Raw genomic sequence first — 57,671 nt, 5'->3', positions numbered from 1 at the left:
CGGGGCCGCCGGGTTCAGGGCCTCCCGGGGCTGCTCCGCGCCCCATCCGCCCGCCGTCGCACCCGAGGCGGAAGCCGGGGCCGAGCCCGGGTTCGCCGCAGCCGCCGGGCCCGCCGCGGGCCCGTTCGCCTGCGCCGCGTCCCAGGCCGCGGCCGCCGCCGCGAGGTCGTCCACCGGCTCCCGCTGCCAGTCCCGCAGCGCGTCGGACTCGACCTCGATCTGCTCGGACAGCGTGGACAGGTCGTCCTGCGCGAAGCGCTGGGCCCGGTCCCGGGCGGCCCACCGCAGCGAGTCCGCGGCCTGCTTGATCTTGCCCGTCCGCTCCCGCAGGTCCGGCAGGCGCTCCGCGATCCGCCCGCGGTCCGGGTCCTGCTCCAGCCGCTTCAGCTCGTCGTCGAGCTCGCGCCCGTGCGCGCTCAGCCGCTCGAAGAGCGCGATCGACTCGTGCAGCGAGGCGTCCGTCCGGACCCCCTCCCGCAGTGCCTGCTCCGTGGCGCGCATCGAGGTCCGCAGGTCGAGCCGCAGCTGCGCCAGCGCTCCCGTGACCCCGACCTGGCCGAAGCTCCTGGCGCGCAGGGTGGTGTCCTCCACGGTCCGCCGCGCCTGCGTGATGGTCCGGTCCACACCGCGCTTGGTCGCCTGCACCACCTTGACGGTCGCGTACACACCCAACCCCAGGAAGGTGAAAAGCACCATCAGCGCGAAGATGATCAACGCGGCCTCCATGAGCATCCCTTCCCCAGTACCCGACGGCTCTTTTCCGTCCCCTCCACGGTAAACGCAACGGGCAGGCCGGGGGTTCCAATCGAACCCCCAACCTGCCCGTACGGGATCCCCCCTACGCGGGAGGGGTGCCTTGACCTCAGATGACGATGTTGACCAGCTTCGGCGCGCGCACGATCACCTTGCGGATCTCCGCGCCGCCCAGCGCCGCCACGACACCCTCATCGGTCACGGCCAGCTGCTCCAGCTCCGCCTCCGAGATCGTCGGCGACACCTCCAGCCGCGCCTTGACCTTGCCCTTGACCTGCACCACGCACGTCACGCTCTCGTCCACGACGTACGCCGGGTCCGCGACCGGGAAGTCCTGGTGGACCACCGACTCGCTGTGCCCCAGGCGGTGCCACAGCTCCTCCGCGATGTGCGGGGCCAGCGGGGCGACCAGCAGCACCAGGGCCTCGGCGACCGAGCGCTCCAGCGGGCGGCCGGCCTTCGTCAGGGCGTTGTTCAGCTCGGTGATCTTCGCGATGGCGGTGTTGAAGCGCAGCCCCGTCAGGTCCGCGCCCGCCCCGTCGATCGCCTTGTGCAGCGCGCGCAGGGTGTCCTCGGCGGGCTCGGCGTCGACGACCGTCACCGCGCCCGTCTCCTCGTCCACGATGTTGCGCCACAGGCGCTGCAGCAGGCGGTACTGGCCCACCACGGCCCGGGTGTCCCACGGGCGGGAGACGTCCAGCGGGCCCATCGCCATCTCGTACAGGCGCAGGGTGTCCGCGCCGTACTCCTCGCAGATCTCGTCCGGCGTGACGGCGTTCTTCAGGGACTTGCCCATCTTGCCGTGCTCGCGCTTGACCTGCTTGCCCTCGTAGAAGTAGGCCCCGTCCCGCTCCTCGACCTCGGCCGCCGGGACGTACACACCGCGCTCGTCGGTGTAGGCGTACGCCTGGATCATGCCCTGGTTGAAGAGCTTGTGGAACGGCTCGGCCGAGGACACGTGACCCAGGTCGAACAGCACCTTGGACCAGAAGCGGGCGTACAGCAGGTGCAGCACCGCGTGCTCGGCGCCGCCCACGTACAGGTCGACACCGCCGTGCGGAGCGCCCTCGCGCGGACCCATCCAGTACTGCTCGATCTCCGGGTCCACCAGGGCCGACGCGTTGTTCGGGTCCAGGTAGCGCAGCTCGTACCAGCAGGAACCGGCCCAGTTCGGCATGGTGTTGGTCTCGCGGCGGAAGGAGCGCACGCCCCGCCCGTCGCCCAGGTCCAGCTCCACGTTCACCCACTCGCCGTTGCGCGACAGCGGGGTCTCCGGCTTGGAGGTGGCGTCGTCCGGCTCGAAGGTGCGCGGCGAGTAGTCCTCGACCTCCGGCAGCTCCAGGGGCAGCATCGACTCGGGCAGCGGGTGCGCGACGCCGTCCTCGTCGTAGACGATCGGGAAGGGCTCGCCCCAGTACCGCTGCCGGCTGAACAGCCAGTCGCGCAGCCGGAAGTTGACCGTGCCCTCGCCGATGCCGCGCTCGGCCAGCCAGTCGGTGATCGCGGCCTTCGCCTCGACGACGCCCAGGCCGTCCAGCGCGATGCCCTCGCCCGTCGAGTTGACCAGCTTCGCGTCGTAGGAGACGAAGGCGTCGTCCCACTCGGCCGGGTCGGTGCCGCGCCCGTCCGACGGCTCCACGACGCAGCGCATCGGCAGCTCGAAGGCGCGCGCGAACTCGAAGTCGCGGCCGTCGTGCGCCGGGACGGCCATGATCGCGCCGGTGCCGTAGCCCATCAGCACGTAGTCGGCGATGAAGACCGGGACCTTGTCGCCGCTGACCGGGTTGACCGCGTACTCGCCGGTGAAGACACCCGTCTTGTCCTTGGCCTCGGCCTGCCGCTCGACGTCCGACTTCGAGGCGGCCTGCTTGCGGTACGCGCCGACGGCCTCGGCCGGCGTGGCGTGGCCGCCGGTCCACACCTCGTGGGTGCCCTCGGGCCAGGCGGCCGGGATGAACTTCTCGACCAGCGGGTGCTCGGGCGCCAGCACCATGTAGGTGGCGCCGAACAGGGTGTCCGGGCGGGTCGTGAAGACGGTGATGGCCTCGTCGCCCAGCGCGAAGTCGACGCGCGCGCCCTCGCTGCGGCCGATCCAGTTGCGCTGCTGCAGCTTGATGGCCTCGGGCCAGTCCAGCGCGTCCAGGTCGTCCAGCAGCCGGTCGGCGTAGGCGGTGATCCGCATGTTCCACTGGCTCAGCCGGGACTTGAAGACGGGGAAGTTGCCGCGCTCGGACCGGCCGTCCGCGGTGACCTCCTCGTTGGCCAGTACGGTGCCCAGCCCGGGGCACCAGTTCACCGGCGCGTCCGAGGAGTACGCCAGGCGGTACTCGTTCAGCACGTCGGCCCGCTCGGCCGCGGTCAGAGCGGCCCAGGCGCGGCCGCCGGGGACCTCACGGGAGCCGTCCTCGAAGGCGGCGACCAGCTCGGTGATCGGGCGGGCCTTCTTCGCGTCGGCGTCGTACCAGGAGTTGTAGATCTGCAGGAAGATCCACTGGGTCCACTTGTAGTAGTCCGGGTCGATCGTCGCGAACGAGCGGCGCTTGTCGTGGCCCAGGCCCAGCCGGCGCAGCTGGACCTTCATGTTCTCGATGTTGGCCTCGGTCGAGACGCGCGGGTGCGTGCCGGTCTGCACGGCGTACTGCTCGGCCGGCAGGCCGAAGGCGTCGAAGCCCAGGGTGTGCAGGACGTTGTGGCCGGTCATCCGCTGGTGGCGGGCGAAGACATCGGTGGCGATGTAGCCGAGCGGGTGCCCGACGTGCAGGCCCGCACCGGAGGGGTACGGGAACATGTCCATGATGAACTTCTTGGGCCGTGCGACCACCGCGGGATCCCCGGCCAGGTCACCGGTCGGGTTCGGGGCCTCGTACGTGCCCTGCGCGTCCCATACGTCCTGCCAGCGTGCCTCGATGTCGGCGGCCATGGCAGCCGTGTAACGGTGCGCCTCGGCCGCCTCGGGGGCCGGGGTGTTCGTCTCGCTCATGATTTCTGAAGCTCCATCGATCGTCTCTGCCGCCTCTGCCTGCCCAAACGAAAAAACCCCTCGCACAGGAGGGGAAGCCGCGCCGGGTCCGACCGTCTTGAAGGGTCGGTACTGATCAGCGCGGCTCGGTAAGCAGAAGGCGTACGGCACGCATGGCGTCAGGGTACCGCAGCGGCCCCTCCCGACGCTCGGCCGTTCCACCCGTCGACACAACGAGAAGCGGGCCACCCGATCCGGGTGGCCCGCTTCTTCACTGTGGAGCTAAGGAGAATTGAACTCCTGACCTCCTGCATGCCATGCAGGCGCTCTACCAACTGAGCTATAGCCCCTTGTTGTGCTTGCCGCTTCGGTCTCCCTTGCCGGTTCCCCTTGGCGACGTCCCAAACATTACACGGTCATGGCCCTGGTCCAAAAATCGATTTCCGCCGACCACGGGCCATGTCCGATTTGATCCAGCTTGTCACGCTCTCGCGAACTGATAGAACCGCTTGAGCGTGCAGTGCTCGTCGAGCAGCCGCCCGTAGATCGGCTCCCCTTCCAGCTCCCGGTACGTCTCGATCGGGTCGCCCTTTATGATCAGCGCCCGCGCGCATTCCTCGCACCAGTACTGGTAGTCGGGGTTGACCGGGTCCATGTCCCGCACGATCGGCGTGCCGTTGTTGCACCAGTCGCACCGGCGCCGGTGTGCACCCATCCGTCAGCGACTCCCTCCCGCGTCGGGCCGTCGTGTCCCCCTCCGGCGGTCACGATTCTGCCATGCCGGTGCGGGGCAGGTCAGCAAACGCAAAGGGTACAAAAGCAAGGATCCCGCCCCCTATTGGGGACGGGATCCTGATTGTGGAGCTAAGGAGAATTGAACTCCTGACCTCCTGCATGCCATGCAGGCGCTCTACCAACTGAGCTATAGCCCCGCTCTCCGCCGCGCTCCCCCCGTCTCCGGTGTTCTGCGCTGCGAACAAGAAGAACTCTAGCCTGGGACCGGCCGGAAAGTGAAATCCGGGTGGCAGCCCCGCCGGGGAGCGGCGGAACGCCTCTCAGTCGTCGTCGCCGAGCACCGGTTCCGGCAGCGTGCCGGCGTTGTGCTCCAGCAGGCGCCAGCCGCGCGCGCCCTCGCCGAGGACGGACCAGCAGCAGTTGGAGAGCCCGCCCAGGCCCTCCCAGGCGTACGCGTCCAGGCCGAGCAGCCGCCCGATCGTCGTACGGATGGTGCCGCCGTGGCTGACCACGACGAGCGTGCCGGACTGCGGGAGCCGGGCAGCGTGTTCCAGCACCACCGGCGCGGCGCGGTCGGCGACCTCGGTCTCCAGCTCACCGCCGCCTCGGCGCACCGGTTCGCCGCGCTTCCACGCCGCGTACTGCTCGCCGTGCTTCTCGAGGATCTCTTCGTGCGTGAGGCCCTGCCACTCGCCGGCGTACGTCTCGCGCAGCGCGGCGTCCCAAGTCACCGGCAGCCCCGTGACGGCGGCCAGCTCGGCGGCCGTGTCGGAGGCGCGCCGGAGGTCGGAGGCGACGATGGCGTGGGGCTTCAGCGAGGCGAGCAGCCGTGCGGAGCGGCGCGCCTGCGCCACACCCGCCTCGGTCAGCTCGATGTCCGTGGAGCCCTGGAAGCGGCGCTCCAGGTTCCACGAGGTCTGGCCGTGTCGCCAGAGGACGATCTTCCTACCGGACTTGCCAGAGGTGGTCGCGCTCAGAACAGATCACCGTCCAGTTCGTCGTCGCCCGCCGCCTCACGCAGCTTGGCGTGCTCCTCGGCCTTGCCGATGGTGAGCTTGGCGTCCTCGGGGAGCTCGATCTCGGGGCAGTCCTTCCACAGGCGCTCCAGCGCGTAGAAGACACGCTCCTCGCTGTGCTGGACGTGGACGACGATGTCGACGTAGTCGAGCAGGATCCAGCGGGCGTCGCGGTCCCCCTCGCGGCGCACCGGCTTGGCGCCGAGCTCCTTGAGCAGGCGCTCCTCGATCTCGTCGACGATCGACTTGACCTGGCGGTCGTTGGGCGCCGAGGCGAGCAGGAAGGCGTCGGTGATCGACAGCACGTCGCTGACGTCGTACGCGATGATGTCGTGCGCGAGCCGGTCGGCCGCGGCCTGGGCGGCGGCGGTGATGAGCTCGATGGAGCGGTCCGTGGCGGTCACTGGCCATGCTTTCGGGTTGGCGGGCAGATCCTTACAAGGGTCTCATGTACCGCCGACACCGCCCGCGCGCAGCGTCACGCGCGGGCGAATGCCCCCTCGAAGCGCCTTCGGGGCCCCGGTCAGGACGCCTTGTAGTCCTTGCCCAGGATCACCACGACCTCCGCGTTCACCGCGTTCTCGCCCTTCTTCACGACCGTCTCGGGCAGCCCGAGCGTCTTGGCCACCTCGATCGCGCGGTCCCGCTGCGCGTCGTCCTGGTAGGTGATCTGCGAGGTGGCGGCGCTCTTGTCGGACTTGCCGCCGTCGACGAAGGTGTAGCCGCCGTTCATCAGCGCCGCCTTCGCCGCGATCTGCGTCTTCTCGTCACCGGTGGCGTCCTTGAGGCCGACGCGCGGGGCGGCTCCGGGCTGCGGCGCGCCGGCGGCGCCGCCCAGTACCTCCTTGACGACCTTCTTGTTGGCCTCGTCCGTGAGCGCGCCGTCCGCCTTCACGGTGAGGACGTCGGTGCGCCACGCGCCCACCTTGGCGTGCGCGCCGAGCCGGGACAGCAGGGCCCCGAGGGTCTGCGCGTTCAGGGCCGGGTCGAGGATCTGGCCGATGCTCTCCACCGTCACGGCCGCCGCCTTCGGGTCGCTCGGGACCTTGCGCAGCACCGCCTGGAGCACCTTGCCCAGGCGTTCCAGCTGCTTGGCCTCCGGTTCGCCCTGGCCCCGGAAGGTGGCGTACGCCACGGCCATGGGGCCGCTCAGGCTCTGCTTCTGGCCCTGGGCCACGGCCGGGGTCTTGGCCGCGTCGTCGGCCGGCACCGCGGTGTCGGTGTCGACCTCGATGCCGCCGACCAGCTCGACCAGGTTCTCCAGGAAGGGGGTGTCCAGGCGCCAGGTGCCGCCGATGTGGGTGCCGAGCACGGAGTCGAGGGCCTCGCGGGTGCCGAGGCCGCCCTCCTCGACCGACTTGCCGAGCGCCGTGGCCGTCCCGTCCTGGCCGGTGAGGCCGAGGGTGTTCGGCAGCAGCACGGTGGCGCCCTGCTTGGTGGTGACGTTGTCGACGAGCAGCGCCGAGGAGGTGCCGCCCTTCTTGGTGTTGTGCAGGTGGACGACGATCATGTCGCGCTTCTGCGCGGCGGCGTCGGCGCTCGCGCCGGCCGTCTTCTCGCCGGGGCCGTCGAGGAAGGGCAGCTTGCCCGCGTACCAGAGGTAGCCGAGGCCGCCGACGACGAACACGGCGAGTACGACGATCAGTGCCACCACCCGGTTGCGGCCGCGGCGGCGGGCCTCCTCGCGGCGCTCGGTGCGGCTCTCGGTGAACTTGAGCCAGTCGATGACGTCCTCGGAGTCCTCGTCCGGCTGGTCGATGAAGGCGAACATCTCGGTGCGGTAGTCCCGGTCCGCCGCCTCGGGCCCGTCGCCGGAGGCGCCGCCCGGCTCCCCGTCGGGGCGGCGCGGCTCGGGTACCCGGTCGGCCGGCCGCTCGGGGGCGGCAGCGGGGGCGGGGGCCGGCGCGGCCGGGGGCTCCGGGGCGGTCTGCTGCGGGATCCACTGCTGGGTCTGCTGCGTGTCGTACCCGTAGCCGGAGGCCTGGGGCTGGGCCTGGGCCTGGCCGTAGTCCTGCTGCCCGTACTCCTGGGCGGCCGGCTGCTGCTGTTGCTGCTGCTGCTGCTGGGGGTAGTACTGCTGCTGCGGCTGCTGGCCGTAGCCCTGGTAGTCGTAGCCGTACTGCTGCTGCTCGTACGACTGCTCGTACTGCTGCGGGGCAGGCTGAGCGGGCTGGGCGGGCACCTGGCCGTACACCGGCCGCCCGTACGCGTCGTAGCCGACGAGCTGCTGCTCCTGGGCGGCATACGGGTCGTACGGATCCTGTCGGTCGTTCACCGCGGGGCCCCTCTCTCCGGAAGCTCAGGCTCCCCGGTACAGCTCACGCTTGTCGATGTAGCGCACCACGCCGTCCGGCACCAGGTACCAGACGGGATCCCCCTGGGCGACCCTCGCACGGCAGTCGGTCGACGAGATCGCGAGCGCGGGAACCTCCACCAGGGAAACGCCGCCCTCCGGGAGCCCGTCGTCGGTGAGCACGTGGCCCGGCCGGGTGACTCCGATGAAGTGGGAGAGCGAGAAGAGCTCTTCGGCGTTGCGCCAGGTCAGGATCTGCGCGAGCGCGTCGGCACCGGTGATGAAGAACAGGTCGGCGTCGTCGTTCTGCGCCTTCAGGTCCCGGAGGGTGTCGATGGTGTACGTCGGCCCGCCGCGGTCGATGTCGATGCGGCTCACCGAGAACTGCGGGTTCGACGCCGTGGCGATGACCGTCATCAGGTAGCGGTCCTCGGCGGGCGAAACGGCCCACTGGGACTTCTGCCACGGCTCGCCCGTCGGCACGAACATCACCTCGTCGAGGTGGAAAAGGGCGGCCACCTCGCTGGCGGCCACCAGGTGTCCGTGATGGATCGGGTCGAACGTCCCGCCCATCACGCCGAGCCGGCGCTTGACCGGACCGGTAGGCATCTCCTGCTCTCCCATGAGCGCAGAGCCTACTGGCCCGGCGGACGACGCGGTCCCGGCGGGCTCGGCCGGATTCAGCGGTCGCGGTTCAGGCGCGTGGTGACCCAGAGCATCAGCATCAGGATGACGAAGGCGGCACCGCCGGTCAGGTACGGGTTCAGGCTGTCGTGGTTGCCGCCGTGCTGCTCGGCCCCCTCCGAGGCGAGGACGACCAGGTTGTGGGCGGTGGAGGCGAGGCTCATCAGGCAGGTACCTATCGAGTCGGGGAGCGGGCGGAGACTTCGCTCACATCGTATGCGGGGGCCTGGGGCACGCTCACGCCGACTCAGGCGTTGGAGAGGATAGACGCAGGGTCGAGAAGGTCCATCCAGGGGAGGGCGCTATGACGGAAACAGGCTTCGAGAAGGTGCCGGCGCGGGACCGCCGACGGTTCCCAGGCATCTCGTCACGGGCGTACGAGCATCCGGCGGACCGCTCCGCGCTGGTGGCGCTGCGCAAGCTGAGCGGCTTCGACACGGTGTTCAAGGCCCTGAGCGGACTGCTTCCGGAGCGGAGCCTGCGCCTGCTGTTCCTGTCGGAATCGGTGCGGGTGGGCGAGACGCAGTTCCCGCACCTGCACGCGATGCTGCGGGACGCCTGCTACATCCTGGACCTGGAGAAGGTCCCGCAGATGTATGTGCAGCAGGACCCGAATCCCAATGCCATGTGCATCGGGCTGGACGAGCCGATCATCGTGGTGACCACGGGCCTCGTCGAGCTGCTCGACGAGGAGGAGATGCGGGCGGTGGTGGGCCACGAGGTGGGCCACGCGCTGTCGGGGCACGCGGTCTACCGGACGGTCCTGCTGTTCCTGACCAACCTGGCGATGAAGGTCGCGTGGATCCCGCTGGGCAATGTGGCGATCATGACGATCGTGACCGCGCTGCGGGAGTGGTTCCGCAAGTCGGAGCTCTCGGCCGACCGGGCCGGGCTGCTGGTGGGGCAGGACGTGCAGGCCTCGATGCGGGGGCTGATGAAGATCGCGGGCGGCAACCACCTCCACGAGATGAATGTGGACGCCTTCCTCGCCCAGGCCGAGGAGTACGAGTCGGCGGGCGATCTGCGCGACTCCGTGCTGAAGATCCTCAATCTGCTGCCCCGGACGCACCCCTTCACGACGGTGCGGGCCGCCGAGCTGAAGAAGTGGGCGGAGAGCCGCGACCACCAGCGGATCATGGACGGCCACTACCCGCGCCGCGAGGACGACAAGGACACCTCGGTGACGGACTCCTTCCGGCAGTCCGCCGCCCACTACGCCGACACGGTGCGCACCAGCAAGGACCCGCTGCTGAAGCTGGTGGGCGACATCGCGGGCGGCGCCGGGGACCTGGGCGGCAGGCTCCGCGACAAGTTCACCGGCGCGGGTGCCGCGGGCGGATCCGGCACCGGTCCCGAGGCCAAGGGCGGGGCTACGGAGCAGGGCTGACCGGAGCGGCCTGCGGGGTCGCGGGCGGTGCCAGTACGCCGCACAGCCCGGCCGTGCGCCGCGGCTGGCCGCTGGCGTACGGGTCGCTCGCGGCCGGGCCCACCGTGGTCGGGCCGGCGCCCGCCAGGAGCGGGCGGAAGGCCCCTGCCGGATCGGCGGAGCAGTCCTGCGGGCCGGCCATCACGTAGGCCGAGGCCAGCTCGAGGCGCCGGGCCCCGAGGTCGTCCCGGTCGAAGCGCAGCCGCAGCTCGCGCCGGACGGTGAAGAGCGAGGCGCCGTCCGCCGCTGCCGGGGCTCCGGTGGCCGGACGTACGGCGTACACGAAGGTGTGGTCGGTGGTGACCTCCAGCACGTCCGGGGCCACCTCCTCGAAGGCGAGGGTGCCGCTGACCCGGACCCGGGAGTCGGCCACGACGGCGGTGGCCGGGTCGAAGCGGACGAGCCAGCCGGTGGCCGCGTGGCGGCCGTCGCCGGAGGGCGAGGTCATGCTGCGGTCGAACTGCGCCAGCTGGTCGGGGTCGAGCAGGACGCGCACCGGGCGGGTGGCCGCTCCGGCCAGGATGTCGGGGTCCAGCGAGGACTGCACCAGGTAGTCCTTGGCGATCGACAGCGCGGTGACGACCTGGGTGTCGGTGAAGTGGTGGGTGCGGCGCACGGCGGGCAGGGTGATGCCGGCCGCGCCGACCCGGTAGTCGGCGGCGGGGCTGCTCGCGTACAGGTCGCCGGGCCGCCCGCCGGGCACGTCGGTGGTCGGCGCGAGCGGGACCACGGTGCTGCCGAGCGGCTGGGCGGCGCTGGCGGGCGGGGGCTCGTACGGGTTGCGCAGGCCCATGTAGACGGCGGCGGCGAAGGCCGTGGCGATGAGCAGCACCAGGAGCATGCCCTGCCGGGCGCCCCGGCCGGGGGTGCTGGTCCGGGATGCGGAGCCGCCGCCGGACCAGATGGAGCGGGTGCGGACCGCGCGGGCGTGTTCGCCCATGCGTTCCTGCGCCGAGTACTCCTGGAGGCGGGCAGCCCGGACGAAGTCCTCGTCGAACACCACCGATCGGTACTCGTCCGACCGGAACTCGTCGTCGCCCCCGCCCATGCCGTCGGGGGTGCTGTTGGGTGGATCTCCTGGCACGGCCATCGCTTCTCCCCGCTGTCCCCGCTTCAGAGAAGCCCCCAGCTCCGGCGTAAGCGAGTGGGGTCGTACCTTCAGGGTTGGCGAACGGAGGGGTACGTAAACGCGCCGACGCCGGTGACTTCGCCCCTGGGGGTGCTGGCGGGCGCCGGAGCGGGGTCCGCCTCGCCCGAGGCGCTGCGGTAGACGGCGCTGAAGGCGAGGGCGACCATGCCGAGGCCCATCACGAAGGCGAGCACCCAGGCGACCGGGCGCAGCCACGGCGCACGTCCGCGGTACGGGCGCAGGCTGCCGCCGTAGGCCCCGTACGGGCCGTCCGGGTATCCGTGGCCCCGGTCGTCGTGGTCCCAGCCGTGGTCGTCGTAGCCGTCGGGATGGCCGTAACCGTAGCTGTCGTAGTCGTCGTCGCCGGTCCAGCCGCCGGCGACCGCACGGGCCGCCTCGGCCTCCGCGCGCGCCCGGTCGGCCGCCCGCTGGCGCTCGGCGGCGCTCGGTTCATGAATCTCGGCGTTTCTGACGAAGTCCTCGTCGAACACCACGGAGGCGAAGTCCTGATCCGCGCCTCCGCGGTCGTCTGCATCGTCTTCGGGGGTCCCGTCGTCCGGGAACGGCTTGCCCCCCACGTCGTCCGGCACAGGACCAGCCTAGACCTGGGGGGCCACCTTGGGCAGGGTGTCCGCCGAATTCCGGCCACACCGCGCTCAGGGCTTGACTACCGAATGTGACCGTCTCCGGTGACGATGTACTTGGTGGAGGTCAGTTCGGGAAGCCCCATCGGGCCCCTGGCGTGCAGCTTCTGCGTGGAGATGCCGATCTCCGCGCCGAAGCCGAACTGGCCACCGTCCGTGAACCGAGTGGATGCATTCACGGCGACCGTGGTCGAGTCGACCAGTTGGGTGAAGCGGCGCGCGGCGGCCTGCGAGGTGGTGACGATCGCCTCGGTGTGGCCGGAGGTCCAGCGGCGGATGTGGGTGACGGCGTCGTCGAGGGAGTCCACGACTCCGGCGGCGATGTCGTAGGACAGGTACTCGGCGGCCCAGTCCTCGTCGGTGGCGGGCAGGGCGGTGACCTTGCTGTGCTCGGCGGCGGCCAGGACGTGGGCGTCGCCGTGGACGGTGACGCCCGCGTCGGCGAGCGCGTCGAGGGCGCGCGGCAGGAAGGCGGCGGCGATGTCCCGGTGGACGAGGAGGGTCTCGGCGGCGTTGCAGACGGAGGGTCGCTGGGCCTTGGAGTTGATGAGGATGTCCACCGCCATGTCCAGGTCGGCCTGGGCGTCGACGTAGACGTGGCAGTTGCCGGTACCGGTCTCGATGACGGGGACGGTGGATTCCTCGACCACGGTCTTGATGAGGGAGGCGCCGCCGCGCGGGATGAGCACGTCCACGAGGCCGCGGGCGCGCATCAGCTCGCGGACGGACTCGCGGGACTCGCCGGGGACGAGCTGGATCGCGTCGGCGGGCAGGCCGACGCTCTCCACGGCGTCCCGCAGGATGGCGACGAGCGCGGTGTTGGAGGAGTAGGCGGAGGAACTGCCGCGCAGGAGGACCGCGTTCCCCGACTTGAGACAGAGGGCGGCGGCGTCGACGGTCACGTTGGGGCGGGCCTCGTAGATGATGCCGACGACGCCGAGCGGGACGCGGATCTGGCGGAGGTCGATGCCGTTGGGGAGGGTGTTGCCGCGGACGACCTCGCCGATGGGGTCGGGGAGGGCGGCGACGTCGCGCACGTCCGAGGCGATGGCGGCGATGCGCTCGGCGGTGAGGGTGAGGCGGTCGATGACGGTCTCGCTCGTGCCGGCGGCGCGGGCCTTGTCCGTGTCCACGGCGTTGGCGGCGATGATCTCGGCCGTACGGGCCTCCAGCGCGTCCGCGATCGCCAGCAGGGCGGTGTCCTTGGCGGACCGCGGGAGTGGGGCGATGGCTGCGGCGGCGGTACGGGACCGCTGCGCGGTGGCGAGGACGGGCGAGGTGGCGGCATCGAGCGAGGTCATGCCGCCAGGGTAAGCCCCCGCGTGTACGCCGCCGCCGGGGTTTCCACCCCGCGAGACGGTCCCGGCCGTTGCCCTGGCCGGGCGGGGGCGGGGTGCTGCGCGGGCTGCTCTCCCCGCCCCGCCCCTTCTCCGATTCCCGGGCTCTGCCCGGACCCGGTCCTCGAGCGCCGGACGGGCTGAAAGATCCCGGGGCTCCGCCCCCGGACCCCCGCGCCTCGAACGCCGGCGAGGCTGGATGGCTTCAGTAGGGGTGGACGCCTACCGGGTGGGCCGGGGGTGGGCCGTAGCCCTCGGCCACGCGTTGGTGATAGGTGGCCCGGTCGATGACCTCCAGGCCGACGATCTCCCAGGGCGGGAGCTGCGCCGAGGAGCGGTGCTCGCCCCACAGGCGCAGCGCGACGGCCGCCGCGTCGTGGAGGTCGCGGGCCTCTTCCCAGTAGCGGATCTCCGCGTGGTCGTCGGCGTAGCGGCTGGTCAGCAGGAAGGGGTGGTCGTGGGCCAGTTGTTCCAGCCCGCGCCGGACCTCGGAGATCGGGGCCGGTTTGCCGGAGACGCTCAGGGTCACGTGCCACAGGCGCGATGCGTGATCCTGCTCCTCCCCGCCACCGCCGCCGTCACCGTCCCCCGTGCCGACGCTGGTCAGCGCTCGCCTCACCAGCCGCCTCCTGTCTCCGCCACGCGGGTCCGCCCGCCCTTCACAGTTGACCAGTCCACGGGCCGCCGCGCTGCTCTTTTGGCGAACCTCAGCCCTCCAGCAGGACCAGATCGTCCCGGTGGACGACCTCCCGCTCGTACGCGGGTCCGAGTTCCCGCGCGAGCTCGCGAGTGGAGCGGCCGAGGAGCTGCGGAAGCTCCTTCGCGTCGAAGTTGACCAGGCCCCGGGCGACGGCGCGGCCGTCGGCCGCGCGCAGCTCCACGGGGTCCCCCGCGACGAAGTCGCCCTCGACCGCGGCGATGCCGGCGGGGAGGAGCGAGCTGCCGCGTTCGGTGACGGCGCGGACGGCGCCGTCGTCGAGGACCAGGTGCCCCTGGGGGGTCGACGCGTGCTGGAGCCAGAGCAGCCGGTCCGCCGAGCGGCGCCCGGTGGCGTGGAAGAGCGTGCCGGTGCCCCGTCCGGCGAGGGCGTCGGCGGCCTGGCTCGCGGAGGTCAGTACGACGGGGATGCCGGCGGCGGCCGCGATCCGGGCGGCCTCGACCTTGGTGACCATGCCGCCGGTGCCGACGCCCGCCTTGCCCGCGCTGCCGATGGAGACGTGCGCGATGTCCTCGGGTCCGTGGACCTCTTCGATGCGGGTGGTGCCGGGCTGGGACGGGTCGCCGTCGTAGAGGCCGTCGACGTCCGAGAGGAGGACGAGGAGGTCGGCGCGGACCAGGTGCGCGACGAGGGCCGCGAGCCGGTCGTTGTCGCCGAAGCGGATCTCGTCCGTGGCGACGGTGTCGTTCTCGTTGACGACGGGCAGCGCGCCCATGGCGAGCAGCTGGTCGAGGGTGCGGTAGGCGTTGCGGTAGTGGGCGCGGCGGCTGGTGTCGTCGGTGGTGAGGAGCACCTGGCCGACGCGGACGCCGTACCGGGCGAAGGAGGCGGTGTAGCGGGCGACGAGCAGGCCCTGCCCGACGCTCGCGGCGGCCTGCTGCCGGGCCAGGTCCGTGGGGCGCCGGCGCAGGCCGAGCGGGGAGAGTCCGGCGGCGATGGCTCCGCTGGAGACGAGGACGATCTCCTTCTCTCCCCCGCTGCGGGCCTTGGCGAGGACGTCGACCAGCGCGTCCACCCGGTCGGCGTCGAGTCCGCCGGCCGCGGTGGTCAGGGAGGAGGAGCCGACCTTGACCACGATCCTGCGGGCGTCCACGACACCTTGCCTAGCCGCTGACACGTCTGTCCCCTTGCCCCTGTTGCCCAAAATGCCTGCCGTCTCAATCTACGGGGTGGGCGTGCGGGGCTGCTCGGGGGTTTCAGCCCCTGGACGAGGCCCCCGCTCCCACCTGCTGGGCCTCGGCGGCCCGGGCGGCGCCCGGGACGAGGATCTTGCGGGAGAGCAGGAAGGTGAAGGGGATGGCCACGACGGCCGCGACCAGCGGGGCGATCCGGGTGTCCATCCCGGCCCAGGTCACCAGCGCGTAGAGGCCGACGGACTGGATGACGTAGTTGGTGACGTTCGTCAGCGGGAAGAGCAGGAACTTCTTCCAGGTCGGCCGGGTGCGGTAGGTGAAGTAGGTGTTCATGAAGAACGACCCGATCATCGACAGCAGGAAGGCGAGGGTGTAGGCGGCGAAGTACGGCATCCACGGGTGGAGGAGCAGGTAGATGCCGAAGAAGGTGCCGGTGTTGACCCCGCCCACGAGGGCGAAGCGGAAGATCTGGCCGAGCTGGTCCCTGCGGCTCATCGGGCGCTGCGCTCCGCGATCGTCGGCTCCGTGGCCGGGGCGGCCGCCGGCCCGGTCCGCGGGAGCGGCTGCGCGCCGTGCGACTCCTTCACCAGGAAGTGCGGCCTGCGCTTGGTCTCGTAGTAGATGCGTCCGATGTACTCGCCGATCAGGCCCAGCATGATCAGCTGTACGCCGCCCAGGCCCGTGATGATGGCCACAAGGGTGACGTATCCGGGGGACTCGACGCCGTTGGTGATCGCCGTGATCGTGATCCACAGCGCGTACAGGCCGGTGAGGGCGACCAGCGACACGCCGAACCAGATGCCGATCCGCAGCGGCCTGTTGTTGAAGGAGATCAGGCCGTCCATGCCGTAGTTCAGCAGGGACCCGAACTTCCACTTCGTCTCTCCGGCCTCGCGCTGCGCGTTGCGGTAGTCGAAGTGGACGGTGTCGAAGCCGATCCAGGAGAACAGCCCCTTGGAGAAGCGGTTGTACTCCGGCAGGGACAGCAGGGCGTCCACGGCCGGGCGCGAGAGCATCCGGAAGTCGCCGACGCCGTCGGTGAGCTCCACGTCGACCCAGCGGTTGACGCCTCGGTAGTAGAGGCTGCTGAGGGCGGAGCGGAGTTTTTTGTCACCCTCGCGCGTGCGGCGGGCGATGATCTGGTCGTGGCCCTGGCGGTAGTGCTCCAGCATGGTGGCGATGAGCTCCGGCGGGTGCTGGAGGTCCGCGTCCATGATCACGACGGCGTCGCCGGTGGCCTCGCGCAGGCCGGCGAGCATGCCGGCCTCCTTGCCGAAGTTGCGGCTGAAGGAGACGTAGCGGGTCTGGTCGCCGTACTCGGCGGCGATCTTCCGGAGCTTGCCGAGGGTGCCGTCGCGGCTTCCGTCGTCGACGTAGCAGACCTCGTACTCGACGGGGAGGGCGTCCAGGACCCTGCGGATCTCCGCGTCGAAGCTGTCGATGACGGCTTCTTCGTTGTAGCAAGGGACAACTACGGACAGCTTCGTCATGAACACTTCCTGCTGGGTCCGAACGGGTGATTGTCGGCGGCCCGACCCGCCTCTCACCTCTTCCTTAGAAGTATGCACGGAGAGGGTCGGGCGGGAGTCGGGCTGCCGGAGCCGAGGGCGGTACACGGTAGCTTTGACGGGATAAGCGGAATCGGATTGAGCTCAACGTAACGAAACGAAGGGATCGAGGTGCACGTGCCCGACGTCTCCGTGGTCGTCATCGTCTACAACGACGCAGAGCGTCTGCCGACAGCAGTCCAGTCGGTTCTGGACCAGACCCTGCACAGCGTCGAAGTCGTGATCGTCGACGACTGCAGCAAGGACCGCTCGTACGCGGTCGCCCAGGAACTGGAGTCCGCGCATCCGGGGAGAGTGCGCGCCTTCCGGCTGCCGGAGAACAGCGGCGGCTGCGGTGCGCCGCGCAACCACGGCATCCAGCAGGCCACCGGAACGTACGTGATGTTCCTCGACAGCGACGACGTGCTGGAGCGCAACGCCTGCCGGAACATGCTGGACGCCGCCGAGCGGACCGGATCCGACCTGGTCGCGGGCATGTGCGTACGCGTGCACCTCGACAACCGGTGGGGCAAGACCACCGAGTGGTACCCCTGGATCTACTCCCGCACCCGCACGCTGGAATCGATCACCGAGTTCCCAGACCTGCTGGTCTACGACACCCTCTCCACGAACAAGTGCTACCGGCGCGAGTTCCTGCTGGAGCAGGGCCTGGAGTTCCCGGTCGGCATCCACTACGAGGACCTGCTGTTCTCCGCGCAGGCGTACGTGGCCGCCCGCCGCATCACGCTGATCCCCAACCACGTCTACTTCTGGAACGTGGTCGAGAAGGCCTCGGCCCTGTCGATCAGCAACCGGCGCCACGAGATCGCGAACTTCGTCCACCGGATGGAGATCCACCGCCGCGTCGACCGCCTGCTGGCCGAGAAGGGCCACACGGACATCAAGTCCGCGAAGGACGCCAAGTTCCTCAAGCACGACCTCGTGCTCCACCTGCGCGACCTGCCGCTGCTGAGCGACGAGTACCGCCAGGAGTTCGCCCGCCTCGCCAACGGCTACCTCGCGGGCATCGACCCGGCCGCGTACGAGAACGTCACGTACCTCCAGGCGATCTGCGCGTTCCTGCTGGGCAAGGAGGACTGGGACAACCTGCTCCCGGCCGCCGACGCGATGACCAACAAGGGCCGGCTCACCTCCCCGCTCGCCGAGCGCGACGGCCGTATCTACTGGTGCGCGCAGCACATCGACGGTCCCGACGGCGACGAAGCCCGCCGGATACTGGACGTCACCGAGCAGGCGTTCCACACCACGCCGCTCACCTCCCTCACCCTGGGCAACCGCCTCACCTCCTACGAGGACGACGGCCGGGGCACCGTCACCATGTCCGGCACCCTCGTGAACCCGCTGGGCCGGATCCCGGCCGACGCGGAACTGAAGGCGACCCTGGAGTTCCGGGCGCGCCGGCAGATCGGCGTGCGGTCCTTCAGCTTCCCCGTGGCGACCGTGCGGCACGCCGGTGACACGATCGAGTGGACCGGCACCGCCGACATCGCGAGCACCGTCCGCCCGCTCGGCATCATCGACGCCGTGTGGGACGTCCGCCTCAAGCTGACCGCGGGCGGCGAGCGGATCACCACCCGCGTCGCGATCGGCGGGGTGGACCTGGAGTCCGCGGCCCGGCTGCGCGTGCGCCCGCGTCTGACCCGGCTGGTGTCGGACCGCTTCGGGCCCCAGATGACCAAGAAGGGCAACCTCAGCTACGTGCTGAGCGCCGAGGGCGCCGCCGCCGTCCGCACCCAGTCGCTGATCAACAACGCCATACAGGGCAAGGCGGCCGGCGTGGTCAAGCGGGGCCTGCGCAAGGCACTGCGGGCCCGCCGGAACCTGGGCTCCGGCGAGCAGAAGGTGAAGGTCTACCACGAGGTCTTCTCGAAGCTGCCGATCAAGAAGGGCACGGTCGTCTTCGAGAGCCACATGGGCAAGCAGTACAGCGACAGCCCCAAGGCGATCTACGAGGAGATGGTGCGCCAGGGCGCGCCGTTCGAGGCGATCTGGTCGTACGCGGGCGCCAAGCCCACCGGCTTCCCCAAGGAGGCCACCCTGGTCAGGCGCTGGAGCTGGCAGTACCTGCGCGCCCTGGCCCAGGCCGAGTACTGGGTCGACAACCAGGGCTTCCCGCTCGCGCTGGCCAAGCGCCCGGGGACCACGTACATCCAGACCTGGCACGGCTCGGCGCTCAAGCGGATGGGCTTCCACGAGCCCCGGACCAAGGCGCAGGGCCGGGCGGGCCAGGCCCGCTTCCAGGCCGCCGTGGACCGCTTCGACCACTTCCTGATCCGCTCCGAGCACGACACCCGCACCCTCGCCAAGGGCTTCCGGCTGCGCGACGAGGTGCTACTGCGCACGGGCTACCCGCGCAACGACGCCCTCGTCGAGGCGTACCGGACCGAGGCGGACAGCGGCGAGCGCGTACGCGGCCCGCTGGCCGGCGAGCTCGGCATCGACCCGGACAAGAAGGTGCTGCTGTACGCGCCGACCTTCCGGGCGGGCGCGGACGGCGCGGTGGAGGGCTTCACCTTCCCCTTCGACGTGGAGGAGTTCGCGGACCGGTTCGGCGACCGCTTCACGCTGCTGGTGCGGACCCACTACCTCAACAGCGTCTCGCTGCCGCCGTCGGTCGCGGGCCGGGTCATCGACGTGTCCCGGCACCACGACATCACCCCGCTGCTGGCCCTCGCCGACGGTCTGATCACCGACTACTCGTCCGTGATGTTCGACTACGCGGTCCTGGACCGGCCGATGCTGTTCTTCGCGTACGACTACGAGAAGTACGCCACCGACATCCGCGGCACGTACTTCGACCTGAAGGAGAAGGCCCCGGGTCCGGTGGTGGCCACGGCGGACGAGCTCGTGCAGGCGCTCGCCGCCTTCGAGGAGGCGGACGCCAAGTACGCCCAGGCGCGGGAGCGTTTCCTCGCCGAGTTCGGCGAGTACGACCGCGGGGACGCGGCCCGCCAGATCGTAGAGAAGTTCTTCACCAGGAGCGGCAAGTGAGCCAGCAGACCGCCACCCCGGGCGGCCGTGACATCTTCATCGTCTCCAACAACGTCGACGAGATCGGCGGCGTGACCACCTGGTCGCACCAGATGGCCCGGCATTTCACCGACCGCGGCCACCGCGTGCACATCGTGGGCATCGCACCGGTCGCCGAGGAGATCCGCCAGAAGCTGCCGCAGGACCTGCCGTACGAGATGACGACGCTCTACGACGCCCACCCGCCGGCCGCCCGCCGGCTGCGCGGGATCAAGGGCCGGCTGAACGCGCCCGAGCGGCGCCGTCAGGCGGCCCGGCGGGCGAAGATGCGGGTCAAGGCCGAGCAGCTGAGCGACCTGCTGCGCGCGGCCCGCCCCGGCGGTGTGGTCATCGTCACCCAGGTCTGGGCGATGGAGTGGGTGGCGCTCGCCGACACCAAGGGGCTCTCCGTCATCGGGATGAGCCACGAGTCGTTCGAGGCCAGCCAGAAGTCCACCCGCGGGGAGCGGGTGCGCCGCTTCTACCCGCAGGTCGACCGGCTGCTGGTGCTGACGTCCGAGGACGCGGACCTGTGGATCCGGGCGGGCATGGAGAACGTCGCCAGCATGCCGAACCCGCTGCCCTTCATGCCCGAATCCCCCGCCCCGCGCACGGAGAAGGTCGTGGCGAGCGTCGGCCGCCTCGCCTTCGAGAAGGGTGTCGACCTGCTGCTCGACACCTGGGCGGACGTCGCGCCGCACCACCCCGACTGGACCCTGAGGATCTACGGGGCGGGCGTGGAGGAGGCGACGCTGAAGGCGCACTCCACCTCGCTGGGCCTGGACGACTCCGTGGAGTGGATGGGCAGCACCGACGACGTGCTGGGCGCGCTGCGCGGAGCCTCGGTCTTCGCCCAGGCCTCCCGCGCCGAGGGCTTCCCGATCACGCTGCTGGAGGCGATGGCGGCGGGCGTGCCGGCGGCCGCCTTCGACTGCGCACCGGGCGTCCGGGAGATCGTCGAGCACGGTGAGGACGGGCTGCTGGCCCGGCTGGGCAACACGATGGAGCTGGCCGGGCACCTGCGCGCGATGATGGCCGACCGCGAGCTGCGCGACCGGCTCGGGGACAACGCCTTCCGTTCGGTGCAGCGCTACTCCAGCGCCGAGATCACCGACCGGTGGGAAGAGCTGTTCTCCTTCCTGGAGCGCTGACCGCGGCCCTGCCGCCGGCTACGACACGGCCCGCCCCGGGAATCCTCCGGGGCGGGCCGTTTCGCACTGCGGATCAGGGCGTGTGGACGTCCCGGTGGGGGTCCTTGCGGACCACCTTGTTGGCCTGCCAGCCCGCCCAGGCGGAGGTCACCATTTCGCGGACGTCGTGCCGGGCCTTCCAGCCGAGCTCGCTGGTGATCCGGTCCGCCGAGGCCACGACCTTCGCCGGGTCACCGGGGCGGCGCGGGCTGATCACGGGGGCGATGTCGTGTCCGGTGCACTCGTTCATGAGCGCGACCATCTCGGCGACCGAGACGCCCTCGCCGCGCCCGATGTTGACGGTGAGGTCCTTGTACTCCCCGGCCGCGCCCCACTCGGCGAGCTTGCGGGCGGCCGCCACGTGGGCCTCCGCCAGGTCCTCGACGTGGATGTAGTCGCGGATGCAGGTGCCGTCCGGGGTCGGGTAGTCGTCACCGAAGATCTTCGCGCCCTCGCCGGCGTCGTAGCGCTCGAAGACCATCGGGACCAGGTTGAAGACACCGGTGTCGGCGAGTTCGGGGGTCGCGGCGCCCGCCACGTTGAAGTAGCGCAGGCAGGCGGTGGAGATGCCGTGCGCCCGGCCCGCGGCGCGCACCAGCCACTCGCCGGCCAGCTTGGTCTCGCCGTAGGGGCTCAGCGGCGCGCACGGGGTGTCCTCGGTGACCAGGTCCACGTCGGGCATGCCGTAGACGGAGGCCGAGGAGGAGAAGAGGAAGTTGCGGATGCCCGCGTCGGCCACGGCCTGGAGCAGGACGGCGAGGCCCTGCACGTTCTCGTGGTAGTAGTGCATCGGCTTCTCGACGGACTCGCCGACCTGCTTCTTGCCCGCGAGGTGCACCACGCCGGTGATCTTGTGCCGGCGGATGACCTCGTCCACGACCAGCCGGTCGAGGACGGATCCGACCACCAGCCCGACGCCTTCCGGCACGCGGTCCTCGTTGCCCGTGGACAGGTCGTCGAGGACGACGACCTCCTCCCCCGCGAGCAGCATCGCGCGGACGACGTGCGCGCCGATGTACCCGGCGCCACCGGTGATCAGAAACGTCATGTGTATCTCCTTGGTCCTGTCCGACTTCGGGATGGGGGGCACGGCCGCCGCCCGCAAGTGCCTCCGGCGGGCCCGCCCCCGGGGGCCGTCAGCCCGCCCCGCGGCCCGCCCGGGCCCGGTGGAAGCGATTGCGTACGAGGTACAGCGCGCCCTCGGCACCGGGCGCGAGGCGCAGCGCGAGGGCGCCGGCCCCCGTCCGGTAGGGCTGCGCCAGCAGAACACCGTACCGGCTGCTGGGGAGCGCCCGACGGCGAAGCAGTCGGCCCTGGGGGCGCAGGGAGGTGAACACCGAGCTCCCGTCGGCGCACCGCACGCCCACCCCCACGTTCCACGCCTGCATCCTGCGCAGACCCTGGCGGCGGCCCGTGACGGCCAGATCGGCGAGGCGGAACGGCAGTACGGCCACCCAGCCGCCGCTGCGGTCGGGATGCAGCGGGACGGGCTGCGCGAGGACCGGGTCGCCGCCCGCACGGGGCAGGAAGCTCAGCTGGGCGGTGACCGGCCCGGCCTCGGCGAGCCGCCCGTACAGGTCGTGCACGCGGATCCGGACGGCGCCGCGGCCGGCCGGCTCGGCGTCGACGGTGACGGGCAGTTCGGCGACCGGCAGCGTGGGCAGGCCCACCAGCTCCACCGGGAGCTCCTCGCTCCACACGGGCGCGCCGGTGGGGCCGGTAGCGTACGGGGGCAGCAGCCGCGGCGGTTCGGCGGCCAGCCGGGTGAGCCGCTCCACGTCGGCGGGCGGGGTCTTCGTGGCGCGCAGCAGGGACACGATCCAGCGGGCGTGGGCCGCGGCGGACTCGATGTCGGCCTCGGGGAAGGTGTCGACGTACTCGCGGGTCAGGGTCCACCAGGCGGCCTGGTACTCGGGGTCGCGGCCGAGCTCGCGCAGGTACATGCGCAGGTCGTACTCCAGGAACTTCACCCGGCAGGCGCTGCCCAGCACCGGGGAGGCCTCTTCGAGGATCCCGGCGGCGGTGCGGTGGGCCTCGACGCGGGCGCGCCAGTTCCCGACGTCCTTGCGGTCCAGGGAGATCGACACCTGGGCGGCGCTGCGGCGCACGTGCCAGACGTAGACGAGGTCGCCGGTGACCGCGATGCGGGGGGCCGCGGCGAGTACGCGGGCGGTGAAGACGAAGTCCTCGTAGATGAAGCGGCCGTCGGGGAAGCGCAGGCCGTGCTCCTGGAGGAAGGAGCGCGCGTACAGCTTGTTGACGCAGAGGGTGTCGCGGACGAGATCGGGCCGGTCCACCGGCCGCTCGATGACATCGCCGGGCGTGTGGAGCCCGGGCATCCACGGGACGTCGTGGTGCTGGGGCAGCTCGCGCCGTACCGCCGCTCCGACGGTGACCGGGGCGCCGTGCTCCTCGGCGGTGCGCACCAGGGCGTCGGCCGCTCCCGGGGGCAGGACGTCGTCGCTGTCGAGGAAGAGGACGTAGCGGCCGGTCGCGGCGGCGATCCCGTCGTTGCGCGGGGTGCCGCACCCCCCGCTGTTCTCCGTCCGGTGCACCACCTTGAGGCGGGGGTGGACGGCGGCCAGTTCGTCCAGCACCCGGGCGGTGCCGTCGGACGAGGCGTCGTTCACCGCGATGACCTCGACGACCACCGGACCCTGGGCGAGGGCCGAGGAAACGGCCTCGCCCACGAGCCCGGCGTCGTTGTACGCGATGACCACGACGGAAACCGTGGGGGGGTTGCTGCTGTTCACCCGGAAGATCCTAGGCGACCGACGTAAAGGCGCCTTCAAACCTTCCGGGCACAAGTCCCTCGGAAGGGGCTCAGAACGGCCGGAATTCGTCGTACTCCTGCTGGGCGGAGTCGCCGCGCTTGGCGTCCTTCTCCTTGCGGCGCTGGGTGGCGGGGCGCGGAGCCTCCATGCGGTGGTCCTCGCCGCGGCGGCCCAGCATCTCGGCGCCGGCCATCATGGTCGGCTCCCAGTCGAAGACGACCGCGTTCTCGTCGGAGCCGATGGCGACGCCGTCACCGGCGCGGGCGCCGGCCTTCTTGAGGGCCTCCTCGACACCGAGGCGGTTGAGGCGGTCGGCCAGGTAGCCGACGGCCTCGTCGTTGTTGAAGTCGGTCTGGCGGACCCAGCGCTCCGGCTTCTCGCCGCGCACGTTGTAGACGTCCTCGACCTCGTCGTAGGTGACGGTGAAGCCGGCGTCGTCCACGGCCTTCGGGCGGATGACGATACGGGTCGCCTCCTCCTTCGGCTTGCGGGCGCGGGCCTTGGCGATGACCTCGGCGAGGAAGTAGGAGAGCTCCTTCAGACCGGTACGGGCGACCGCGGAGACCTCGAAGACCTTGTAGCCGCGGGCCTCCAGGTCCGGGCGGACCATGTCGGCGAGCTCCTGGCCGTCCGGGATGTCGACCTTGTTGAGGACGACGAGGCGCGGGCGCTTCTCCAGGCCGCCGCCGTAGAGCTTGAGCTCCTCCTCGATGACGTCGAGGTCGGCGATCGGGTCGCGGTCGGACTCCAGCGTGGCGGTGTCCAGGACGTGCACCAGGACCGAGCAGCGCTCGACGTGGCGCAGGAACTCCAGGCCCAGGCCACGGCCCTGGCTGGCGCCGGGGATCAGGCCCGGGACGTCGGCGATCGTGTAGACGGTCGAGCCGGCGGTGACGACGCCCAGGTTCGGGACGAGGGTGGTGAAGGGGTAGTCCGCGATCTTCGGCTTGGCCGAGGACAGCACCGAGATCAGCGAGGACTTGCCGGCGCTCGGGAAGCCGACCAGCGCCACGTCGGCGACGGTCTTGAGCTCCAGGACGATGTCGCCCGTGGTGCCGGGGACGCCGAGGAGCGCGAAGCCGGGGGCCTTGCGGCGGGCGGAGGAGAGCGCGGCGTTGCCGAGGCCGCCGCGGCCGCCCTCGGCGGCCACGTAGGTGGTGCCCTGGCCGACGAGGTCGGCGAGGACGTTGCCCTCCTTGTCGAGGACGACGGTGCCGTCCGGCACGGGCAGGACCAAGTCCTGGCCGTCCTTGCCGGAGCGGTTGCCGCCCTCGCCGGGCTTGCCGTTGGTGGCCTTGCGGTGGGGGCTGTGGTGGTAGTCGAGCAGGGTGGTGATCGCCTGCTCCACCACCAGGATGACGTCGCCGCCACGGCCGCCGTTGCCGCCGTCGGGGCCGCCGAGCGGCTTGAACTTCTCCCGGTGAACGGAGGCGCAGCCGTGGCCCCCGTTACCCGCGGCGACGTGCAGCTCGACGCGGTCCACGAAGGTGGTCATGGGTGTTCCTCCAGATACAGCGGGAATAGTCCGGAAAATCCGGTGGCAGGCCTTGCTGCCCATTAAACGTGTCTATGTGACAACGCGCCGAGGGCGGACCTCTCTTCCCGGCTTGCGCCGGGAAGAGCTGAGATCCGCCCTCGGGAAGTTACGAACGCTCGATCAGCCGAAGCTGGATCAGGCGGCCGGAACGATGTTGACGACCTTGCGGCCGCGGTGCGTGCCGAACTCGACCGAACCGGCCAGCAGCGCGAACAGCGTGTCGTCGCCACCGCGACCGACACCCGAGCCCGGGTGGAAGTGGGTGCCGCGCTGGCGGACGAGGATCTCACCAGCGGAAACGACCTGACCGCCGAAGCGCTTCACGCCGAGCCGCTGGGCATTGGAGTCGCGCCCGTTCCGAGTGGACGATGCGCCCTTCTTGTGTGCCATGTCTCAGTCCCTCTTACTTCGCAGCCGCGGGGATACCGGTGACCTTGATCGCCGTGTACTGCTGGCGGTGACCCTGGCGACGGCGGTAGCCGGTCTTGTTCTTGTAGCGCAGGATGTCGATCTTGGCGCCCTTGTGGTGGTCCACAATCTCGGCCGTGACCTTGATACCGGCCAGGACCCACGGGTCGCTGGTCACGGCTTCGCCGTCGACAACGAGCAGGGTCGAGAGCTCGACCGTGTCGCCAACCTTGGCAGTGGAAATCTTGTCAACCTCAACGATGTCGCCGACAGCAACCTTGTGCTGGCGACCACCGCTGCGCACGATGGCGTACACGCGGATCTCTCTCTCACTCGGGACGGATGCTCCTGAAGCCAGCCGCTCAGTCGGATCCCGTCGAGGACGGGCCCGCACCGATCCGGATTGGACGAGCGGCCTCTCTCGCACGACGCTTGCGCGTACGGAACGTGAGGAAGGTGCTCAGGAGCGCGGCGCGCGCTAAGACACGCCGACGGTCTAGGTTACGGGGCCGGTCCCGTAGGAGCAAACCGGGCCCCGCACGGCCGTGGGCCCCGCCGTTCGGCGGGGCCCACGGCCGCTGTGTCACTCAGCGGGCGATCAGGATTCGGTCGGAGCCGAGACGGAGGGCAGCGTCTGCTGCTCCGCCGCCGCGGTCTTCTTCGTCGTCCGCTTCGCCGCGGTCTTCTTGGTCGTGGCCGCCTTCTTGGCCACGGTCTTCTTGGCGGCCGCCGCCTTCTTGGCCGGGGCCTTCTTCGCGGCCGGCGCCTTCTTGGCCGCGGCCTTCCTGGCGGTCTTCTTGGCCGGGGCGGCCTCCTCGACCGGTGCGGCTTCCTCGGCCGGCGTCTCGACCTCGGTCACCGGGGCCTCCACGACCACCACGGCGGCCTCTGCCGAGCCGGCCGGGGAGCCGGCGGGCGCGGTGGCCTTGCGGGTGGCACGGCGGCGCGGACGGGCCGGAGCGGCCTCCACGACGGGGGCCTCCTCGACCTCGGCGACGGGCTCCGGCTCGACGACGGGCTCGGGCTCCGGCACGACGACCGGCTCCGGCTCCGGGGCCACCTCGGCCGCGGGCGCCGGGGCGCCCGCCGGGGCGGTGGCCTTGCGGGTCGCCCGGCGACGGGTGCGGCCCTTCGGCGCGGCGTCCTCGGTCACGGCCTCGGCCACGACCTCGGCGACGACCTCCGAGGCCTCCACGGCTTCGGCGACGACCTCGGCGGTCGGCTCCAGCACCGTGTCGGCGGCCTCGGTCACCGGCTCGGCCTCGACCACGGGGGCCGGGGCCTGCGGCGCGGCGGCCGCACCCCGCGGGGCACCCGCCGGAGCGGTGGCCTTGCGGGTGGCACGGCGCCGGTTGCGGCGGCCGCTGATGCCCGCGGCGGCCTCGGCCTCGGCCGGGCTGCTGTAGAGCTCCTCGTCCGCGACGAACTCCGGCTCGGGCAGGGCCCGCGGCGCGGCGGCCTCCGCGGCCACCTCGGCCTCGGATTCAAACCCCTCCGTCTCGACCGTCTCGACCTCGTGGTCGTGCTGGTCGAAGTCACCGCGGCCACCGCGGCGCTTGGAGCGCTTGCCGTTGCCACCGCCGCCGACCGCGGTCGGGGTCTCCATGTGGACGATGACGCCGCGGCCGTTGCAGTGGACGCAGGTCTCGGAGAAGGACTCCAGCAGGCCCTGGCCCACCCGCTTGCGGGTCATCTGGACCAGGCCCAGCGAGGTGACCTCGGCCACCTGGTGCTTCGTACGGTCGCGGCCCAGGCACTCCAGCATGCGCCGCAGGACCAGGTCGCGGTTGGACTCCAGGACCATGTCGATGAAGTCGATGACGACGATGCCGCCCAGGTCGCGCAGCCGCAGCTGGCGCACGATCTCCTCGGCCGCCTCCAGGTTGTTCCTGGTGACGGTCTCCTCGAGGTTGCCGCCCTGACCGGTGAACTTGCCGGTGTTGACGTCGATGACGATCATCGCCTCGGTCTTGTCGATCACAAGCGAGCCGCCCGAGGGCAGCCACACCTTGCGGTCGAGCGCCTTGGCGAGCTGCTCGTCGATCCGGTACGTCGCGAAGACGTCGACCTCGGAGGTCCAGCGGGACAGCCGGTCGGCCAGGTCCGGGGCCACGTGGTTGACGTAGCCGTGGATGGTCTCCCAGGCGCTGTCACCGCTCACGATGACCTTCGAGAAGTCCTCGTTGAAGATGTCGCGCACGACGCGGACGGTCATGTCCGGCTCGCCGTACAGCAGGCTCGGCGAAGAGGTCGAGATCTGCTTCGACTTCTTCTGGATGTCCTCCCACTGGGCCTGCAGACGCTCGACGTCGCGGCGCAGCTCGTCCTCGCTCGCGCCCTCGGCGGCGGTGCGCACGATGACGCCCGCGTCCTCGGGGACGATCTTCTTGAGGATGGTCTTCAGACGCGCGCGCTCGGTGTCGGGCAGCTTGCGGCTGATACCGGTCATCGAGCCCTCGGGCACGTAGACCAGGTAGCGGCCGGGCAGCGAGACCTGGCTGGTCAGGCGGGCGCCCTTGTGGCCGATCGGGTCCTTGGTGACCTGCACCAGGACCGACTGGCCGGACTTGAGGGCGGACTCGATGCGGCGCGGCCCGTTGGCCATGCCGAGCGCCTCGAAGTTGACCTCGCCGGCGTACAGGACGGCGTTGCGGCCCTTGCCGATGTCGATGAAGGCGGCCTCCATGGACGGCAGCACGTTCTGGACCTTGCCCAGGTAGACGTTGCCGACGTACGAGGTGGCTTCTTCCTTGTTGACGTAGTGCTCGACGAGCACGTTGTCCTCGAGGACGCCGATCTGGGTGCGCTCGCCGGCCTGGCGGACGACCATGACGCGCTCGACGGCCTCACGGCGGGCCAGGAACTCGGCCTCGGTGATGATCGGCACGCGGCGGCGGCCCTGCTCGCGACCCTCGCGGCGGCGCTGCTTCTTCGCCTCCAGGCGGGTCGAGCCCTTGATGGACTGGACCTCGTCGGCGCTCGTACCGGGCTCGGCCTTCTCGCGCGCCGGGCGCGGCTCGCGGACCTTGACGACGGTACGGACGCCGTCCTCGTCGCCCGCTTCGGCGGCCTCGGCAGGACCCTCGCCACTGCGGCGGCGGCGACGGCGGCGGCGGCGGCTGGAGCTGGAGCCGAGGGCCTCTTCGGCCTCCTCGTCCTCTTCCTCCTCGCCCTCCTGGTCGGCGGCGTCGCGCTCGGCGGTCTCGCTCTCCTCCTCGGCGGACTCGTCGAGGTCGGCGGCCTCACCGCGGCGGCGGCGACGGCCTCCGCGACGGCGGCGGCGCGACGGGCGCTCGCCCGACTCGTCGCCCTCGTCGAACTCCGCGGACTCCTCGTCGAGCTCGGCGGCCTCGGCCTCCGGCTGCTCCTCCGCGAGCACCTCGGGAAGGGAGACGGGAGCGGCCTCGGCGACCGGAGCGGCCTCGGCGGCGCCGCGGCCACGGCGACGGCGACGGCCGGCGGGCTGCGCGGCGGGGGCCGGGGCTGCCTCGGTCTCGGCGGTGAGCTCGGTGAGCTCCTCCTCCTCTTCGACCTCCTCGGCCGGGGCGGCGGCGCGGGCGGCCGCGGCGGCCATGGCGGCGGTCTCGGGGGTCTGGAACATCGGCTCGGCGAAGACCGGGGCCTGGAAGACGGCCACGGCGGGACGCGCGGCGCGGCGGGCGCGGGCCGGGGCGGCGGGCTCGGCGTTCTCGGCGGGCCGGTCGGCCGGCTGCGGGGCTGCGGCCGGCGCGGCGGAGCGGGTGGCGCGACGGCGGCCGCCGCGCTTCGGCGAGTCGACGGCGTCGGCGACGGTCACGGCGCGGGCGGCCCGGGGGGCCTCCTCGACGACCGGCGCGGCCTCGGCGGCGGCGGGCGCCTCCACGACGGCGGCGGCCTCGGCGGCCGGGGCGGTCACGGCGCGGGTGGCACGACGGCGGGCACGCGGAGCCGGAGCAGCCGCAGCCTCCTCGGCCACGACCGGCGCGGGCGCAGCCTCCACAGCGGGAGCCTCGACCACAGCAGCCGCCTCGGCAGCCGGAGCAGCAACAGCGCGGGTCGCACGGCGGCGGGCACGCGGAGCCGGAGCAGCCGCAGCCTCCTCCTCCACGACCGGCGCGGGCGCAGCCTCCACAGCGGGAGCCTCGACCACAGCAGCCGCCTCGGCAGCCGGAGCAGCAACAGCGCGGGTCGCACGACGGCGGGCACGCGGAGCCGGAGCAGCCGCAGCCTCCTCCTCCACGACCGGCGCGGGCGCGGCCTCGGCGGCGGGAGCCTCCGGGGCGGCGACGGCGCGCGTGGCGCGGCGACGGGCACGCGCGGCCGGAGCGGCCGGAGCCTCCTCGGCGACCGGCGCGGGCTCGGCTGCCGGGGTCTCGACGACGGCGGCCTCGGCGGCCGGGGTCACCGGAGCGGCCACGGCGCGGGTCGCGCGGCGGCGGGGACGGGCGGGGGCGGCGGCCGGAGCGGCCTCTTCGGCGGGGGCGGCCGCAGCGGCCTCCGTCACCGGGGTCGTCTCGGCGACGGCCCCACCGGGCGGACCCGCGGGCCGGGAGGCGGCACGGCGGCGGCGGCGCGGCGGCAGGTTGTCGCTGGGGCTGCCGCTGTCGGCGCTACCAGCAGGGGTGATGTCGTTTTCGTTGTTGAGCATTGCGGGCGGTTCTCCCGTCACGCTCCCGGGCGCCGCGGCTGACTTCCGGTCCGGCACGGCTCCGCGTAATGAGCGCGGAACCGGCCTCCGGGGCGCGTTCGCCACACGGGAGCTGTAGTCCATGGCCGCCGGTTCCGTACGTGTTGTCCGTACGGCCTGGCGGAAGTCTTCAGGTCAGTGCGCGGCCCGACCCAGGTGGCTCCCGAGTACCAGGGCTGCGCGACGACGACGATCCCTACGCGGCGGGACCTTCCGGCGCCTTCGCGTCGGCTGCTACGGCGGCCGTGGGTGGGGCGGCCGTGTCAGCCTCGCGGTCGGGCGCGAGCGGGTCGGTCACCGTGCCGGACTCCTCGTCGAAGAGCCCCTGCGCCAGCCTGATCACCGCAGAGGGGACCGGCGGCGCCAGGTCGGCCACAGCTCGGAGACCGGACAGGACGTCGTCGGGTCGCACGGCAGGTGTCAGATGCCGAACAACCAGGCGCAGTATCGCACAGGCATTGTCCAGCGGCCTATCAGCCGGGGCGGGAAGGGCTTCCAGGCTGACGACCGCGCCACGTGTGTCGAAGGTCCGCATGCCGTTCTTGGTCCGGCGCTGCACCTCCACGGTCTCGGCTGCGAGGAACGCCGTCACGGCCCGCTCGGCCTCCGCGGGCTCCACGCCGTCGAGGCGCAGCTCCCACACGGAGGCGGTCAGCCGGTCGGCGAGGCCCGAGGTGCGGGCCTCCACGGCGTCGATGATGTCGAGCCCGGTGGGCATCGACTCGTCGAGGAGCTCACGGAGCTTCTCGGGGTCGCGGGGCTCGGCGAGGGCGATCTCCAGGTACTCCGCCTCGCTGCCGGTCCCGGTCGGGGCGGCGTTCGCGTACGAGACGCGCGGGTGCGGGGTGAAGCCTGCCGAGTACGCCATGGGCACCTCGGCGCGGCGCAGGGCCCGCTCGAAGGCGCGCTGGAAGTCGCGGTGACTGGTGAACCGGAGGCGGCCGCGCTTGGTGTAGCGCAGTCGGATGCGCTGCACCACCGGTGCGGGAGGCGGGCCTTCGGGCTGTCGCTTGCCCAGTGGTTCTTCTCCTTGTGCGGGGCTCCGCGGCTCGCGCGTCGCCCTGAGCGTCTGTGGGGCCGGCGGGCGCCGCCCTGCCTCCGGCTCACCCCTGCCGTTCGTGGAGGGAGATCTCGGGAGCGGGCGTGTTGCCTGCGGCTGTCGTACTACCCAGAGTACGCGCCCGTGACCTCGCCGGTTCCACGGGAGGAGTACCGAACAGTGCGCGGCGGACCTCGGCACGGACCTGCCGGACCGTGTCGCGGACCGGCCGCCACACGGCGCGCACGAGATGTCCGGCCGGTGTCAGGACGTACCGGTACACCTGCGTGGCGGGCCACCCGATCAGTACGCGGCCGCTCCACTTCAGGGCCCGCCACAGCGCCCCGGTGATGATTCCGGCCACGTGCCAGGCCCATGCGAGGGCCTTGCCGAGCGGGGTGAGGACGTAGCGGTAGAGGGGCAGGAGCAGGTACCGGTGGGCCGCCTCGGCCAGCCTGATCAGGGCCCGACCGGTCGGAACGAGGACGTAGCGCCAGGTCAGCAGGGCCAGCGGGCGCAGGAGGTACACGTACAGCAGCCGCCCGGCCGGGGCGAGGAGGTGGAGGTACAGCCACGAGCCCACCGGCCGCAGGACGTAGCGCCACAGTCCGAGCCAGGGCCAGACGAAGAGGAGCTTGACCAGGGTGACCACCAGCCATCCCAGGGCGCGCAGCACCGGTTGCACCACATGGGTCAGCACGGGCGCGATCACGTGGCGGTACAGCAGGCGCCCGAGGGCGACGAGCAGGTCCCAGACCACCCGTACGGGCAGTACGACCAGCAGCGCCACGATCTTCACGGGGATCCGGAGGGCCCCGACCAGGCAGCCTTCACCTCCGGGGGTGGGCTGCGACGTCTTGGTGTTCATGAAGCCAAGGACACAGGAAGGGCCCCCGACCGTTGCAGTCGGGGGCCCTTCATCTGCGGTTCAGCGGAGGGAACCGGTCACTTCACGACCGAGAGCGGCAGCAGCTTCTTGCCGGTCGGCCCGATCTGGATCTCGGTCTGCATCTGCGGGCAGACGCCGCAGTCGAAGCAGGGGGTCCAGCGGCAGTCGTCGACCTCGGTCTCGTCGAGGGCGTCCTGCCAGTCCTCCCAGAGCCAGTCCTTGTCGAGACCGGAGTCCAGGTGGTCCCAGGGCAGGACCTCTTCGTAGGTGCGCTCGCGGGTCGTGTACCAGGCCACGTCCACGCCGTAGGCGGGCAGCGTCTTCTCGGCCGCCTCCATCCAGCGGTCGTAGCTGAAGTGCTCGCGCCAGCCGTCGAAGCGGCCGCCCGACTCGTACACGGCGCGGATGACGTCGCCGATGCGGCGGTCACCGCGCGAGAGGAGGCCCTCGACGATGCCCGGCTTGCCGTCGTGGTAGCGGAAGCCGATGGAGCGGCCGTACTTCTTGTCGCCGCGGATCTTGTCGCGGAGCTTGCCCAGGCGGGCGTCCGTCTCCTCGGCCGACAGCTGCGGGGCCCACTGGAAGGGGGTGTGCGGCTTGGGCACGAATCCGCCGATGGACACCGTGCAGCGGATGTCGTTCTGGCCGGAGACCTCGCGGCCCTTGGCGATGACGTTGACCGCCATGTCGCCGATCTGGAGGACGTCCTCGTCGGTCTCGGTGGGCAGGCCGCACATGAAGTACAGCTTCACCTGGCGCCAGCCGTTGCCGTAGGCCGTGGCGACGGTCCGGATCAGGTCCTCTTCCGAGACCATCTTGTTGATGACCTTGCGCATGCGCTCGGAGCCGCCCTCGGGGGCGAAGGTCAGGCCGGAGCGGCGCCCGTTGCGGGTCAGCTCGTTGGCCAGGTCCACGTTGAAGGCGTCCACGCGGGTCGACGGCAGGGACAGGCCCACCTTGTCGTCGGTGTAGCGGTCGGCGAGGCCCTTGGCGATGTCGGCGATCTCCGTGTGGTCCGCGGAGGACAGGGAGAGGAGACCGACCTCCTCGAAGCCGGTGGCCTTCAGGCCCTTCTCCACCATCTCGCCGATGCCGGTGATGCTTCGCTCCCGCACGGGGCGCGTGATCATGCCGGCCTGGCAGAAACGGCAGCCGCGGGTGCAGCCGCGGAAGATCTCCACGGACATGCGCTCGTGGACGGTCTCGGCGAGCGGGACCAGGGGCTGCTTGGGGTAGGGCCACTCGTCGAGGTCCATGACGGTGTGCTTGGACACGCGCCACGGCACGCCGGAGCGGTTGGGCACGACACGGCCGATGCGGCCGTCCGGCAGGTACTCGACGTCGTAGAAGCCCGGCACGTAGACGTTGCCGGTCTTCGCCAGGCGCAGCAGTACTTCCTCGCGCCCGCCCGGCCGCCCCTCGGCCTTCCAGGTGCGGATGATCTCGGTCATGTCGAGGACGGCCTGCTCGCCGTCGCCGATGACCGCGCAGTCGATGAACTCCGCGATCGGCTCGGGGTTGAAGGCCGCGTGGCCGCCCGCGAGGACGATCGGGTGGTCGACGGTGCGGTTGCGGGCCTCCAGCGGGATGCCGGCGAGGTCCAGCGCCGTGAGCATGTTGGTGTAGCCCAGCTCCGTGGAGAAGGACAGGCCGAACACGTCGAAGGCGGAGACCGGGCGGTGGCTGTCCACGGTGAACTGCGGCACCTTGTGCTCGCGCATCAGCTCTTCGAGGTCCGGCCACACGCTGTAGGTGCGCTCGGCGAGGACGCCCTCGCGTTCGTTGAGCACCTCGTACAGGATCATGACGCCCTGGTTGGGCAGCCCGACTTCGTACGCGTCCGGGTACATGAGCGCCCAGCGGACGTCGCAGCTCTCCCACTCCTTGACCGTGGAGTTGAGTTCACCGCCGACGTACTGGATGGGCTTCTGCACATGCGGAAGCAGGGCCTCAAGCTGAGGGAAGACCGACTCGGTCATCACGCGACTTTCGTGAAGCGGGCAGGGGGCAGCTCTCAAGCGTACCCCGAGGCTCAGCCGCCCCCACCCACATGATCATTCCAGTGCGGCCCGCAGTGCGGGGTCGGAGGCCTCCGACCAGATGTCCGGAAGTTCGCGTTCGCGCCGCTCGGCCAGGGATTCCTCGCGGGCGTGGAGAACACCCCAGGTGAAGGCGGATTCGCCCGCGGCCGTCGCCTGGGCGCCGAGGCCGCGCAGGGCCTCGCGGGCCACCACGCTGTCCTGGTGGTCGCCGAGCAGGTTCTGCACCGACTTCCCGGCCTTGGCCAGGTGCTTCGCCGGCTTGCCGAGGACGGGCTCGGCCGACTCGGCGGCGTAGCGCAGCCGCTTGGCCGCCTTGCGGGCATCGTGCAGGGCCAGGTCCCGTTCGTGGCCCGCGTCGAGGGAGAGCCCGGTGGCGACCCGGCCGGCGAGGCGTTCGTAGTCGCGGAGCACCGCCTTCGGCAGGACCTCCTGCGGCGGCCGGGCGGCGGCCTGCTTCAGCGGCGGGCTGTCCAGCAGGGCGTCGAGGGCGTCCAGCAGGGCCACGTAGCGGGCGCTGTCCAGCACGGCGAGCGCCCTGCGGCGCGATCCGGAGCGGCGGGCGGTGTTCCACACGCGCAGCCTGCTGCGGACCGGGCCGATCAGCAGGGTGCGGGGCAGTTCGCCGAGGTGGCCCTGGATCCGCTCCAGCAGTACTTCCTGGTCGCGGTCGACGCCGAGTTCGGCGGCGAGCCAGCGCAGCTCCTCGCCGATCGGGTCGGTGGCCGCCCGGTCGATCACCTTGCGGTAGGTCTTGAAGGCGCTGCGCAGCCTGCGGCTCGCGACGCGCATCTGGTGGACGGAGTCCGGCAGGGCGCGCCGCACGGCCGGGTCCTGGGCGACGAGGGCGTCACGCTGTTCGCGCAGGTACGCCAGCACGTGCGCGCCCGCCGTGCCCTCGGGGCCGCCGCCCACGTGCCGGGCCGGGGGCTCGGCGTCGGTCTCGGCGAGGGCCCGGGCGAGCTTCGAGGGGGCGTCGGAGACCTTGAGCCCGGCCTTGCGGAAGGCCTTCTCGACGGCGTCGAGCAGTTCGGGGTCGACCCCGTCGGCCAGTTCCACCTCGACCTCGGTCCAGGCGGCGGTGGTGTCGCCGCGCTCGGCCAGGACCTCGTCGGTGCTCAGTTCCGCGAGCAGGGCCCCCTCGGCGTCGAGCAGGTGGCTGACGCGGCGTGAGGAGACCAGCCTGACCTGCGGACGGAGTCCGGCGCCGCGTACCCGGGAGCGGACGAGGGCGGCGAGGGAGGGCGGGACGGTGTCGCTGAGCGATGCCCCGATCTCGTCGCGCACGCCCGGGGAGACGGGCAGTTTGAGGTGCCAGCCCTCGTCCGCGCCGCCCGTTCTGCGCCGGAGGGTGAGACCGTCGGCGGCGAGCCGCTGGTCGGGGGTGTCGTAGTACACGGCGTCGAGGTCGACGGTGCCCTGGTCGGAGACGGCCGCGATGGCGGCCGTGCCCGTCAGGTCCGGCACCCCGCGCCGGGCAGATTTGGCCTTGGAGAACTCGAATTTTCGCTCGATTTCGCGCTTGGTGTCCGCCATAGACCGAACTTAGTCCTGAACGGATCACGTCGGCAGGGTGAACGGCACATCAGGCTGACAATGGCCGTTGCACCTTGATCGACTGGAGCAGGCCGATCGCCACCCACACCGCGAACATGGACGAGCCTCCGTAGGAGACGAACGGCAGTGGGAGCCCGGCCACCGGCATGATGCCGAGGGTCATGCCGATGTTCTCGAAGGACTGGAAGGCGAACCAGGCGATGATCCCGGCGCACACGATCGTCCCGTACAGCTCGGTGGTCTCCCGGGCGATCACGCAGGACCGCCACAGGATGATGCCGAGCAGCAGGAGGATCAGCCCGGCCCCGACGAAGCCCAGCTCCTCCCCCGCCACCGTGAAGACGAAGTCGGTCTGCTGCTCAGGCACGAACTGGCCGGTGGTCTGCGAGCCCTTGAAGAGCCCGGACCCGGTCAGCCCGCCGGAGCCGATCGCGATGCGCGCCTGGTTGGTGTTGTAGCCGACGCCGGCCGGGTCGAGCTCGGGGTTGGCGAAGGCCGCGAAGCGGTTGATCTGGTACTCGTCGAGGACGCCGAGCTGCCAGATCAGGATGGCGCCGCCGGCGCCCGCCCCCATCAGGCCCAGCACCCAGCGGTTGGAGGCACCGGAGGCCAGCAGCACGCCGAGCACGATGACGATCATGACCATTACGGAGCCGAGGTCGGGCATCAGCATGACGATGCCCATCGGGGCGGCCGCCAGGCAGAGCGCCTTGACGACCGTGCGGTGGTCCGGGTGGGCGAGGTCGCCCGCGTCCACCCGGGTGGCCAGCAGCATCGCCATCACCAGGATGATCGTGATCTTCACGAACTCGGACGGCTGGAGGGAGAACCCGCCGCCGATGACGATCCACGCGTGGGCGCCGTTGATGGTCGCGCCGAGCGGGGTCAGCACGGCCAGGATCAGCAGCAGGGAGAGCCCGTAGAGGATCGGCACCGCACCGCGCAGGGTGCGGTGGCCGAGCCAGATGGTGCCGATCATCAGGACGAGGCCGATGCCGGTGTTCAGGGCGTGCCGGGCCAGGAAGTAGTACGGGTCCCCCTGGTTCAGCGAGGTCCTGTTGCGGGTCGCCGACCACACCAGCAGGGCACCGAGGAAGGACAGGGCGAGCGCGGAGAGGAGGATCGGCCAGTCGAGCCGGCGCACCACGGAGTCGCGGGCGGTGAGCCTGGCCATCGCCCCGCGCTCGGGCGCGTACCGGGAGACGGAGAACTTGTTGGCGGTGGGCATGTCGTATTCGGTCCTCAGTCGTGCCGTGTCGGGGGTGGCCCGGCGAGCGCCGGCGGTTCCAGTTGCTCCGGGGACGGCGGTACGTACGGCCGGATCTCGGGGGAGTCGATGGAACCGTCCGGGTTGATCCTGGGCAGTCCGGCCTCCGGGCCCGGCAGCAGGGCCCCCTTCGGGCTCGGCTTCCCGTCCATGGTCAGACCGTAGATGGCGTTGTAGAGGTTGCGTACGGCGGGGCCGGAGGCCCCGGAGCCGGTGCCACCCTGAGAGATCGTCATGACGATCGTGAAGTCCTTGGTGTAGGTCGCCAGCCAGGACGTGGTCTGCTTGCCGTAGACCTGTGCGGTACCGGTCTTGGCGTGCATCGGGATCTTGTCCATCGGCCAGCCGCCGAACCGCCAGGCGGCGGTGCCGCCGGGCTCGACGACCGAGCGCAGGCCCTTGTCGAGGTCGCCGATGGTCTTGGCGTTGATCGGCAGCCTGCCGTGGGACTGGGGCTTGATCATCTCGATGTGCTTGCCGTCGGGGCTGATCACGGCCTTGCCCACGGTGGGGTTGTAGAGGGTGCCCCCGTTGCTGATGGCGGAGTAGGCGGTGGCCATCTGGATGGGGGTGACCAGCACGTCGCCCTGGCCGATGGCGAAGTTGATGCTGTCGTACGCCTTCAGCTGGTTGCCCTCGAGGCAGCTCTCGTAGGCGATCTGCTCGACGTAGGTGCCGCCCCGCTTGCCCTGCTTGCACCAGGCGTTCTTGTTGGCCTTCCAGAAGTTCTGCTTCCACTTCCGGTCGGGGATGCGGCCGGTGACCTCGTTGGGCAGGTCGATCCCGGTCTCGGAGCCGAGTCCGAACTCCCGGGCGGTCCGGTAGAACCAGTCGTGCGCGTCCTTCTTGGGGCTGAGGCCGCCGTCGCGCTGCCACTCCTTGTGGCCCAGGGCGTAGAAGACGGTGTTGCAGGAGAACTTGAGGGCGTCCCCGAGGGTGATGGGGCCGTGCCCCTTGGACTCGAAGTTCGCGAAGCTCCGGCCGCCGAGGCTGTAGGAGCTGCTGCAGTTGTACTTGTCGTCGAACTTGTAGCCGGCCCGGACGGCCGCGCTCGCGGAGACCACCTTGAAGATGGAGCCCGCGGGGGCCATGCCCTGGATGCCCCGGTTGAGCAGCGGATAGTTGGAGCTCTTGCTGGTGAGCCGGGCGTAGTCCTTGCCGGAGATGCCGCCGACCCAGGCGTTGGGGTCGTAGTCGGGCTGGGAGGCCATCGCGACGATGCGGCCGGTCTTGGCCTCCATGACGACGACGGCGCCCGAGTCGGCCTCGTACTTGCGGCCGGTGATGTTGTCGGTCTCGTTGCGGACGACCTTCATCGCGTCCTGGAGCTCGTACTCGGCGACGGCCTGGACCCGGGCGTCGATGCTGGTGACGAGGGTGGATCCGGCGATGCCCGGGTCGGACTTGGTCTGGCCCATGACCCGGCCGAGGTTGTCGACCTCGTACGAGGTGACCTCCGCCTTGCCGCGCAACTGCCGGTCGTAGGTGCGCTCGATCCCGGAGCGGCCGACCTGGTCGGACCGCAGGTGCGGCGAATCGGTGTCCTTGGCCTTCTGGATCTCTTCGTCGGTGACCGGCGAGAGGTAGCCGAGCACCTGCGAGGTGCGGGCCCCGCCGGGGGCCGGGTAGCGGCGGACGGCGGTGGGCTCCGCGGTGATGCCGGGGAACTCCTCCGGGCGTTCGCGCAGCTGCAGGGCCTGCTGGGTGGTGGCTTCGAGGGTGACCGGGATCGGCTGGTACGGGGAACCGTTCCAGCAGGGCTTGGGGGTCTGCGAGTCGCAGAGCCGGACCTTGTCCATGACCTCTTTGGGGTTCATGTCCAGGACGTCGGCGAGGCGGGTCATGACGCCCTTGCCCTTGTCCTTCATCTTCATCAGCGCGGTGCGGCTGGCGGAGACGACGAGGCGGGTCTCGTTGTCGGCGAGCGGGACCCCGCGGGCGTCGAGGATCGAGCCGCGCACGGCGGGCTGGACGACCCGCTGGACGTGATTGCTCTTCGCCTCGTGGTAGTACTCGGCGCCGTTGCGGATCTGGAGGAACCAGAGCCGGCCGCCGAGGGTGATCAGCATCGAGAAGACGAGGACCTGCATGATGACGAGCCTGATGTGCACCCGGGAGGTGCGGCCCGTCTCCGGGACGTTGGTCACGTCTGCTCCTCCCTCACAGCTTCTTGACGCTCTTCACACCCTTGGCCGGCTTGATGCCCTTTATGCGGACCGCCTTGTTGGCGCGGGACCGCGCGGTCTTCAGGCGCAGGCCGCCGCGCTGGCTGCCGATGCGCAGGCCCGTACCGCCGGCCAGCCAGCCGGCGGACACGTCGGCCGCCTTGTTGGCGGGGCCGCCGCCGGCCTCGACGGCCATCGGGTCGTTCTCGGCGCGCCGGGCGAGGGCCATGATGAACGGCACGGTGAACGGCGCGAGCAGCAGGTCGTAGAGGGTCGCGGTGAACAGCAGCCCGGTCAGGCCGACGTGCCGGGCCGCGGTGTCGCCGACGAGGGCGCCCACCCCCGCGTAGAGCAGGGTGGAGCCGATGGCGGCGGCGACGACGGTGAGCATCGGGCCCCAGGCGGAACGGAACCGGCCGCCGTCGGGGCGGACCAGGCCGACGACGTAGCCGATGACGCACAGGACGAGCGCGTACCGTCCGGCGGCGTGGTCGGCGGGCGGGGCCAGGTCGGCGAGCAGACCGGCGGCGAACCCGATGAGCGCACCGCTGACGTGCCCGTACACGAGTGCGAGCGAGACGACGGTGAGCAGCAGCAGGTCGGGCACCGCGCCGGGCAGTTGGAGCCGGCCCAGGACGGTGACCTGGATGACGAGGGCGACCACGATCAGGGTCGCCGAGAGCAGGATCCTGTTGAAGCGCATGGCGAACTGTCCCTACTCGTCGGCCGGCTTGCCGGGCACACTGGCGGACCCGGACGGGGTGACCGTGACGGTGACCGTCGGGGTGGGCTTGGGGGCCTCGGGCTTGGGCGGCAGGACCGCGTCACGGGGGTCCTCGCGCGGCGGCATCACCACGACGCCGACGATGTCCAGGCGCGAGAACCCGACGAACGGACGCACCCAGACGGTGCGGGTCAGGTCGCCGCGGGAGGGGTCGACCTTGACCACCTCACCGATCGGCACCCCGGGCACGAACGGCTTGTTGCCGCGCGAGCCGAAGGTGACGAGCCGGTCGCCGGGGCTGACCTTGGCCTTGCCGTTGAGCATCTGGACGGAGAGGGCGCGGTCGCCCTGACCGGTGGCGAAGCCCAGTTCACCGGTCTTCTCCAGGCGGGTGCCGACGGTGAAGTCGGGGTCGTTGGCGAGGACGACGGTGGCGGTGTCGGGGCCGACCGTGCTGACGCGGCCGACGAGCCCGTCGCCGTTGAGGACGGTCATGTCGCGCTCGATGCCGTCCTTGCTGCCGGCGTCGATGGTGACGGTCCAGGAAAAGCCCTGGGCCGCTCCTATCGCGATGACCTCGGCGCCCTTGATGCCGTACTGCCCGGCGCCGGCCCGCTTGAGCATCTCGTCGAGCTCGTGGATGCGGCTGCGGGTCTGGTCCTCGCTGCCCAGCTTGGCCTTCAGCGCCGCGTTCTCGCGCTCCAGCGTGGCGATGCGGTTGTGGCGCTCACCGGAGTCCCGTACCGCCCCTATGGCGTTGGCGACCGGATCGACCGCGGTCGCCACACCTTCCTCGACCGGGCCGAAGACCGCTGCCGCGGCCTGCCGGGCACCGTCGACCGGCGACTCCTCGCCTGCCCTGATGTCCACCGTGATCAACGCGAACGCGATGGCGATCAGAAGCACCAGGAGCAGCCGGCTTTCTCGTGTGTCCCTCACGTGCGGCGGCCGTGCCTTCCTCGTCGGAATTCTCTTTTGCCTGTATATCAACGATCCGCCGCACGGGCCCGGTAGCACCCGTACGGCGGATCCTTGTGTTCCGCATGGCTCCTCCGGCAGGGAGGAGCGTCTGTCAGCGACGGGGCTGGGCGTCCAGGACCTGCTGGAGGGCCTCGAACTCCTCGACGCACTTGCCGGAGCCGAGCGCGACGGAGTCGAGCGGATCCTCCGCGATGTGGATCGGCATGCCGGTCTCCCGGCGCAGCCGCTCGTCGAGGCCGCGGAGCAGGGCGCCGCCGCCGGTCAGGACGATGCCGCGGTCCATGATGTCGCCGGACAGCTCCGGCGGGCACTTGTCGAGCGTGGTCTTGACCGCGTCGACGATGGCGTTGACCGGCTCCTCGATGGCCTTGCGCACCTCGGCGGCCGAGATGACGACCGTCTTGGGCAGGCCGGAGACCAGGTCGCGACCGCGGATCTCGGTGTGCTCGTCCTTGTCGAGGTCGTACGCCGACCCGATGGTGATCTTGATCTGCTCGGCCGTGCGCTCACCGAGGAGGAGCGAGTACTCCTTCTTGATGTGCTGGATGATCGCGTTGTCGAGCTCGTCACCGGCCACCCGGATGGACTGTGCCGTGACGATTCCGCCGAGGGAGATGACGGCGACCTCGGTGGTGCCGCCGCCGATGTCCACGACCATGTTGCCAGTGGCCTCGTGGACGGGCAGGCCCGAGCCGATGGCGGCGGCCATGGGCTCTTCGATGATGTGCACCTGGCGGGCGCCGGCCTGCGTGGACGCCTCGATGACGGCGCGCCGCTCGACTCCGGTGATGCCGGAGGGAACGCAGACCACCACGCGCGGGCGGGCCAGGTAGCGGCGCTTGTGGATCTTGAGGATGAAGTACCGGAGCATACGCTCGGTGATCTCGAAGTCGGCGATCACGCCGTCCTTGAGGGGCCGTACGGCGACGATGTTGCCGGGCGTGCGCCCGATCATCTTCTTCGCCTCCGAGCCGACCGCCAGGATGCCACCGGTGTTCGTGTTGATGGCGACCACGGACGGCTCGTTCAGGACGATCCCCCGGCCCCTCACGTACACCAGCGTGTTGGCGGTCCCGAGGTCGATCGCCATGTCACGGCCGATGAACGACATTTTGTTCCCCTTGTTCCCCATGAGGAGCGTCTGGCCTTCCAGTTGATAGCGGCTGCTGTCAGGTCGGCGAGGTGGGTGTGTGGGTGGAGGCCCCATCGTAGTGCCGCAAGTACGAAGACCGCGCGACGGGACTCCGGCAATCCCGCCGGAATGGATACCCGCCCCCTCAGTGGTGACGACGTGTCCTGCCCAGGCGTTCCCGCTCCGGCCCGGAAATACCGGAGGGCGACCGAAATTACTTCGGTCGCCCCAGGTCATGAGCGCTATTCGGCTGATGTTGCGTCAGGAAAGAGTGCTCAGAGCGCCGGGAAGAACAGCTTCAGCTCACGCTCGGCGGACTCCTGCGAGTCCGAGGCGTGGATCAGGTTCTCACGCGTGATCGTGCCGAAATCACCCCGGATGGAGCCGGGTGCCGCGGCAATCGGGTCAGTGGGTCCGGCCAGCTGGCGGACACCCTCGATGACGCGCTCCCCTTCGACCACCAGGGCGACCACGGGACCGCTCGACATGAAGCCCATGAGGGGCTCGTAGAACGGCTTGCCCTTGTGCTCGCCGTAGTGCGCCTCCAGGGTCTCCTGGTCCAGCGTACGCAGCTCCAGTGCGGGGATCGTCCAGCCGGCCTTCCGCTCGATGCGGCCGATGATCTCGCCGACCAGACCGCGACGGACGGCGTCGGGCTTGAGCAGGACGAGGGTGCGCTGGGTCATGTTGCGGCTCCTTGCGGCAAACGGGTGCGGTAGGGCGAATCTACAGGGCCGATCCGGGGACCCGTCACACAGCGTCAGGCGCCGCGGGTGCCCCCTGCGCCTCCTGGGCGGCCGCCCAGCGCGCCTTGATCGTGTCGATCTTGCGTCCGTAGTGCACGGAGCACCACCACAGTCCGGCGAACACCGCGCCGAGGAAGAACATCGTCGGCACGACGAACCCGCTCAGGATCAGACCGATCTGCAGGGCCCAGCCCAGCTGGACCGCACCGGGACGCGACAGCATCCCGCACAGCAGCACCGAGAGCAGCATGGTGACCCCGCACACCGTCCAGACCGCGGCCTGGGTCAGGTCGGGGTCCTTCATCGCCACCAGACCCGCGAAGCCGATCACGAAGAACTCACCGATCAGCGTGCTCGCACACAGCGTGCGCATCCCTCAGCCCCTCTTCAGCAGCAGGCGGGCCTCGCCCACCGTGATCACGGAACCGGTCACCAGGACCCCGGCCCCTCCGTACTCGGCCTCTTCCTCCGCCAGGGTGATCGCCGCCTCCAGGGCGTCGTCCAGCCGCGGCTCCACCTGCACCCGGTCCGCGCCGAAGACCTCGACCGCGACGGCCGCCAGCTCGTCCGCACCCATCGCCCGGTGGCTGGAGTTCTCCGTCAGCACCACCTCGGCGAAGATCGGCTCGAAGGCCTCCAGCACGCCGCGGACGTCCTTGCCCTCGCTGGCGGCGACGACCCCGATCAGCCGGCTGAAGCCGAAGGACTCGGTGACCGCCTCCGCGGTGGCCGCGGCGCCCGCCGGGTTGTGGGCCGCGTCCAGGACCACGGTCGGGCTGCGCCGGACGACCTCCATGCGGCCGGGCGAGGCCACCGAGGCGAAGGCCTTCCGCACGGTCTCCACGTCCAGGACCCGGGCGTGCTCCTGGCCGATGCCGAAGAAGGCCTCGACGGCGGCCAGGGCGACCGCCGCGTTGTGGGCCATGTGCGCGCCGTACAGCGGCAGGAAGATGTCGTCGTACTCGCCGCCCACGCCGCGCAGCGTCAGCTGCTGGCCGCCGACCGCGACCTCGCGGGCGACGACGCCGAACTCCATGCCCTCGCGGGCCACGGTCGCGTCCACCTCGACGGCCTTCTTCAGCAGCACCTGCGCCGCGTCCACCGGCTGCTGGGCCAGGATCACGGTGGCGTCCTGCTTGATGATGCCGCCCTTCTCCACGGCGATCTCACCGGGCGTGGAGCCGAGCCGGTCGGTGTGGTCCAGGCTGATCGGGGTGACCACGGCGACGGACGCGTCGATGACGTTGGTCGCGTCCCAGCTGCCGCCCATGCCCACCTCGACCACGGCCACGTCCACCGGGGCGTCCGCGAAGGCCGCGTAGGCCATTCCGGTGAGCACCTCGAAGAACGACAGCCGGAACTCCTCGGCGGCGTCGACCATCTCCACGTACGGCTTGATGTCGTGGTACGTCTCGACGAACCGCTCGGCGGTGATCGGCGCCCCGTCGAGGCTGATCCGCTCGGTGATCGACTGCACGTGCGGGCTGGTGTAGCGGCCCGTGCGCAGCTCGAAGGCGTTCAGCAGGGCCTCGATCATGCGGGCCGTGCTCGTCTTGCCGTTGGTGCCGGTGATGTGGATGGACGGGTACGCGCGCTGCGGCTCGCCCAGGACGTCCATCAGCGCCGCGATCCGCGACACCGAGGGCTCCAGCTTGGTCTCGCCCCACCGGGTGGCGAGCTCCTGCTCCACCTCCAGCAGCGCCTTGGCGACCTCCGGGTCGACGGGCCGGGCGGGTACCGGGTCGCCCTGGGGCGGTCCGGCCTGAGCGCGCAGGGTGCGGCTACCGGCCTCGATCACCGCCAGGTCGGGGTCGCGGTCGGACTCTTCCGCCACGATCTGGTCGAACTCGTCGAAGGTGCCGGCGAGGTCGTCGTTGTCGTCGCGGTCGTGGCTCTCGGGCTGCTGGTCACTCACAGGGCCAGTCTACGGACGGGGACCCGGGGGACTTTCGGCCCGGCCGTTTCGGGACCTTCGGCGGCCGGAGCGACCGGATCGTTATGCAAGCCTTGCGGCAGGAGATAGGGGAATAAATGCCGCAGGCCAGCAGCAAAAAGACAGCATCCAGCCGCGACATAGGGATCGACCTGGGCACCGCGAACACCCTCGTCTACGCACGGGGGCACGGAATCGTCCTCAATGAGCCGTCCGTGGTCGCCGTGAAGTCGGGCACCACCACCGCCCTGGCCGTCGGCACGGACGCCAAGGAGACCATCGGCCGCACCCCGGGCTCCATCACCGCGATCCGCCCGCTCAAGGGCGGTGTGATCTGCGACTACGAGGCCGCCGAGGAGATGATCCGGCACTTCGTCCGCAAGGCGGTCCCCGGCCGGCGCACCCGCACCCGGATGGTGATCTGCGTGCCCTCCGGCGTCACCCCGGTCGAACGGCGGGCCATCGTCCAGGCGTCCACCCGGGCCGGCGCCCGCGCCGTGCACCTCATCGAGGAGCCGATGGCCGCGGCGATCGGCGCCGGGCTGCCCGTGGCCGAACCCCGCGGCTCCATGGTCGTGGACATCGGCGGCGGCACCTCCGAGGTCGCCGTGATCTCCCTGGGCGGCATCGTCACGTCCCAGTCGCTGCGGGTGGGCGGGGACCGGCTCGACGCGGCGGTCATGGAGTACGTACGCAAGGAACACGGGATGCTCATCGGCGAGCGCACCGCCGAGGACGTCAAGCTGGCCATCGGCTCGGCCTGGCCGGTGCCGGACCGGCCGGAGCTGGAGACCCGCTCCTTCACCGTGCGCGGCCGCGAGAAGGTCGGCGGCATGCCCAGGACGCTCCGGCTGACCGCCCCCGACGTCCGGGCCGCACTCGACGAACCGATCGAGTCGATCATCGCGGCCGTGCGCACCACCCTGGAGGAGTGCCCGCCGGAGCTGTCCGGCGACGTGATGGAGCACGGCATCGTGCTGACCGGCGGGGGCGCGCTGCTGCCCGGACTGGACCTGCGGATGGCCTCGGCGACCGGCATCCCGGTCTTCGTCGCGGACGACCCGCTCGACTGTGTGGCGCTGGGCTCCGGCCGGTGCGTGGAGGAACTGGACACCCTGGGCAGCCTGCTGGCCCCGGCGAAGGTCTAGGCCGTCTCTTTCGGATCTTGTCGGATCAGCCCGGGTCGTCCGGTGCGGTACATCGCAAGGCGGAGGGGCGCCCGTGTACTGGACGTACTCGGGCGCCCCGACAACGCGGCGAGGTGCCGTGCCGGGCGGGCCGGGCCCGACAAGATCCGGAAGAGACGGCCTGGCCCGGCCTTGCCGCTCGGGCCGGTGGGCCGTTCGGGTGACGGGCCACCGGGACGGGCCGGCGCCTGGCCGGCAGGTCAGCCGCGCGGGAGCGTCGCCACGACCTCGTACCTGTCCCGCGTGCGCGTCGCCGTGAGGGTCCCGCCCAGGCTGCGGACGCGCTCGGACATGCTCGCCGTGCCCGAGCCCGCCGAGACGGGGGCCCGGCCCGGGGTCCGGGCCGGCAGCGCATTGCCGACGGCGATCCGCAGCCGCGGGCCGTCCGCCGTGATCGACACGTCGATGGTCTCGCCGTGCGCGTGCTTGGCCGCGTTGGTCAGGCACTCCTGAACCACCCGGTAGACCGCCGCCTGCCGCAGCGGTGACAGCCCGAGCGCCTCCTCGTCCATGTTGAGCCGGACGGGCGAGCCGGCCCGCCCGCTCTCCTGCGCGAGCGCCGCGAGCCCGTCCACGCCCGGGGTCGAGGCCCGCTCCCCGCGCTGCACGATGATCTCGTTGAGCACCAGATGGGCCCGGCGCGCGGTGTCGGCCAGCTCCTCGAAGTCCGGCCCGTACGCCGTCTCGCGCGCCCGCATCGAGAGCACCTCGGAGCGGACCGTGAGCAGCGTCAGCTCCCGCCCGACGAAGTCGTGCACGTCACGGGCGACGGAGGTGCGCTCCTGCTGGACCGCCTGGAGCACGGCCGACTCGGCCCGCCGCGCGGTCAGCTCCCCCACCAGGTCGTGCCGGTAGGCCGCGATGCCCACCGCCGAGGCGAGCACCCCGATCGGCACGATCACACTGAGGAAGCCACTGAGCGTCTCCCCCCGGGGCGCGGGCCAGTCCGGCACGCAGAACATCACCAGCGCGAAGGCGACGTACCCGAGCGTGGCGAGGATCCCGGCCCGGCGCCCGCGGTAGCGGCCCACCGAGTACAGGGCGAACTGGATCAGGGTCAGCTCGTGCAGCCACCCGATGAACAGCAGCGCGGCCAGGTACGAGACCCAGGGCTGCCGGCGGCGCACCAGCAGGGTCGCGCAGCCCAGGGCCAGGACGACGGCGGCGGTGGGACCGGTCAGCGAGTTGTCGGCGGCGGCGAGGCCCGGCAGGTCCAGGGCCATCAGGCCCAGGCAGCCCAGCGCGGTGAGCACGTCCAGGGCCCGGGGCGACCCGGCCCAGCTCTCGGCGAGCCGGCGGCCGGAGGCCACCAGCCGGTCGAAGGCCGGGAGGGCGGGCTTGACGCGCATGCACTCCATCATCCGTGGTCAGCGCCCCGCTTCGAATCGCCCCAGAACGAAAAACAGCGTGATTTCGGGCACTTCGGACAGGCCTAAGAGACAGGCCCAAGAGAAGGGTCCAAGGTCCCGCGCCCGCCCGGCCGCTGTGACGCCGGGGCCTGCGCGGGGAAGGCATACGGGGAAGGCCCCCACGTCGACCGACGGCGTGGGGGCCTTCACCTGTGCGTACCTACGGGGTCCTGCCGGGTGCTACGCGGCCGGCAGGCCGTCCAGCTGCGCCCGGAGCCGGGCGATGTCCGCCTCGGCCTTGGCCAGCCGGCCCTTGATCTTGTCCACGACGTTGTCGGGGGCCTTGGCCAGGAACGCCTCGTTGCCCAGCTTCGCCTCGGCCTGCGCCTTCTCCTTCTCGGCGGCGCCGAGGTCCTTGGTCAGGCGCTTGCGCTCGGCCTCGACGTCGATGGTGCCCGACAGGTCGAGAGCGACCGTGGCTCCGGCGACCGGGAGGGTCGCGGAGGCGCTGAAGGCGTCGCCCTCCGGCTGGAGGCGCAGCACCTGGCGGATGGCCGCCTCGTGCGCGCCGAGCGCCGTACCGGACAGGTCGAGGCGGGCCGGCACCTTCTGCTTGTCGTCGAGGCCCTGCTCCTTGCGGAAGCGGCGGACCTCACGGACGAGGTTCTGGACGTTGCCGATCTCCGTCTCGGCGGCCTCGTCGCGGAAGCCGCTGTCCTTCGGCCAGTCGGCGATGACGAGGGACTCGCCGCCGGTCAGCGTGGTCCACAGCGTCTCGGTGACGAAGGGGACGACCGGGTGCAGCAGCCGCAGCATGACGTCGATGACCTCGCCGAGGACGCGGCCGGAGACCTGGGCCTGCTCGCCGCCCGCGAAGAACGTCGTCTTCGACAGCTCGACGTACCAGTCGAAGACCTCGTCCCACGCGAAGTGGTAGAGCGCCTCGCTGAGCTTCGAGAACTGGAAGTCCTCGTAGTACGCGTCGACCTGCGCGACCGTCTTGTTCAGCCGGGACAGGATCCAGCGGTCGGTGGCCGACAGCTGCTCGACCGGCGGCAGCTCGCCCTCGATCGTGGCGCCGTTCATCAGCGCGAAGCGCGTGGCGTTCCAGATCTTGTTGGCGAACTTGCTGGACGCCTGGACCCAGTCCTCGCCGATCGGGACGTCGGTGCCGGGGTTGGCGCCCTTGGCCAGGGTGAAGCGGACGGCGTCGGAGCCGTACTTGTCCATCCAGTCCAGCGGGTCGACGACGTTGCCGAAGGACTTCGACATCTTCTTGCCGCGCTCGTCGCGGACCAGGCCGGTCAGCGCGATCGTCTTGAAGGGGACCTCGCCGTCCATGGCGTACAGGCCGAACATCATCATCCGGGCGACCCAGAAGAAGATGATGTCGTGGCCGGTGACCAGGACGTCGGTGGAGTAGAACTTCGCCAGGTCCGGGGTCTTCTCCGGCCAGCCGAGCGTGGAGAACGGCCACAGGCCGGAGGAGAACCAGGTGTCGAGGACGTCGGTGTCCTGGGTCCAGCCCTCGCCCGTCGGCGCCTCGTCGTCGGGGCCGAGGCAGACGACCTCGCCGTCCGGGCCGTACCAGACCGGGATGCGGTGGCCCCACCACAGCTGACGCGAGATGCACCAGTCGTTGAGGTTGTCGACCCAGTCGAAGTAGCGCTTCTCCATCTCCTGCGGGTGGATCGCGACACGGCCGTCGCGGACCGCATCACCGGCGGCCTTGGCGAGGGTCTCGACCTTGACCCACCACTGGAGGGACAGGCGGGGCTCGACGGTGGTGCTGCAGCGCGAGCAGTGGCCGACGGAGTGCAGGTACGGACGCTTCTCCGCGACGATGCGACCCTGCTCGCGCAGGGCACCGACGACCGCGGAACGGGCCTCGAAGCGGTCCTGGCCGAGGAAGGGACCGTGGACGGTGATGACACCGTGCTCGTCCATGATCGTCATGTTGGGCAGGTTGTGCCGCTGCCCGATGGCGAAGTCGTTCGGGTCGTGGGCGGGCGTCACCTTGACGCAGCCGGTACCGAACTCGGGGTCGACGTGGGTGTCCGCGACGACCGGGATGGAGCGGTCGGTGAGCGGCAGCTTGATGAGCTTGCCGACGAGGTGCTTGTAGCGCTCGTCGTCCGGGTGGACGGCGATGGCCGTGTCACCGAGCATCGTCTCGGCGCGGGTCGTGGCGACGACCAGGGTGTCCTCGCCCTCGCCGTACTTGATGGAGACGAGCTCGCCCGCGTCCTCCTGGTACTCCACCTCGATGTCGGAGATGGCCGTCAGACAGCGGGGGCACCAGTTGATGATGCGCTCGGCCCGGTAGATCAGGCCGTCGTCGAAGAGCTTCTTGAAGATGGTCTGGACGGCCTTGGACAGGCCCTCGTCCATGGTGAAGCGCTCACGGGACCAGTCGACGCCGTCGCCGAGGCGGCGCATCTGGCCGAGGATCTTGCCGCCGTACTCTTCCTTCCACTGCCAGACCCGCTCGACGAACTCCTCGCGGCCCAGGTCGTGGCGGGACTTGCCCTCCTCGGCGAGCTGCTGCTCGACCTTGTTCTGGGTGGCGATACCGGCGTGGTCCATGCCGGGCAGCCACAGCGACTCGTAGCCCTGCATCCGCTTGCGGCGGGTGAGGGCGTCCATGAGCGTGTGCTGGAAGGCGTGGCCCAGGTGCAGGGAGCCGGTGACGTTCGGCGGCGGGATGACGATCGTGTACGGGGGCTTCTCGCTCGCCGGGTCGGCCGTGAAGTAGCCACGCTCTACCCAGCTCTCGTAGAGCTTCCCCTCTACGGCCGCCGGGGCGTACGCGGTCGGCAGTTCGGAGTCGGGGCTGCTGGGTGTCTGCGTGTTCTCGGTCACGGGGCACAGTTTAGAGCGGTAACAGTCCAGTCATGAAACCGGTATTCCCGGGGCCCGGCTCCCTGTCCGCGCCGGGCTTCCGTCAGGATGTGAGAAACGGATAAGCAACCTCATTGGGGGACGCGGGATGAGCTACAACCAGCCAGGGCCCTACGGGCAGCAGCCTCAGCAGCCGGGACCGTACGGGCAGCAGCCCCCGCCGCCGCCGGGTCCGTACGGCCAGACCGCCCCCCAGCCCAACCCCTACGGCGGCCAGCCCGCGGCCCCGCAGCCGGGCTACGGATACCCGCAGCAGCCGGGCGTCCCCCCGCAGGGCTACCCGCAGCAGCCGCCGACGCCGGCCTACGGCTACCCGCAGCAGCAGGCCCCGTACGGCGGCCAGCCCCCGAAGAAGTCCAAGGCCGGCGTGATCATCGCCGCGGTCGTCGCGGTCGCGGTGATCGCGGGCGGCGGCTGGTACCTCCTGGGCGGCGGCGCGGGCGGCGCCATCTCCGCGGACACCAAGGGCTACAAGCTGGTGGCCCCGGAGTCGGTGGTCGACTTCAAGAAGGACCCGAAGTACAAGGACAAGCCCTTCAGCGACGAGGACAAGAAGGAAGCCGAGGCGGCGGGCGTCAAGAACCCCACCCAGGTGGGCATGAACTACATCGCCGGCGACCCGAAGAACCCGCTGACGGCCAAGGGCCTCAACTTCTCGGGCGTGTACGGCGAGGTCGCCGACCCGGAGAAGGCGGTGGACGGCTACTTCGCCATGGCCAAGGCCGAGGCCGCCAAGGACGGCAAGTCCGATGTGCAGCTCGTCGGCAGCCCCAAGACGATGTCCCCGGCCGACTTCAAGGGCGCCGTGATGAAGTGCCAGGACATCAAGTTCACTTCGAAGGACACGAGCACCAAGGGGCCCAAGGAGGCCACGCTGCCCTTCTGCGTCTGGGGTGACTACAGCACCCTGAGCATGGTCAGCGCCTCGGACGTGGCGTCCATCCTGGCCGGCAAGCCCGGATACACCCAGGAGCAGGCCGCCGAGCTCGCCGCGAAGCTCTACAACACCGCCCGCGTCAAGAAGTAACCCCGCGCGCGGCACACGCAGAAGGGGCGCCCCCGGTGGGGGCGCCCCTTCTGCGTGCTGCTCTACGGCCGGGCGGTCAGGCCGACTTCTCGTGCGGGCCCTGGTCCTTCGGGACGATGCGCGGGACCAGCGTCGGGTTGACGTTGGAGCGGACCACGTCCGCGGTGATGACCACGCGGGCCACGTCCTTGCGGGACGGGACCTCGTACATCACCGACATCAGGACCTCTTCCATGATGGCGCGCAGGCCGCGCGCGCCCGTCTGGCGGAGGATGGCCTGGTCCGCGATGGCCTCCAGCGCCTCGCGCTCGAAGTCCAGCTCCACGCCGTCGAGTTCGAACAGCCGCTGGTACTGCTTCACCAGCGCGTTGCGCGGCTCGATGAGGATCTGGAGCAGGGCCTCGCGGTCCAGGTTGTGCACGGAGGTCAGCACGGGGAGGCGGCCGATGAACTCGGGGATCATCCCGAACTTCACCAGGTCCTCCGGCATGACCTCCTGGAACTGGTCGCTGGCCTCGATCTCGCGCTTCGAGCGGATCGTCGCCCCGAAGCCGATGCCCTTGGCGCCCGCACGCGACTCGATGATCTTCTCCAGGCCGGCGAAGGCGCCGCCCACGATGAAGAGCACGTTCGTCGTGTCGATCTGGATGAACTCCTGGTGCGGGTGCTTGCGGCCGCCCTGCGGCGGTACGGAGGCGGTGGTGCCCTCCAGGATCTTCAGCAGGGCCTGCTGCACGCCCTCGCCGCTGACGTCGCGCGTGATCGACGGGTTCTCGCTCTTGCGGGCCACCTTGTCGATCTCGTCGATGTAGATGATCCCGGTCTCGGCCTTCTTGACGTCGTAGTCGGCGGCCTGGATCAGCTTCAGGAGGATGTTCTCGACGTCCTCACCGACGTACCCGGCCTCCGTCAGCGCCGTCGCGTCGGCGATGGCGAACGGGACGTTCAGCATGCGGGCGAGGGTCTGCGCGAGCAGCGTCTTGCCCGAGCCCGTGGGGCCCAGCAGCAGGATGTTGGACTTCGCGAGCTCGATCGCGTCGTCGCGGCCCTGCGCGCCGCCGTTCTCGCCGGCCTGAACCCGCTTGTAGTGGTTGTAGACCGCTACCGAGAGCGCCTTCTTCGCCGGCTCCTGGCCGACGACGTAGCTCTCCAGGAACTCGTAGATCTCACGGGGCTTGGGGAGTTCCTCCCACCGGACCTCGGAGGTCTCCGCGAGTTCCTCTTCGATGATCTCGTTGCAGAGGTCGATGCACTCGTCGCAGATGTACACACCGGGTCCTGCGATGAGCTTCTTCACCTGCTTCTGGCTCTTTCCGCAGAACGAGCACTTGAGCAGATCGCCGCCGTCACCGATGCGTGCCACGAGGTGCTTCCCCTTCGCCTGGGAGACGCCTGGTTCAGCGCTCCTGGTGCCTCATATCCGACGGTACCTTGCCGGGGGCCCCGTGCGGGGCCCCCTTGACGTGGTTCACATCGCCCAATCCGGGGACGTGCTCACGCCAACTGGTGGCAAGGATCAGGCCTTGCTGCTCTTACGGGTCGAGATGATCTGGTCGATCAGCCCGTAAGCGAGCGCGTCCTCGGCCGTGAGGATCTTGTCGCGCTCGATGTCGTCGCGGATCTTCTCGATCGGCGTCGTCGAGTGCTTGGCCAGCATGGTCTCCAGCTGGTCACGCATGCGCAGGATCTCGTTGGCCGCGATCTCCAGGTCGGAGAGCTGCTCGCGGCCGGTGCCACCGGAGGGCTGGTGGATCAGCACGCGGGCGTTCGGCAGGGCCATGCGCTTGCCGGGGGTGCCGGCGGCGAGCAGGACCGCGGCGGCGGAGGCCGCCTGGCCCATGCAGACCGTCTGGATGTCCGGCTTCACGAACTGCATCGTGTCGTAGATCGCCGTCAGCGCGGTGAAGGAGCCACCGGGGCTGTTGATGTAGATGGAGATGTCGCGGTCCGGGTCCATCGACTCCAGGCACAGCAGCTGCGCCATGACGTCGTTGGCGGACGCGTCGTCGATCTGCACGCCGAGGAAGATCACGCGCTCCTCGAAGAGCTTCGCGTACGGGTCGTACTCGCGCACGCCCTGCGAGGTGCGCTCGACGAAGCGCGGGATGACGTAGCGGTTGTCCACCTGCGGGCCGGTGTAGAGGCCGTTGGCGCTGGCGGAGAAGTTGTTCTGCATCTGGGTGTTCACCATCCTGGTGGCGTTCTGCGGGCTGTCGGCTGCTGGGTACTGACGGTGGGTCCCGGGATCAGGCCCCGGTGCCGCCGCCGCCCGGAACGTTGGAGGCTGCCGAGATGATCTCGTCGATGAGGCCGTACTCCTTGGCCTCCTCGGAGGTGAACCAGCGGTCGCGGTCACCGTCGCGGATGATCGCCTCGACGGTCTGGCCCGAGTGGAACGCCGTGATCTCGGCCATCCGCTGCTTGGTGCGCAGCAGGTACTGGGCCTGGATCTTGATGTCCGACGCGGTGCCACCGATGCCGGCGGAGCCCTGGTGCATCAGGATGTCGGTGTTCGGCAGGGCGAAGCGCTTGCCCTTGGCGCCACCGGTGAGCAGGAACTGGCCCATCGAGGCCGCCATGCCCATACCGATGGTGACGACGTCGTTCGGGATGTACTGCATGGTGTCGTAGACGGCCATGCCGGCCGTCACGGAGCCACCGGGGCTGTTGATGTAGAGGTAGATGTCCTTCTCCGGCTCGGCGGCCAGGAGCAGGAGCTGCGCGGTGATCTTGTTGGCGATGTCGTCGTCGACCTGCTGGCCGAGGAAGATGATGCGCTCGCCGAGCAGCCGGTTGTAGACATGGTCGCCGAGGCCGCCACCGATGGACGGCTCACCCGCGGCGTAAGGCTTCAGATTCGTCACGTATCCACCTGCTCGTCTCCGACGGCCATGTGCCGTCTCAGCGTCTCGTTCAGGGGCCCGTGTCCGGCCGGAGCGGACGAGTCCGCCGGCGCCCGGGTACTCACGTGCCCTCGTATTCATGGACCCTAACGCGCAGGTAGGACAACGCCATCCCGCTTCCCGAACTGTTCGCTCGGAGCGCAAGGTCCGGGGGCCTTACGGGGACCGTGCAGAAGGGCCCGGACGCGACGGCGTCCGGGCCCTTCCAGGCACTGCTCAGCGGGCTTCGCCCGAGGTGTTACTTGGCCTCGTCGGCCTTGACCTCGTCGTCGCCCTCGACGGCGGCCGGGGCGGACTCGGCGGCCTGCTCCTCGTCCTCGTCGGACAGGTCCACGACCTCACCGTTGGTGTCGACGACCTTGGCGGCCTCGACGACGACCGCGAGGGCCTTGCCGCGGGCGACCTCGCCGACCAGCATCGGGACCTGGCCACCCTCGACGACGGCCTGGGCGAACTGGTCGGGGGACATGCCGGAGGAAGCGGCGCGGCGCATGAGGTGCTCGGTGAGCTCCTCCTGGTCGACGCCCAGCTTCTCCTTGTTGACCAGCGCGTCGAGGACGAACTGGGTCTTGATGCCCTTGATGGCCTGCTCGGAGGTCTCGGCGTCGAACTCCTCGACCGTCTTGCCCTGGAACTCCAGGTACTTCTCGATGGTCAGACCCATCTGGCCGAGCTGGTGGTGCTCCAGGTTGTGCTTGCGGGTCTGGACCTCGTCCGCGAGGAGCTTCTCGGGGATCGGGACCTCGACGAGCTCCAGCAGCTTCTCCAGGACGCGCTCCTGGGCCTGCGTGGCCTGGTCGTACTGCTTCATGTTCTCGAGGCGCTTGCGGCTGTCGGCCTTGAGGTCCTCGAGGGTGTCGAACTCGCTCGCCATCTGCGCGAACTCGTCGTCCAGCTCCGGGAGCTCCTTGGCGGAGACCTTGGTGACCTTGACGGTGACCTCGGCGTCCTTGCCCTCGGCGGAGCCGCCCTTCAGCTGGGAGGTGAAGGTGGCCTCGCCACCGGCCTCCAGGCCGGTCACGGCCTCGTCGATGCCCTCGAGGAGCTCGCCCGAGCCGATGGTGTAGGAGACGTCGGAGGCGACGCCGTCGGGCAGCACCTCGCCGTCGACCTTGGCCTCGAGGTCGATGGTGACGACGTCACCCTCGGCGGCGGCGCGCTCGACGTCCTGGGTGGACGCGAAGCGGCCGCGCAGCTGCTCGACGGACTTCTCGACGTCCTCGTCGGAGACCTCGATGGCGTCGACCTCGACCTCGATGCCGGAGTAGTCCGGGATCTCGATCTCGGGGCGGACGTCCACCTCGGCGGTGAAGGCGAGGACCTCGCCGTCCTTCAGCTCGGTGATGTCCACCTCGGGCTGGCCCAGCGGGTTCAGGTCGGCCTCGTTGACCGCCTCGGTGTAGAACTTCGGGAGGGCGTCGTTGACGGCCTCCTCCAGCACCGCACCGCGGCCGAAGCGCTGGTCGATGACGCGGGCCGGGATCTTGCCCTTGCGGAAGCCCTTCACCGTGACCTGCTGGTTGATCTTCTTGTACGCCGCGTCGAGGCTGTCCTTGAGCTCCTCGAAGGGCACCTCAACAGTGAGCCGAACCCGAGTCGGGTTCAGGGTCTCCACGGCGCTCTTCACGGTTCGGTCTCCTTGTGGCTGACTTCTGGGGGATCTGCCGTCTCGCTGCGATTCAGCGGTTCAGCGGACTTCGGCCCGGTACATCAGACACACGGGCACGCAGCTTGCATAGTAGCCGCAAGCGGCAATCAGCCCACAACGCGATCTTGTGGAGACACTGCTGTTGGTCGGGGTGGCCGGATTCGAACCGACGACCTTCCGCTCCCAAAGCGGACGCGCTACCAAGCTGCGCCACACCCCGTCGGTGCGACACGTAGGGTACATGCCCGGAGACACTCTGATGCGCGGGGTTTCCCGAGGTATTTCTGCGCGGGGTTTCCCGAGGTATTTCGGGGAGGTCTCCGCGACGGCGCCGAATGTGGTGTGCGCCCACCGGGAGCGACCCGCTAGGATGCTGTCCGTGCCGAGGTCCCCGGACCGGGGCGCGCGCGTTGCGGGTGTAGCTCAATGGTAGAGCACTAGTCTTCCAAACTAGCTACGCGGGTTCGATTCCCGTCACCCGCTCCAGAGCACAAAGGGCCAGGTCAGAGGACGTTTCCTCAACCTGGCCCTTCGTCGTTCCCGGGCTTCCGATCAGCTCCGCGTGCCCCCTGCGCGCCCCTCGCGCTGTGGATCTTCCTTCGTGCGCTTGGTGCCCTTTCGGCCCTAGGTCCTGCTTGATGGCCATGACTTCCTCGACCGGGATGCGGATGGGCTTGCAGTGCTGGGCGTCGCACGAGCGGGGATACGTGCCGTCCATGAGTGACACGCCGCTGAGGACGACCCAGCCGTCGTCGTCGATCTCCGTCCTTGCTCATGGCCCTCAACCTGCCACACGCGGGTGGACGAAGGCTCCGGAGATTGGAGCAGCATCCGTCATCTCCCCAGAGCTGGGGCCAGGTTGATCGTTGGGAAGGGGGGTGGAGTCGGAGCTGCACGAGGACGCGGAGCCCGCAGGCTCGGCGCACTCTTCTGAGCCACCCCCCATGGCCGCGTCGTACCGTCGTGCGGTGCCAGGCCGGCCCAACGTCGGGAAGGCTAGTCCGGGGCACTGACAGCGGGCCGTGTCCCCCGCGTGCCCGAGCGGGAGGGCGTTCTGTGGGGAGCTTCCGAACCAGTTACGCGGGTTCGATTACCGTCACCCGCTCCAGAGCACAAAGGGCCATGCCGGAGCAGACTTCCTCAACCTGGCCCTTCAGTACGGCGGGGGAGCCGTCGTGCTGGCCCGTGAGGTCTACCGGGGCCGCACCGAGCCCGTCACCGACTGGCGGGCGCGACTGCCGCAGCGGGGTCGGGGGCGTGTCGGCGTGTGAGGCGTGGGGTCAGAGTTTGATGTTCGCGATCATCGTCGCGAGTGAGTTCAGGAAGCGGTTCACGTCGTCCGCGATCGAGCTGGACGCGAGGAAGAAGCCGAAGAGCGCCGCGACGATGGCGGGGCCCGTCTTGATGTGGTTGCCGCGGATCAGCACCACCAGGATGACCGCCAACAGAACCACCACTGACAGCGAAATGGCCACTACTGATCACACCTTCGGTCGTCCCCTGGTCGGCCCGGGGGGTACGGCCTGGCACACCCCCACATGGACCATCCTCCCACCAACGGGCCCCGGCTATACGCCCCGTGACGAATAGGCCTGGTTCCGTTTCCGCCAACCACATGTGCGACAGGAATATTTCGGGCGCGGGGCACCGGTCACGGGGTGGTGAGGCCGAGGAGGGAACGGATATTCGCATACTTTGCGGACAGCCTCTCGCGCGTGGCGTCGTCCAGCACGGAGAGGCGGACGGGGTCCGCGTTGTGCGCGAGGTCGGCCTCCTTGACCAGCAGGGCGCCCGGGGTGGCCAGGATGCGGGCCGCGTACTGCTCGACCGCCTCGCCGGGGCGCTTGGTGACCGCGAGGACCATGTCCTTCACCGTCTGCGGGAGGGCCGCCGCGTCCAGCCAGGTGAGGCTGAGGGCCTCGTCCTCGATGGCGTCGTGGAGCCAGGCCGCAGCCTGCTGTTCGGGGCTGCCGCCGCGCAGCCGGACGCCCTCGGCCACGGCCGCGAGGTGTTCGGCGTACGGCCGGCCGGCCTTGTCCGTCTGGCCCTCGTGCGCGCTGCGGGCGAGGGACTCGACCTCGATGAGGGTCAGGGGGCTGTTCGTCATGCGATCTCCCTTGCCGCTGCGCCGAGTGCCTGCGCTGCCCGGCGTACATCGTCGTGTGTGGTACGCCAGTTGGAGAACGCCGCGCGCAGCCCGGCGGT

47 protein-coding genes and 4 tRNA genes (2 of these 51 only partly in view) are annotated in these 57,671 nt (G+C 70.7%); 6 read left to right on the top strand and 45 right to left on the bottom strand.

Annotation, left to right across the window (positions count from 1 at the left end; translation table 11 throughout):
* The 10 genes from B6R96_RS23550 to B6R96_RS37730 form a co-directional block, all read right to left on the bottom strand.
* Positions 1-726 carry the 5' portion of a hypothetical protein gene (locus B6R96_RS23550; protein WP_081525216.1) on the bottom strand. It extends 51 nt beyond the left edge of the window, so the window shows 726 of its 777 coding nt (coding positions 1-726); it begins with the start codon at positions 724-726; its stop codon lies beyond the left edge, outside the window.
* Positions 727-862: 136 nt separating this feature from the next.
* Positions 863-3,733: a leucine--tRNA ligase gene (gene leuS / locus B6R96_RS23545; RefSeq protein ID WP_081523566.1), complete on the bottom strand. Its 2,871-nt coding sequence runs from the start codon at positions 3,731-3,733 to the stop codon at positions 863-865.
* 256 nt (positions 3,734-3,989) lie between these two features.
* Positions 3,990-4,062, bottom strand: a tRNA-Ala gene (locus tag B6R96_RS23540).
* A gap of 131 nt (positions 4,063-4,193) precedes the next feature.
* A complete protein-coding gene (locus B6R96_RS23535; protein ID WP_008738908.1) occupies positions 4,194-4,427 on the bottom strand; it encodes a hypothetical protein in 234 nt (77 codons plus the stop codon).
* A gap of 144 nt (positions 4,428-4,571) precedes the next feature.
* Positions 4,572-4,644 (bottom strand) — tRNA-Ala (locus B6R96_RS23530).
* 123 nt (positions 4,645-4,767) lie between these two features.
* Positions 4,768-5,424 (bottom strand): histidine phosphatase family protein, encoded by a 657-nt coding sequence (locus B6R96_RS23525; RefSeq protein WP_081523565.1) that lies wholly within the window; start codon positions 5,422-5,424, stop codon positions 4,768-4,770.
* On the bottom strand, positions 5,421-5,867 hold the full coding sequence (gene rsfS, locus B6R96_RS23520; protein ID WP_030008628.1) for a ribosome silencing factor: 447 nt from the start codon (positions 5,865-5,867) through the stop codon (positions 5,421-5,423). The genes B6R96_RS23525 and rsfS overlap by 4 nt, the downstream gene beginning before the upstream one ends.
* 119 nt (positions 5,868-5,986) lie before the next feature.
* Positions 5,987-7,738 carry an LCP family protein gene (locus tag B6R96_RS23515; protein WP_081523564.1) on the bottom strand — a complete coding sequence of 584 codons (1,752 nt, stop codon included), beginning with the start codon at positions 7,736-7,738 and terminating at the stop codon, positions 5,987-5,989.
* 24 nt (positions 7,739-7,762) lie between these two features.
* Positions 7,763-8,380 (bottom strand): nicotinate-nucleotide adenylyltransferase, encoded by a 618-nt coding sequence (gene nadD, locus B6R96_RS23510; RefSeq protein ID WP_030384662.1) that lies wholly within the window; start codon positions 8,378-8,380, stop codon positions 7,763-7,765.
* A gap of 56 nt (positions 8,381-8,436) precedes the next feature.
* Positions 8,437-8,604: a hypothetical protein gene (locus B6R96_RS37730; RefSeq protein ID WP_037859301.1), complete on the bottom strand. Its 168-nt coding sequence runs from the start codon at positions 8,602-8,604 to the stop codon at positions 8,437-8,439.
* 140 nt (positions 8,605-8,744) lie between these two features.
* Here B6R96_RS37730 and B6R96_RS23505 point away from each other — a divergent pair, with 140 nt between their 5' ends.
* On the top strand, positions 8,745-9,827 hold the full coding sequence (locus B6R96_RS23505) for a M48 family metallopeptidase (RefSeq protein WP_053703011.1): 1,083 nt from the start codon (positions 8,745-8,747) through the stop codon (positions 9,825-9,827).
* Here the strand turns inward: B6R96_RS23505 and B6R96_RS23500 are convergent.
* The 7 genes from B6R96_RS23500 to B6R96_RS23470 form a co-directional block, all read right to left on the bottom strand.
* Positions 9,811-10,956 carry an SCO2583 family membrane protein gene (locus tag B6R96_RS23500; protein WP_081523563.1) on the bottom strand — a complete coding sequence of 382 codons (1,146 nt, stop codon included), beginning with the start codon at positions 10,954-10,956 and terminating at the stop codon, positions 9,811-9,813. The genes B6R96_RS23505 and B6R96_RS23500 overlap by 17 nt on opposite strands.
* 68 nt (positions 10,957-11,024) lie before the next feature.
* A complete protein-coding gene (locus tag B6R96_RS23495) occupies positions 11,025-11,585 on the bottom strand; it encodes an SCO2584 family spore wall biosynthesis protein (RefSeq protein WP_030384665.1) in 561 nt (186 codons plus the stop codon).
* 77 nt (positions 11,586-11,662) lie between these two features.
* On the bottom strand, positions 11,663-12,940 hold the full coding sequence (locus tag B6R96_RS23490; RefSeq protein WP_053703013.1) for a glutamate-5-semialdehyde dehydrogenase: 1,278 nt from the start codon (positions 12,938-12,940) through the stop codon (positions 11,663-11,665).
* A gap of 241 nt (positions 12,941-13,181) precedes the next feature.
* Complete coding sequence (locus B6R96_RS23485; protein WP_107089497.1) at positions 13,182-13,649, bottom strand: hypothetical protein; 468 nt, start codon at positions 13,647-13,649, stop codon at positions 13,182-13,184.
* A 34-nt stretch (positions 13,650-13,683) separates the two neighbouring features.
* Positions 13,684-14,811 carry a glutamate 5-kinase gene (proB, locus tag B6R96_RS23480; protein ID WP_030384668.1) on the bottom strand — a complete coding sequence of 376 codons (1,128 nt, stop codon included), beginning with the start codon at positions 14,809-14,811 and terminating at the stop codon, positions 13,684-13,686.
* A 79-nt stretch (positions 14,812-14,890) separates the two neighbouring features.
* Positions 14,891-15,322 (bottom strand): GtrA family protein, encoded by a 432-nt coding sequence (locus B6R96_RS23475; RefSeq protein WP_053171623.1) that lies wholly within the window; start codon positions 15,320-15,322, stop codon positions 14,891-14,893.
* A complete protein-coding gene (locus B6R96_RS23470) occupies positions 15,319-16,317 on the bottom strand; it encodes a glycosyltransferase family 2 protein (protein ID WP_053703015.1) in 999 nt (332 codons plus the stop codon). The genes B6R96_RS23475 and B6R96_RS23470 overlap by 4 nt, the downstream gene beginning before the upstream one ends.
* A 189-nt stretch (positions 16,318-16,506) precedes the next feature.
* On the opposite strand from B6R96_RS23470, the gene B6R96_RS23465 reads away from it, so the two are divergent.
* Both B6R96_RS23465 and B6R96_RS23460 read left to right on the top strand, forming a co-directional pair.
* Positions 16,507-19,386 (top strand): bifunctional glycosyltransferase/CDP-glycerol:glycerophosphate glycerophosphotransferase, encoded by a 2,880-nt coding sequence (locus B6R96_RS23465; protein WP_081523562.1) that lies wholly within the window; start codon positions 16,507-16,509, stop codon positions 19,384-19,386.
* Positions 19,383-20,555 (top strand): glycosyltransferase, encoded by a 1,173-nt coding sequence (locus B6R96_RS23460; RefSeq protein ID WP_081523561.1) that lies wholly within the window; start codon positions 19,383-19,385, stop codon positions 20,553-20,555. The genes B6R96_RS23465 and B6R96_RS23460 overlap by 4 nt, the downstream gene beginning before the upstream one ends.
* Positions 20,556-20,628: 73 nt before the next feature.
* On the opposite strand, the gene galE is transcribed toward B6R96_RS23460, so the two are convergent.
* The 18 genes from galE to folC form a co-directional block, all read right to left on the bottom strand.
* Entirely contained in the window at positions 20,629-21,642 is a 1,014-nt protein-coding gene (galE, locus tag B6R96_RS23455; protein WP_030384673.1) for a UDP-glucose 4-epimerase GalE, read from the bottom strand.
* An 88-nt stretch (positions 21,643-21,730) separates the two neighbouring features.
* On the bottom strand, positions 21,731-23,347 hold the full coding sequence (locus B6R96_RS23450; protein ID WP_081523560.1) for a glycosyltransferase family 2 protein: 1,617 nt from the start codon (positions 23,345-23,347) through the stop codon (positions 21,731-21,733).
* Between the two features lie 70 nt (positions 23,348-23,417).
* Entirely contained in the window at positions 23,418-24,863 is a 1,446-nt protein-coding gene (gene obgE, locus B6R96_RS23445) for a GTPase ObgE (protein WP_030384675.1), read from the bottom strand.
* Between the two features lie 177 nt (positions 24,864-25,040).
* Entirely contained in the window at positions 25,041-25,295 is a 255-nt protein-coding gene (gene rpmA, locus B6R96_RS23440; protein WP_030384676.1) for a 50S ribosomal protein L27, read from the bottom strand.
* 13 nt (positions 25,296-25,308) lie between these two features.
* The gene (gene rplU, locus B6R96_RS23435; RefSeq protein ID WP_030384677.1) at positions 25,309-25,629 is read right to left on the bottom strand and encodes a 50S ribosomal protein L21; all 321 of its coding nucleotides are present in this window, start codon (positions 25,627-25,629) and stop codon (positions 25,309-25,311) included.
* A 282-nt stretch (positions 25,630-25,911) separates the two neighbouring features.
* Complete coding sequence (locus B6R96_RS23430; protein ID WP_081523559.1) at positions 25,912-29,940, bottom strand: Rne/Rng family ribonuclease; 4,029 nt, start codon at positions 29,938-29,940, stop codon at positions 25,912-25,914.
* Positions 29,941-30,175: 235 nt separating this feature from the next.
* A complete protein-coding gene (locus tag B6R96_RS23425) occupies positions 30,176-30,955 on the bottom strand; it encodes a TIGR03936 family radical SAM-associated protein (RefSeq protein ID WP_081525215.1) in 780 nt (259 codons plus the stop codon).
* Between the two features lie 127 nt (positions 30,956-31,082).
* On the bottom strand, positions 31,083-31,886 hold the full coding sequence (locus B6R96_RS23420; RefSeq protein ID WP_081523558.1) for a hypothetical protein: 804 nt from the start codon (positions 31,884-31,886) through the stop codon (positions 31,083-31,085).
* A gap of 77 nt (positions 31,887-31,963) precedes the next feature.
* Positions 31,964-33,889, bottom strand: a complete 1,926-nt coding sequence (locus tag B6R96_RS23415) for a TIGR03960 family B12-binding radical SAM protein (protein WP_184791952.1) — start codon at positions 33,887-33,889, stop codon at positions 31,964-31,966.
* Between the two features lie 72 nt (positions 33,890-33,961).
* Entirely contained in the window at positions 33,962-35,482 is a 1,521-nt protein-coding gene (locus B6R96_RS23410; protein ID WP_081523557.1) for a CYTH and CHAD domain-containing protein, read from the bottom strand.
* A gap of 49 nt (positions 35,483-35,531) precedes the next feature.
* Complete coding sequence (rodA, locus tag B6R96_RS23405) at positions 35,532-36,731, bottom strand: rod shape-determining protein RodA (protein ID WP_030384683.1); 1,200 nt, start codon at positions 36,729-36,731, stop codon at positions 35,532-35,534.
* Positions 36,732-36,745: 14 nt separating this feature from the next.
* Complete coding sequence (gene mrdA / locus B6R96_RS23400; RefSeq protein WP_081523556.1) at positions 36,746-38,917, bottom strand: penicillin-binding protein 2; 2,172 nt, start codon at positions 38,915-38,917, stop codon at positions 36,746-36,748.
* Between the two features lie 13 nt (positions 38,918-38,930).
* Entirely contained in the window at positions 38,931-39,638 is a 708-nt protein-coding gene (gene mreD, locus B6R96_RS23395) for a rod shape-determining protein MreD (protein ID WP_030384685.1), read from the bottom strand.
* A gap of 12 nt (positions 39,639-39,650) precedes the next feature.
* On the bottom strand, positions 39,651-40,598 hold the full coding sequence (gene mreC / locus B6R96_RS23390) for a rod shape-determining protein MreC (RefSeq protein ID WP_030384686.1): 948 nt from the start codon (positions 40,596-40,598) through the stop codon (positions 39,651-39,653).
* 133 nt (positions 40,599-40,731) lie between these two features.
* Positions 40,732-41,751 (bottom strand): rod shape-determining protein, encoded by a 1,020-nt coding sequence (locus B6R96_RS23385; RefSeq protein WP_008738981.1) that lies wholly within the window; start codon positions 41,749-41,751, stop codon positions 40,732-40,734.
* A 296-nt stretch (positions 41,752-42,047) separates the two neighbouring features.
* Positions 42,048-42,458: a nucleoside-diphosphate kinase gene (ndk, locus tag B6R96_RS23380; protein ID WP_030384687.1), complete on the bottom strand. Its 411-nt coding sequence runs from the start codon at positions 42,456-42,458 to the stop codon at positions 42,048-42,050.
* Positions 42,459-42,522: 64 nt separating this feature from the next.
* Positions 42,523-42,891, bottom strand: coding sequence for a DUF4233 domain-containing protein (locus tag B6R96_RS23375; RefSeq protein ID WP_030384688.1), 369 nt, complete (start codon positions 42,889-42,891; stop codon positions 42,523-42,525).
* Positions 42,892-42,894: 3 nt separating this feature from the next.
* On the bottom strand, positions 42,895-44,433 hold the full coding sequence (gene folC / locus B6R96_RS23370; RefSeq protein WP_053704115.1) for a bifunctional tetrahydrofolate synthase/dihydrofolate synthase: 1,539 nt from the start codon (positions 44,431-44,433) through the stop codon (positions 42,895-42,897).
* Between the two features lie 116 nt (positions 44,434-44,549).
* Between folC and B6R96_RS23365 the strand changes: the two genes are divergently transcribed.
* Positions 44,550-45,599: a rod shape-determining protein gene (locus B6R96_RS23365; protein WP_053171641.1), complete on the top strand. Its 1,050-nt coding sequence runs from the start codon at positions 44,550-44,552 to the stop codon at positions 45,597-45,599.
* Between the two features lie 239 nt (positions 45,600-45,838).
* Here B6R96_RS23365 and B6R96_RS23360 read toward each other — a convergent pair whose 3' ends face one another.
* On the bottom strand, positions 45,839-46,987 hold the full coding sequence (locus tag B6R96_RS23360; protein WP_081525214.1) for a sensor histidine kinase: 1,149 nt from the start codon (positions 46,985-46,987) through the stop codon (positions 45,839-45,841).
* A 240-nt stretch (positions 46,988-47,227) separates the two neighbouring features.
* The gene (locus tag B6R96_RS23355; RefSeq protein ID WP_053704113.1) at positions 47,228-49,849 is read right to left on the bottom strand and encodes a valine--tRNA ligase; all 2,622 of its coding nucleotides are present in this window, start codon (positions 49,847-49,849) and stop codon (positions 47,228-47,230) included.
* Positions 49,850-49,976: 127 nt separating this feature from the next.
* On the opposite strand from B6R96_RS23355, the gene B6R96_RS23350 reads away from it, so the two are divergent.
* A complete protein-coding gene (locus tag B6R96_RS23350; protein ID WP_081523555.1) occupies positions 49,977-50,915 on the top strand; it encodes a hypothetical protein in 939 nt (312 codons plus the stop codon).
* 76 nt (positions 50,916-50,991) lie between these two features.
* Here B6R96_RS23350 and clpX read toward each other — a convergent pair whose 3' ends face one another.
* From clpX to B6R96_RS23325, 5 genes are all read right to left on the bottom strand, one after another.
* Entirely contained in the window at positions 50,992-52,278 is a 1,287-nt protein-coding gene (gene clpX / locus B6R96_RS23345; protein ID WP_030026955.1) for an ATP-dependent Clp protease ATP-binding subunit ClpX, read from the bottom strand.
* A gap of 153 nt (positions 52,279-52,431) precedes the next feature.
* A complete protein-coding gene (locus tag B6R96_RS23340; protein ID WP_030384694.1) occupies positions 52,432-53,106 on the bottom strand; it encodes an ATP-dependent Clp protease proteolytic subunit in 675 nt (224 codons plus the stop codon).
* Between the two features lie 55 nt (positions 53,107-53,161).
* Entirely contained in the window at positions 53,162-53,779 is a 618-nt protein-coding gene (locus tag B6R96_RS23335) for an ATP-dependent Clp protease proteolytic subunit (protein ID WP_030649990.1), read from the bottom strand.
* Positions 53,780-54,056: 277 nt separating this feature from the next.
* A complete protein-coding gene (gene tig / locus B6R96_RS23330) occupies positions 54,057-55,445 on the bottom strand; it encodes a trigger factor (RefSeq protein WP_053171650.1) in 1,389 nt (462 codons plus the stop codon).
* Between the two features lie 164 nt (positions 55,446-55,609).
* Positions 55,610-55,686 (bottom strand) — tRNA-Pro (locus tag B6R96_RS23325).
* A 192-nt stretch (positions 55,687-55,878) separates the two neighbouring features.
* Between B6R96_RS23325 and B6R96_RS23320 the strand changes: the two genes are divergently transcribed.
* A tRNA-Gly gene (locus B6R96_RS23320) sits at positions 55,879-55,952 on the top strand.
* Positions 55,953-56,746: 794 nt separating this feature from the next.
* Here B6R96_RS23320 and B6R96_RS23310 read toward each other — a convergent pair.
* The 3 genes from B6R96_RS23310 to B6R96_RS23300 form a co-directional block, all read right to left on the bottom strand.
* A complete protein-coding gene (locus tag B6R96_RS23310; protein WP_030008564.1) occupies positions 56,747-56,941 on the bottom strand; it encodes a membrane protein in 195 nt (64 codons plus the stop codon).
* A gap of 176 nt (positions 56,942-57,117) precedes the next feature.
* Complete coding sequence (locus B6R96_RS23305) at positions 57,118-57,573, bottom strand: HD domain-containing protein (RefSeq protein ID WP_053704106.1); 456 nt, start codon at positions 57,571-57,573, stop codon at positions 57,118-57,120.
* A protein-coding gene (locus B6R96_RS23300; RefSeq protein WP_081525213.1) for a pyridoxal phosphate-dependent decarboxylase family protein crosses the window boundary here: on the bottom strand, positions 57,570-57,671 show its 3' portion. The gene runs 1,287 nt beyond the window's last position; the window shows 102 of its 1,389 coding nt (coding positions 1,288-1,389); its start codon lies beyond the right edge, outside the window; the stop codon is at positions 57,570-57,572. The genes B6R96_RS23305 and B6R96_RS23300 overlap by 4 nt, the downstream gene beginning before the upstream one ends.

Source organism: Streptomyces sp. Sge12, assembly GCF_002080455.1.
Classification (GTDB): Bacteria; Actinomycetota; Actinomycetes; order Streptomycetales; family Streptomycetaceae; genus Streptomyces.
Note: the sequence above shows the minus strand (reverse complement) of the source record. Positions and strands in the feature narration are given on the sequence as shown.

Excerpts from the sequence above, each read along its gene's own strand:
- nadD (WP_030384662.1), bottom strand. The coding sequence starts at position 8,380 with ATGGGAGAGCAGGAGATGCCTACCGGTCCGGTCAAGCGCCGGCTCGGC.
- B6R96_RS23375 (WP_030384688.1), bottom strand. The coding sequence starts at position 42,891 with ATGCGCACGCTGTGTGCGAGCACGCTGATCGGTGAGTTCTTCGTGATC.
- ndk (WP_030384687.1), bottom strand. The coding sequence starts at position 42,458 with ATGACCCAGCGCACCCTCGTCCTGCTCAAGCCCGACGCCGTCCGTCGC.
- B6R96_RS23535 (WP_008738908.1), bottom strand. The coding sequence starts at position 4,427 with ATGGGTGCACACCGGCGCCGGTGCGACTGGTGCAACAACGGCACGCCG.
- B6R96_RS23360 (WP_081525214.1), bottom strand. The coding sequence starts at position 46,987 with ATGCGCGTCAAGCCCGCCCTCCCGGCCTTCGACCGGCTGGTGGCCTCC.
- B6R96_RS23410 (WP_081523557.1), bottom strand. The coding sequence starts at position 35,482 with ATGGCGGACACCAAGCGCGAAATCGAGCGAAAATTCGAGTTCTCCAAG.
- B6R96_RS23470 (WP_053703015.1), bottom strand. The coding sequence starts at position 16,317 with ATGACGAAGCTGTCCGTAGTTGTCCCTTGCTACAACGAAGAAGCCGTC.
- B6R96_RS23505 (WP_053703011.1), top strand. The coding sequence starts at position 8,745 with ATGACGGAAACAGGCTTCGAGAAGGTGCCGGCGCGGGACCGCCGACGG.
- B6R96_RS23430 (WP_081523559.1), bottom strand. The coding sequence starts at position 29,940 with ATGCTCAACAACGAAAACGACATCACCCCTGCTGGTAGCGCCGACAGC.
- B6R96_RS23385 (WP_008738981.1), bottom strand. The coding sequence starts at position 41,751 with ATGTCGTTCATCGGCCGTGACATGGCGATCGACCTCGGGACCGCCAAC.
- B6R96_RS23420 (WP_081523558.1), bottom strand. The coding sequence starts at position 31,886 with ATGAACACCAAGACGTCGCAGCCCACCCCCGGAGGTGAAGGCTGCCTG.
- obgE (WP_030384675.1), bottom strand. The coding sequence starts at position 24,863 with ATGACCACCTTCGTGGACCGCGTCGAGCTGCACGTCGCCGCGGGTAAC.
- mreD (WP_030384685.1), bottom strand. The coding sequence starts at position 39,638 with ATGCGCTTCAACAGGATCCTGCTCTCGGCGACCCTGATCGTGGTCGCC.
- galE (WP_030384673.1), bottom strand. The coding sequence starts at position 21,642 with ATGACGTTTCTGATCACCGGTGGCGCCGGGTACATCGGCGCGCACGTC.
- B6R96_RS23365 (WP_053171641.1), top strand. The coding sequence starts at position 44,550 with ATGCCGCAGGCCAGCAGCAAAAAGACAGCATCCAGCCGCGACATAGGG.
- rpmA (WP_030384676.1), bottom strand. The coding sequence starts at position 25,295 with ATGGCACACAAGAAGGGCGCATCGTCCACTCGGAACGGGCGCGACTCC.
- B6R96_RS23475 (WP_053171623.1), bottom strand. The coding sequence starts at position 15,322 with ATGAGCCGCAGGGACCAGCTCGGCCAGATCTTCCGCTTCGCCCTCGTG.
- B6R96_RS23305 (WP_053704106.1), bottom strand. The coding sequence starts at position 57,573 with ATGACGAACAGCCCCCTGACCCTCATCGAGGTCGAGTCCCTCGCCCGC.
- B6R96_RS37730 (WP_037859301.1), bottom strand. The coding sequence starts at position 8,604 with ATGAGCCTCGCCTCCACCGCCCACAACCTGGTCGTCCTCGCCTCGGAG.
- B6R96_RS23340 (WP_030384694.1), bottom strand. The coding sequence starts at position 53,106 with ATGGTGAACACCCAGATGCAGAACAACTTCTCCGCCAGCGCCAACGGC.
- B6R96_RS23490 (WP_053703013.1), bottom strand. The coding sequence starts at position 12,940 with ATGACCTCGCTCGATGCCGCCACCTCGCCCGTCCTCGCCACCGCGCAG.
- leuS (WP_081523566.1), bottom strand. The coding sequence starts at position 3,733 with ATGAGCGAGACGAACACCCCGGCCCCCGAGGCGGCCGAGGCGCACCGT.
- B6R96_RS23500 (WP_081523563.1), bottom strand. The coding sequence starts at position 10,956 with ATGGCCGTGCCAGGAGATCCACCCAACAGCACCCCCGACGGCATGGGC.
- rodA (WP_030384683.1), bottom strand. The coding sequence starts at position 36,731 with ATGCCCACCGCCAACAAGTTCTCCGTCTCCCGGTACGCGCCCGAGCGC.
- B6R96_RS23350 (WP_081523555.1), top strand. The coding sequence starts at position 49,977 with ATGAGCTACAACCAGCCAGGGCCCTACGGGCAGCAGCCTCAGCAGCCG.